The sequence below is a fragment of the Lysinibacillus sp. NPDC094403 genome (assembly GCF_050278745.1).
Taxonomy (GTDB): Bacteria; Bacillota; Bacilli; order Bacillales_A; family Planococcaceae; genus Lysinibacillus.
This window is the reverse complement of sequence record NZ_JBNNTL010000026.1, coordinates 1-42364: the sequence shown is the minus strand read 5'-3', so window position 1 is coordinate 42364 and position 42364 is coordinate 1. Positions and strand designations below refer to the sequence as shown.

Here is a 42364-nt window from a genome sequence, read left to right as displayed (position 1 = left end):
TCATGAACGAATTAAAATAAAACTCAACGGAAAAAGTCCCGTTGAGTTTCGAAAAGCTTCATAAAAAAGTTCATATTTTTGGGGTCAGATCACTAATCCCCAAGGAGTCGCCCAGTCTCCACTCCAATCAACCATTTCACTTAGCATGTATTTTTATCTGGTATTTCATTCTAATTTAGAATAATAAGACGTAACTTCAGCAATGATTTTTCTGTGCGAAAGCGAAGCGTCAGCAAAAACAGATATACAATCGCCCTAACTGTTATAAGTCTATTATGAAGAGCAACCATTTGTTCACTTTTGAAATGCATAGATTTTATAAAAGTTCTACACTATTGCTGATTGTAGTGGAAGGCTACTCGACTCCCGTGGGAAAGCGAGACCCTGCACGAAGCGAAGCGGAGGAAGCGGCTCGACGCTCGCCCACAGGAAAGCGAGTAGCCTGGAACGGAAATCATCATTCACAAAGATTACCTTAGCCATTTTGTTTTTCATTGTACATCTGATTTAATCATTTCAAATAATAACGGCACATTCGTTCCGCGCTGTAACGAATTACAGTCCTCCATTAAAAATGACCAACTCATTTTCATTTTTTCTTTATATGGAAGTTCAGCGTTAACTGGAAGAAATTCTTTTAAAAACTCTTCTATGGAGGTCGATAAACTTTCCATAAATTCATCAGCCTTTTGCACCTTTTCCGTTGCTACTTCATTGCGCTCATTCCATAGTACATGTTCTAAGTTTGTAGAAAAATAGAATAGCTGATACGGTATTCTTAATCGATGAATGCTAAAATGATCATTTGCCACAAGGATTTTGGCATTATTCGCCTTCATTTCATTTCGTTGTTCGATTTGCTCCTTACGCTTCTCAGATTTCACCAATATTGCATCTTCTGTATAGTATAAATTTTGCTCAATATCTTCCTTCACCTTGACAAATTCGGGGGCAATAAAACAACCATCTGCATCAGTAATATGAACGACAGCGGTTAAATCCTTCGCTAAAAACTTATACTTCTCCAAATAGCTCTGAATCACTCGCGCGACACTATTTTTAATATTAGGTATTCTTTTATTAGCATCCCACTTCGTTAAAATATCCTCTCGTTGTACATCAAAGCGAATTGTAGAATTGGAGAAATGTTCATCTAGATAATCCTCTAAAACAATTTGCTCCGTCTGCCCCTCTACAATGATTAAAAGAACCTTTTTAGTCACACTGGACACCTGCTTTTCTAAAGGCACGCTTTATTTTTAATGTCTTCGTTTCTTTATAAACCTCTTCATCCTGTCCGCCCAACTGAATTGCACGTAAATAAACATCTCGAGCATTATTTACCTCTTTAATACCCTTTAGCTGCATATAACGCCGATCCTCATTCGTTGTCGTAAACCATAAGTTTTTAATAGCTAGCACCTCTAACACACGTAAATTATGAGACGTGAAAATAAGCTGGCCTTTTCCGTCCTCATCAATCACTGTTAACAACTCGCCTAACAAATATTCAAAAACACCAGAATCTAATTCATCAATTACTACACAAGCATTTGGGTTATTATAAACTGCAATAAGCACACTTAGTACAGATATAATTTTCAAAATTCCTTCAGACTCTGTCCGTAATGGTAATACGCGATCCCCTCGCTGCGATAAAAATTCAAAACGAATTCCTTTTTCCCCATTATCCATAGTTTGTTTTGTAATTACATTAATCTTTATACTTAGGCCTGGAATAATCGCTGATAATACACGATTACTTTGCTCTATCACTTCACATAACACATAAAACGTATCCTCTGGCAATAACGCTGGCCCCTTCAAATTGTATGGTATAGAACCACGAGTTTTTTCTAGATGGATACTAAAGGGCATGATGCGCTCTTCAAATAATGGTGCGATATTTTGATTATTAACGACATGTAAATCTCGATTAAAATCTATTGCCAAATTATGAAGCAATTGCATTTCTAGCTCTGACAGCGTGTCCTGTAATAACGGCTTTAAATCTTTGTGAAAGACAAAGGACGCATACTGTTTTTTAGATAATTGATGAATGACTAGTAATTGAATACGCTTTTTTTCATTCATATCAGAAAGGTTTGTTTTACGTATTTGTATGTCTTCCTCTGTAACATTAATTAGAATCTTTGAACGTTTCCCTTTCTCATTTTCTCTGTAAGCTATTCGTTCAACCGTTGTATATAGTCTGTTTTCATCTTCTTGCAACTCTACATAATAATTGAGGAAGAATGTGCCAAATTGATTTTCTATAAGAAACTCGAACTCAATACTTGCCGTATCCTCCCCTGCCATAATTAATCGCTTTTCCTGAGATGGCAATTTAATTTCAGCTATCCAGCCGGAAATAAGTGCCTTTAACAAGCCGAATGCATCAACAATAGTTGTTTTCCCTGAACCGTTTTGTCCGTATATACCTACAACATTAGCCTTAAAAAATGTCTCAAAATTCACAGTTAAAACAATTTCACCATGTCGTACATTTCGTAAATTTTGTATCTTTATTCTTTTGATTTTTATAATGGTCATTTATCTAAACACCCTTCAACAGCATTTCCTTCTATTATAATTAAATTTGATATATTTTATAACACTTTCTATTTTAGCGAATTATACCTTTATCGATCATTCGCTTAGTTTAATGCCTATGACAATAATAATAGTAGGCATATGTTAGAAAAGAAAAAAGAAGAAAGGTGTGTTTCATTGGTCAATCCTAGATTAAATCCCGAAGATATTGATGTTAACATTCCGTTTCACCCTACTATGCCTTCTGGTAGCCCGTATCCAACACGTCCAACACAGCCATATCCATCGCGCCCTTCACAGCCATACCCGCCACAACCATATCCACCACGTCCTCCGCAGCCATACCCGCCACAACCATATCCACCGCGTCCTCCGCAACCATATCCGCCACAACCATATCCACCTCGTCCTCCACAGCCATATCCGCCACAACCATATCCACCTCGTCCTCCGCAACCATATCCGCCACAACCATATCCACCTCGTCCTCCGCAACCATATCCGCCACAACCATATCCACCGCGTCCTCCGCAGCCATATCCGCCACAACCATATCCGCCACGTCCTCCGCAACCATATCCGCCACAACCATATCCACCGCGTCCTCCGCAGCCATATCCGCCACGTCCTCAGCCATTCCCAGGAGGGCAATATCCTAGCTTACCCGGTTTACCAGGTTTAAACCTACCTGGCATGTAGATTTGTCACCTGATATATGGAAGTCCAAGATAAATCACTATAGCAAAAAAGCTATCCAGGAGTTCAAATACGAACTAATGGATAGCCTTTTTATTATTTATTAGAAACTATTATTGACTTATAAAAAACTGAGGACATGGCTTCTCGCTTACCCACGGGGGTAAACATCAAAACAAATGTTTTACAATCAACTTACATAACAACGTTCCTGATTATTTTATATTAAAAAAAGGTTACTTTTTTATAAAAATATCTATACTATAAAAAATTTTATAGACTAAAAAACTAAATACTCATTTAATTTCCGTAGATTTAATGTCGAAATAGTAAGTTTTCTGGGTTGTTAACCTTATTTTTTGGCAGTATAGTTGTTTAATGTAAGGATATGAATGGATTATTTTGCATTCATTCTATTTGTAACAAAATGGTACATAACTTTCAAGAATATTTACATCTACGTTACCAATTGTAGCGATTTTTTCTCGTTACATTCGGACAATCACGCCACAATTGTCCTAATTTGAAATATGTTTTGTATATTATTTTAGGAGGAAGAGCATGAGAAAAAGTAAGAAACAGCATACGTCCATCAGTAAAAAGTTAACAGCTATAATGTTAAGTATTTTATTACTATTCGGATTAGTCACTTTAGGTCTTTCCTATTATATAGTCAAGAACAGTAATTTAAAAGATATGGACCAATCTCTTTATGACAAAGGATTGATTCTATCCAAAACCATAGATCTAAAGACACTGAAATCTGTATTGAAGGAGCCTAATGCTAGTAACCCCGATGTCCTTCGTTTGACAAAAGAAATGGATGCTATAAACGATCAATCCGATATTATTACGAACCTTTATCTCATTACGTTAGATGGAGAAAAAATAAATGCACCGGTTCTTTCATCTAGTGTTCTGGATGTGGGAGCTGAATATAACCAAGACATGATAGCAATGGGCCTATCTTCAGATTTCCTTGCAAGGATTAAAGAGGTATTTGAAACAAAGGAAGCTACAGCTACTGAAATATATAGCGATGAGTATGGTAGCTATAAAACAGGAATTACACCTATTTTTGATGAAGATGGATCTATTATGGCTGCCTATGCAATGGACTATGATGTATCAATGGTGACCGCTAAGGCGATGTCAGAAGTAATGTGGATACTTTTAGTGACAGTTACTTTCTTAATTGGTTCATCTATTGCAGTTTACTCTCTTTTAAAAAGAAAATTAAAACCAATCCAACTACTATCTCGACAATCTAGAAAGGTAGCAGAAGGTAATTTAGAGCTTGAGCCTTTACCTGTATCATCAACAGATGAAGTCGGCATGCTAACAGAAAACTTTAATTCAATGATCGAGAATTTGAGAACGGTTATTAAAAGTGCAACAAATGTTTCTACCCATGTTTCAAAGTCCGCAAATGTTTTATCAACCAATATGCAGGAGGCAACAGATTCTTACAATAGTGTAGCTTCATCTATGCAAGAGATTGCAGGAGGCGCTGATTTACAAGTACAAAAAGCACAAGAAAGCTCCATTACAATTGAGGAAATGAGCATAGGTATTCAACGAATTGCCATGACATCCAATCAAATTTCGGAATCTTCTATCCTTGCCTCAGAAGAAGCTGAAAAAGGCAATGCATCTACTAATAAATCTGTAGCACAAATGAATGCCATTAGTAAGGCTGTAAATCAATCAGCATCATCTGTAAAAATGCTTGGTGAACATTCAGGTAAAATTGAAGAAATCGTCGGTATTATTACAGGGATCGCTTCCCAAACAAATTTACTTGCGTTGAATGCAGCAATAGAAGCTGCTCGTGCTGGAGAAGCTGGAAGTGGTTTCGCTGTTGTTGCAGACGAAGTTCGCAAGCTTGCTGAGCAATCAGAAGCTTCAGCTAGTGAAATTTCTACGCTTATTTCCCATATCCAGCGCGATACGTATGAATCCGTAAATATTATGACACGAGCTGTGGAAGAAGTGGACAATGGTTTATTGATGATTAATGATTCAGAGAAATCATTTAGTCAAATTTTCACTTCTATTCATCATGTTACTGGGCAAATTCAAGAACTATCTGCAACAATTGAAGAAATGGCTGCGGGTATGGAGGAAGTAACTTCTGCTGTTAAGGATATGGAAGACTTCTCGGTAAATTCAAGAGATAATACGAGAGCAGTAGCCGAAACATCTGCATCTCAACTTAACACTGTGCATAAAGTTTCTGAAGAAGCCCAAGCACTGACTGACTTATCAAATGAATTATTAAATGTTGTCAACACTTTTGTAGTGAAGTAAAGAAAACTCCATTCGAAAGTTCCGAGTGAAGTATTACTGCCAATTATATGCGAGACAAAAATGAAAGGCGCTGTCTTATAAGTAAATTCTGTTTATTGAGAGACTTATAAGACAGCTTCCCTTTTTAAAATAGGAGTTGTAATAATTGAATATAAAACAAGAAATACCACTTTCTCAAATGAAACAACCCGAACAACAAATCCCTCCATCTGATCGTACACAATTGTTAAACGAAGAGGATTTGTTATTATATTCAACTTTAAATCAAACAAAAGCGTACTATGACAAGAGTAAAACAATACCTGACGCATTTTATCAAGCAGCTAATCAGTTTACTGACCGAATAGCATTATCATTTGATGGTGGTATGATGACATATCGTCAGCTTAATGAACAATCCAATCAAATTGCACATATGTTAGTTGCCAGTGGTTTGCGAAAAGGTGATAAAGTAGCGATTGTCATGGAACGAAGTAAAGAAACAGTAATTGGTTTGCTAGGCGTATTAAAGGCTGGAGGCATATATGTCCCCGTTGATCCTAGCTATCCGAAAGAACGTTGTCATTACCTTTTAAACGATACAGGTGCCCCATTCATATTAACAAAAGATGAATATACTCAATTGATTAATGAATTAATACATAATGATTCCCTATCTCGCACCGTTTTTACAATGAATCGGATGGAGATAGCCTTTCCAAAAGAAAATGTTCATATTGCCCTTAGTCCAACTGATTTAGCCTATATTATTTATACATCGGGATCGACAGGCCAACCAAAGGGCGTCATGCTCAAGCATGAAGCTGTTATTAACTTGATTACGGATAATCAAAGAATCTACCGGACTACGAAGGCTGACGTATTTTCTCAGTTTATCTCTTACAGTTTTGACCCATCTGTTACAGAAACATTTACCGCTTTCTTTTCAGGTGCAATATTACATATGTTAACAAGCGTCGAACGTATATCCATTGAGGCATTCGCTGATATGGTTGCACGCGAACAAGTAACAACAGCTACTGTGCCAAATGCATTTTTTACACAGCTTGCTACACACCTTCCTTTAGAATACCGTGAAAAATTATCGTCACTTAATTATTTGTCAGTTGGCGGAGAAGCTCTAATGCCCGCTGTCGTACAAAGATGGCAAGAAAAATTCGGTACAGCGACTGAGATTATTAACGTTTATGGACCGACTGAATGTACTGTGCTGTCCTCCTATTACAGAGTAAAGGATGTAATAACAGACAATCAGGCAAGTATTCCTATCGGTAAGCCAATTGCTAATTATGAGATGTATATTGTTAATAAAGATGGTCAGCTTTGTCCTATTAATGAAATCGGAGAATTATGTATAGCTGGTACTGGTTTAGCAGCAGGCTACTTAAATCAGCCAGAGAAAACCGCTGAGGCATTTATCCCCCATTTATTTAAATCAGATGAATGGATGTATCGAACAGGCGATTTAGTTCGTTTATTGCCAAGTGGTGTTATTGAATTTGTCGGACGTAAAGATTCTCAAATTAAAGTAAGAGGTTTTCGTATTGAGCTTGGGGAGATTGAAACGGTATTAAGCAATCATCCTAGCATTCAAGAAGCCATCATACTTGCGAAGAAAATGACAGATGGTAATAATAGTTTATCCGCCTACTACACTGTATCTAAGGGTAATCAGGTAGAACAAGCTTCGATTAGAGATTTTTTAGCAAGTAATTTACCAGATTATATGGTTCCTGAACGTTTCTTTGAATTACAGGACATGCCATTGTCTCCAACAGGCAAAATTGATCGTAAACAATTAGCTTCAATGGAGGTAACTACATCTCTTAACAGTCCATATGATGCGCCTGAAAACGATATACAACAATTATTAGCAAATGCTTGGGAAAATGTGCTGGGCATAGAGCGCGTAGGAATTCATGATAACTTCTTTCATATTGGTGGACATTCATTGAAGGTGCTTGAAATTCTTGTACAAGTGAAAAAGCATATTCCATTTTTAAAAATTCAAGATTTCTTCCAACATCAAACCATTGCAGAGCTTGACGATTATATTAGTAACTATCAACCTGAGGATCATGATCATCAAGATCAGACAGCAAATTCAATATTGAAGGAACTGATGGAGCCCATTGCTCTCCCCGTCTCTCAAACAGTAAAATCATTACCGATGAATACCGTTCTGTTAACTGGGGCGACTGGCTATTTAGGAAGTCATGTGCTATATGAGCTATTAATGAAAACAAGTGCGCATATCTACTGCCTCATTCGACCAAATGCACAAATATCACTTGAAGAAAAGCTAATGGAAAGTATGCTATTCTATTTTGAAAATGATATAGATGTCCTTATGGAAAATCGAGTAACAGTTATTCAAGGAGACTTGGGGAAACGTGGCCTTAATTTATCTATGAAGGATGAGCAGACAATTATTGCAGAAATTGATGCGATTATTCACTGTGGAGCAGATGTAAGGCATTTTGGCTCAACAGATCATTTTAATGATGTAAATGTTGAAGGTACGAAATATTTGCTTGAACTAGCAAAGAGCAAACAAGGTATCCATTTCCACTATGTATCAACATTAGGTATTCCAGAGGAACTTGCTGCACATCAATGGGGCCCCAATGAAGCACAAGGTAACTTTAATTATGATATTAAGCTCGATAATGTTTATACACAAAGTAAGCTAGAGGCTGAAAATCTTGTTCGAAATGCAATAAACGATCAAATTCCAATTTCAATCTATCGTGTTGGAAATTTAACTTGTCATTCCGTCACAGGGAAATTCCAACGTAATATAGACGATAATGCTTTTTACCGAATGATTAAGTCTATGCTTTACTTAGGTAAAACACCAACAGCTAATTGGCATGTAGATTTTACACCGATTAATTATGCTAGCCAAGCATTAGTTGCTCTAGCTTGCCAACCAACATCAAACGGACAAATATTCCACCTGTGTAATCCTGTTCCTCTAACCTATCTAGATTTTATCAAAATGCTGAAGGACCTCGACTATGAGTTAGACATTGTAACTGCACAGGAGTATACGGACTGGCTATTACATGGTGAGCATTCTGAGGAAACGAAAGAATATTTATCTTTAGCCATCGCACAGCTCGAAGGTGATGGAGCAAGTGATTCACCGTTTGTCTTTAATAGCAAAAAAACGCAGGAATTTTTAGCGAATACTGATATCACATGCGAAGCTCCTAACCCAGCTTTTATTCGTAATATGATGAATTATGGTATTAAAATAGGCTATTTTCCTGAGCCAATGCCTGTCGAAGTTCGATAATTCCAGGATTACAACGATGGGTAATTAGATCAGTAGTACAACCTAGGATAGGTTGTACTACTTTTTTATTAAAAAGAAAAGTAAATTAATTATGTCACGGCATAAATGCGTCCGGAATCGGCTTTGTGCTTAAGCCTGCAAATGTTTTTTGAGTGAAAGCGTAGCGGCAGCGGCAACAACACGATGCAAGTCCATGTTTATAAAAATTTTGAGAATACTACATATTTCTTCATTTAATGAACAAAGTATGTAGTGAGGTGAATCTATGTGTAACGTAAAAAAAATATCTTTATGTATGATTACCCTAATATTATTTAATTTGAACATTGTATCTTCTTACGATGCTGAAGAACCAAATAGATTTTATGAGCTTAAAGCAAAAATAAAAGGCCTAGAGAATCGTTTGAATAGTCTTGAGCCGATAAAACCTCAAACAATTGCTGACCCTCCTTTTCCAGAATTATCTCTCCCATCAAAATTTGATACACTTTCACATGTGATAGAGAATGGCACTAAAATTCCTTATGATGTTATCATCAACAATCCTGGCTATCGGAGACCCGCTTATGAAGAATATTGGCATAGTTCAATCGGTCGGTGGAGCTATGTCCCAACTAGAATTCATTATGCACTACATCGACTATTTACGAATTACGATGTTGCTCTTTCTGATTGGTATGACTTTGAACAAAATATGGGGTTCAAGATTCCAACGTTTCAACATAAAACTGATTTAGATTTATATATTGTCACGTTCCAAGCTGATATTATAGCAGTTTATACGTTAGGAAATCAGGTGGTCGTTGTTGGAAGCCCAAGAAGAATTGGTGCTCAAGTGATTACTATAAAAACAAGCGCTATACATCCCTCAAATAACGAAGAATCTTTACTTGTACAATTATCCACTCAAGCAGGTGAAGAAATCGATTATTCTCTTATCTCTTATATTCCTCCTGATTTTAGGTTGAAGCAAAAAGAATAAGTCTAAAGCTCTTTTTCAGGGTTTTATTAGCTTTATCAGCGATTGTTGGGATTTATCAGCGATTGTCGAGGTTTATCAGCGATTTTGCTATTTTTATCAGCGATTGTTGGGATTTATCAGCGATTTTGCTATTTTTATCAGCGATTGTCCATATTCTATCAGCGATTCACTGAAAAATATTCGCTAAAGCATAAAAATCACTTCTCAAATTTGAGAAGTGATTTTTATTTGGCTGGAGCCGTAGATTACATCATGCCGCCCATGCCGCCCATGCCGCCCATACCAGACATATCTGGCATTGCTGAAGCTGGTTCTGGGATGTCTGCTACAACTGCTTCTGTTGTTAAGAATAGAGCTGCTACAGATGCTGCGTTTTGTAGAGCTGAGCGAGTTACTTTCGCTGGGTCTACTACGCCCGCTTCAATCATGTTTACCCATTCGCCAGTTGCAGCATTGAAGCCTACACCGATTTTTTCGCGTTTTAGACGATCTACGATAATTGAGCCTTCAAGACCCGCGTTGTTTGCGATTTGACGAACTGGTTCTTCTAAAGCACGTAGAACAATTTTAATACCAGTTGCTACGTCGCCGTCTTCTACATTTGCAACTTTTTCAACTGCTGCATATACGTTAAGAAGTGCTGTACCACCACCTGATACGATTCCTTCTTCAACTGCTGCACGAGTTGAGTTAAGAGCATCTTCAATGCGAAGTTTGCGCTCTTTTAGTTCTGTTTCTGTTGCAGCACCAACTTTGATTACTGCTACACCACCTGCTAATTTTGCAAGGCGTTCTTGTAATTTTTCTTTATCGAATTCTGAAGTTGTTTCAGCAAGTTGAGCACGGATTTGACCAATACGGCCTTCGATTGCATCTGCACTGCCAACACCTTCTACGATTGTTGTATTGTCTTTTGTAACAACAACTTTTGCAGCGCGACCAAGTGATGTAATATCAGCTGATTTAAGGTCTAAGCCTAATTCTTCTGTAATTACTTGACCACCTGTTAAAATTGCGATATCTTCAAGCATTGCTTTACGACGATCACCAAATCCTGGAGCTTTAACCGCTACCGCATTGAATGTACCGCGAAGTTTGTTTACTACAAGTGTTGCAAGAGCTTCACCTTCAACATCTTCAGCGATGATTAACAGTGGACGACCTTGTTGTACCACTTGTTCTAATAATGGTAATACTTCTTGAATGTTTGTAATTTTTTTATCAGTAATAAGAATGAATGGGTTGTCTAATACAGCTTCCATTTTATCTGTATCTGTTACCATGTAGTGTGATGCATAGCCACGGTCGAATTGCATACCTTCAACTACATCAAGCTCAGTTGTGAAGCCTTTAGATTCTTCAATAGTAATAACACCATCGTTACCTACACGTTCCATTGCCTCTGCAATTAATTGACCTACTTCATCATCAGCAGCAGAGATAGCCGCAACCTGTGCGATTTCCTCTTTGTTGCTTACTGGGCGAGAAATAGCGTGTAATTCTGTAAGGGCTGCTGCAACTGCTTTGTCGATCCCTTTACGAATACCTACAGGATTTGCACCAGCTGTTACGTTTTTCAAGCCTTCACGAATAATTGCTTGAGCTAATACTGTTGCAGTTGTTGTACCGTCACCAGCGATTTCATTTGTTTTAGAAGCAACTTCTGCTACTAATTTTGCACCCATGTTTTCATATGGGTTTTCTAGTTCGATTTCTTTTGCAATTGTTACACCATCATTTGTAATAAGTGGTGAACCGAATTTTTTTTCTAAAACTACGTTACGACCTTTAGGCCCTAGAGTAATTTTTACTGCGTTTGCTAATTTATCTACACCTTGTAGCATTAATGAACGAGCGTCTTCTGAGAATTTAATATCTTTTGCCATTTGAATTTACCCTCCTGGAATGGAATATTCGTTAAGCTTCATCAATATATTTATAAAAATTTCGCCATACTGTCATCGTCATCGACCCATTTGTTTATCTGTGACGATCACTCAAGGCATTTACTTTAATCAAGCTAAAATATTAATTTATTCAATAATTGCAAGAATATCGCTTTCGCGTAAAATTAGGTATTCATTACCTTCATATTTAACTTCTGTACCAGAGTATTTTGAGAAAATAATGCGGTCGTCAACTTTAACGTCAAGCTCTACACGTTGCCCGTTCTCTAATATACGACCTGTCCCAACTGCTACAACTTTACCTTCTTGCGGTTTTTCTTTTGCAGAGTCTGGCAGTACAATACCGAATGCAGATTTTTCTTCTACCTCGATTAGTTCGATTACAATACGATCTCCTAGTGGTCTTAACAAGTGAAACAACCTCCTATTAATAAAATGTATGTTCAAGCGTTTTTAGCACTCTACACAGACGAGTGCTAACACAATTATTATGATAATCAATCGTACTTTTTTTTGCAAGTCAGAACTACGAAAAATTTTGTTTTCTTTCCATATTCCTCTACAATAGAAAGATAGCATAATGAATGGAAAGGATTTTGACTGTGAACAATTCTCAAAAAATATTTAAACATAAAAAAACAGCCCTTTATGTTTTATTGATCTATATTCTCATGCAAATATCAGGTAGATGGCTGGCACAACCGTTTCACAAGCTTGTTATGAGTACAACCGGTTTACCTAGTGAGCAAGCTGCTCCACTTACGCAAGGCTGGTATATTGCACTTAGCTTTGCCATTGCATTAATTCTAAGCTTAATCATAACATCTCGCGATAAAGCGTTTTGGGATATTTATCAAGGAAAGAAAGAAACTATACCACTGTCAATTATGTGGGGAATTATTGGTTTCTTCCTAGTTTTTATTGGCCAAATGATTGGCGCAGCTATCGAAATGGCTATATTCGGTATCCAAGGTGGGTCGCAAAACACAGCTGATATTGTAGCTATTGCAAAAGGTGCTCCTATTGCGATATTAGCAATTGTCGTATTTGGACCAATATTAGAAGAGTTCGTCTTCCGCCGTGTTATTTTTGGATCGCTTGTCCAAACAACTAATTTCTGGGTAGCCGGTATAGTAAGCGCAATATTCTTCGCACTTATTCATTTCGACTTCTCACATATCTTGCTTTATACAATCTGCGGATTGATTTTTGCCTTCTTATATCACAAAACAAAACGTATTTGGACGTCCATTATCGCCCATGTCATGCTGAATGGTTTTGTGACACTTGTACAATTGTATGCAGAACCATTGCAAAAGTTTCTTGAACAACTAGAAAAAATGCAATAAAAATCAGTGGAAGTTTTTCTTCCCACTGATTTTCAGGTAGATATAACGACGAAAAAGCTCGATGCTTCTAATTAGCATCGAGCTTCTATTTTTATTGATTCAATTCTTCGATTTGACGGCGCTGCTGTTCAAGTGCCTCTTCGACCTGGCGTTTTTGCTCAGCTTCTTGTTCTTCCTTCATTCGCATTTCCTCTGATTTTAAGTATTTCTTATAGCCAACACGGGAAATCATAATGCTAATTTCATAAAGCATAAATAACGGTACTGAAACCATTAAGTGTGAAGCTAATTCAGGTGGTGCGATTAGAGCAGCACATACAAATAAACCAAAGTATGAGTACTTACGAATACGAATTAGTAACTCAGGCGATAGAATCCCAATACGTGAAAAGAACAAGACGACGATCGGTAATTGAAAAAGAAAACCAAAAGGTATTGTAAGCTTAAATAAAAACGAAAAATATTCATGTATGCCAATCGTTTGCTGAATTTCTAATTCATTTGATAAATTCATCATAAACTTTATGACGTAAGGGAATAGTAAAAAATATGAAAAAGATAGCCCTGCTAAAAACAATATAAACGAATACGGGATATAGCTTAAGGTTGCTTTTCGTTCCACGTCCCTTAGTCCGGGGCTAATAAATGCCCACAATTGATACATCAATACCGGAGAAGATAGAATAAATGCTATTAAAAAAACGACTTGGATATAAATTGCAAGTGGTGTTACTACATCAAACGCATGAAGCTCTATATTATAATTCGCTCCAGTAGTTTGAAGGTATTTAACAAGCGGTTTCGCAACAAAAAAGCCGCCAGCCATAGCGAGAACAAAGAAAACGGCAACAATAAAAAGCCGTTTTCTTAATTCTTCTATATGCTGAATGACAGTTAGATCTTTTGGATTCATTCCTCAAACATCCTAACTTTACTTATCTAGTTCTTTCTTTTTCTTGTCATCATCATCTTCGTCGGCTAATCCTTTAGTAGCATTTTTGAATTCACGTAATGTTGAACCAAATGCTTTACCAAGCTCCGGTAACTTCTTAGGACCGAAAATTAGTAATGCGACAATTCCGATAATAATGAGGCTCATAGGACCAATACCACCCATTAAAGCCACCTCCTCTTTATATCCATCATTTTAACGCATATTTCGCCATTATGCTAACTAATAATATGTGAAAGTTTTTCGCCACTCTCTCATTTTACTACATACCTCTATTGACAAAAAATGTGAGCTATACTTAAAGTATGTACATTTATCACTCTTCCTGATTACGAATTAAATAAATAAGCGCCTGTAATTCTACCGATAAATCGATTGTTAAAAGTTGCATTTTATCTGGTACAGTAATACGCTCTGGCGTAAAGTTCAAAATTCCTTTTGCGTTCATTACCGCTAATCTATCAGCCATTTTCTGTGCGGAACGTGGTGAAACTGTTAAAATTGCAAGCTCTGCTCCATATTCTGCATACTTTTCTTCCAATAAATCAGGATGAAAAACAGGAATATTGCTAATCATCTTACCTTCCTTCGGGGCCTTTGAATCAAATGCCACAACGATATGAGTATTATGATTTTTTTGAAAATTATATTTTAATAAAGCACTACCTAAATTACCTACACCAATTAACGCTACTTTTGTCGCTTCATGTTGATCGAGCGTTTGACTAAAAAATTTTAAGAGATGCTGCACATCATAGCCGTATCCCTTTTTCCCTAGAGCACCAAAATAAGAAAAATCACGGCGAATAGTTGCAGAATCAATTTTCATCGCTTCACTCAGTTCCTTCGATGAAATGCGCTCCATGCCTTCTTGTGCAAAGTTTTGAATAAATCGATAGTAAAGAGGAAGTCTTTTTGTAGTGGCTTGTGGAATTTTTAATTCTTGTTTCAAACTTTTTCCTCCTTATATGTATCAAATAGCATGATACATACTTAATTAACTATTTACTAAGTTTATAATATTCACTGGAGTATTCCCCTTTAGTTAATGGCGCTTTTACGCACTAACTAAAGGGAAATCGTTTCAATCTTACATGACAGCTTAGCATAAGTAAAGCCTCGACATTGCAAGCGAATCGCTCATCTATTACACTAAGGAAGAATTGAGGTGTCAAGAATGATTGTTTTACAGGTCAATCAACTATATAAATCCTTCCTTGCAGATGAAATTTTAAGTGGCGTAAAATTAGAGGTTCAACATCGTGACCGCGTTGCATTAGTAGGTCGTAACGGTGCTGGTAAGTCCACTTTACTTAAAATAATTGCTGGTCAAATGTCATATGACTCTGGCGATATAATTATTCCTAAAGGTGTACAAATTGGATATTTAGAGCAACATGCTGGATTAAATTCAACATTGTCTATTTGGGATGAAATGATGACAATTTTTGAACCGCTTATTGCACAAGAACAAGCACTACGGTCACTAGAACAACAAATGGCTGATCCCACTGTTTATGAGAATTCTACTTTATATGCAAAAATAATGTCTGAATACGATCATTTACAGCATACTTTTAAGGATGCGGGTGGCTATCAATATGAATCTGATACACGTTCTGTCCTTCATGGCATGCAGTTTTATCCTGAGGATTACCAAAAGCCAATTAGCTCACTATCAGGGGGACAACGAACTCGTTTAGCACTCGCTAAACTTCTTTTAAGTAAACCTGACCTATTAATACTCGATGAACCTACTAACCATTTGGATATTGAAACCCTCTCTTGGTTGGAATCATATTTAAAAGGCTATGAAGGGGCTATTCTAATTGTTTCCCATGACCGCTACTTCTTAGACCAGGTTGTTTCCATTGTCTACGAAGTCTCTCGTCATCGTGTCACAAAATATACAGGCAATTATAGTAACTATTTAGATGAAAAAGCGAAAAATTATGAGCGTGATTTAAAGCTATTTGAACGACAACAAGATGAGAAAGCCAAGCTTGAGGAATTTATTCAAAAAAATATTGCTCGTGCTTCTACTACTAAAATGGCACAAAGTCGTCGTAAAATGCTTGAACGTACAGAATGGATGGATTCCCCTGATGGCGATGAAAAGTCAGCAAGCTTCGGTTTTACAATTGAACGTCAAAGTGGTAATGATGTATTATCTATTGATGACTTAGCGATAGGTTATGGTGATAAGAAAATATCAAGCGGCATCACATTACGTACTTTCCGCGAAGATCGAATTGCATTAGTTGGACCAAATGGTGTTGGTAAATCAACTTTATTAAAAACGATTGTCAAAGATTTGCTACCACTCTCTGGAGAGATTCGCTATGGTACAAATGTTCAAATTGGTTATTATGATCAAGAGCAGGCAAAGTTATCGAGCAATAAAAGTGTTCTAAAAGAGTTATGGGATGAATGGCCATTAATGAATGAAAAAGATATTCGCTCGGTGCTTGGCCGTTTCTTATTCAGTGGAGAAGAAGTAGATAAAACTGTGTCGTCTTTATCTGGTGGAGAAAAAGCTAGACTTGCATTAGCTAAGTTAATGATGCAAAAGGCAAATTTCTTAATTCTCGATGAGCCTACCAATCACTTAGACTTAGATAGTAAAGAGATACTTGAAAACGCACTTATCGATTATCCTGGAACGCTCTTATTTGTATCGCATGACCGATATTTCATCAATCGAATCGCTACTAAAGTAATCGATCTATCTGGAGATGGTTCCTTTGAGTACTTAGGTGACTATGATTATTATCTTGAGAAGAAACAAGAGCTATTAGAAATTGCACAAATGAAGGCTGCCGCTCAACCGCAAGTACAAGCTGATGTACTTGAGAAGATATCTACCTCTAAAATTGATAAAGAGGCTAAAAAACGGGAGCGCCAAATTAGACGCATGCTTGAAGAACTAGAGGGGAAAATGCAACAAGCGAATCTTGAAATAGCTCGATTAGAAGAAGCCCTTTGCGATCCCGAGATTTTCACAGACCACGAAAAAATTACACAGCTTCAAGATGAACTATCAACAGCTAAGGAACAATACGAGTTATTTGAAATGGAATGGCTTGAGCTAAGTGAAGAACTTGAAAATATTATTTTATAACATCCCTCTGGAGTGGAATATAACTTGTAAAGCCATGTGCCTTGTCGCATGGCTTTTTACTTTACTCGCCTTGATTTTTCATATATATTGGTCAAGTGCTATTTTTCGACAAAAAATGCCCACAGCTTTATACACACAATAAATCTAGTAATATCAACATATCAACAGACTTTTCCACATTGTCCACAATTCAAAATTATTTTATCCACATCACTTTGTGCAAAACAGGCTACTATATATTGAATAATCACAAGTTATGCACAAGTTATCAACATTTTGTGCATAAGTACGAATGTTCGATGTTTTAATTGCTCTTTACCTGTGGATAATTTTCCGAAAAATTTGTCAACTTATTAAATCTAATTTTCTTATAAACAATTTTTTCTCAACAATTTTTTCACAAAAGCAAAAAGAGGTATTTTAGAATCAACTCTAAAACACCTCTTTTCTATAATCAATTATGCCTCAGCATAATTGCGTCCGAAATCGGCTTTGTGCTTGCACAAAGAACTCCTTTCCGATTTTGTGACATCCGCCGGAGGCTTTAACTTCTGAAAGAAGTTAAACCCAGGATTTTAACTCCATACCTGGGCGACCGTTCATTGATAAATTACCGCGAATACCTGCTTCAAACATTGGTGTTGCTGCTGCCCCTATCATAGCGGCATTATCTGTACACAACTTTAATGGTGGCACATAAAACGGGATACCTTCTTCTGCAAATACAGAATCAAGTGATGTACGTAAGCCTTTATTTGCCGCTACACCTCCCGCTGCAATAACCTGTTTCACTTTATATTCGCGAGCTGCCCGTAATGTTTTCGCAGTTAACACTTCAACTACACTATCCTGAAATCCTTTGGCAACGGCAGTCGGATAAATTTCTTCACCACGTTGATCCATATTATGTTTGTAATTAATAACCGCTGATTTCAAGCCGCTAAAGCTAAAATCATAAGAATCTTCCTCTAACCACACTCTTGGGAAGGATACAGCCTCATCTCCCTCATGGGCTAACTTATCAATTCGCGGGCCACCTGGATACGGTAAGTCTAAAACACGCGCAACTTTATCATAAGCTTCTCCAGCCGCATCATCTCTCGTCTCACCGATGACTTCAAAAGAGCCATGTTCTTTCATATAAACTAGCTCTGTATGGCCACCCGATACAACAAGTGCTAATAATGGGAATTCCATTGGCTGCACGAGTGCATTGGCATATATGTGTCCTGCTATATGATGTACACCGATAATCGGTAAATTATTGGCAAATGCAAAGGCCTTCGCGGCATTAATCCCAATTAACAATGCACCTACAAGACCAGGACCCTCAGTAACTGCCACAGCATCTAAATCTGCTGGTTTCATATTTGCCTGTGCTAATGCTTCTTCTATGACAACTGTAATTTGCTCAACATGATGACGAGATGCGATTTCAGGTACAACTCCACCAAATCGTTTATGACTTTCTATTTGAGAAGCAACCACATTTGAAACAATTTCAGAGCCATTTCGAATAATCGCTGCTGCAGTTTCATCACAGCTCGATTCTATTGCTAATATAATTCGATTTTCCATTATAAATTCACCCACATGACAAGGGCATCCTCCCCGTTATCTGTATAATAGCCTTTACGTATACCACCGTCTTGGAAATCAAGCTTTCGATAAAGATTTTGAGCAACTGTATTTGTTACTCGTACCTCTAAACTCATGACTTCCATTCTATGCTCTCTAGCAATACACATTGCCTCACGCATTAATCCTTCACCAATTCCGCGACCGCGAGCAGCATCTATAACGGCTACGTTCGTAATTTGCGCTGCGTCTATAACCATCCACATTCCACAAAAGCCGATAATGGTATTATATTCATCTATAGCTAGCACATAATGTGCATACTGATTTTCATGCACTTCATAATAAAAAGAATCTAACGTCCAAGGTACAGGGAATATAGCAAGCTCAATTTCATATACTGCTGGGACATCATCAGATACCATTTTACGATATGTTACATTACTACTCATGTGCCTTCTCCTTTTGTTCCTTCAGCCAATTCGCCTCCGCCTCTGCAATACGTTTGTATTGCGGGACAAAATGATGCACTGCATCCACACTTGGTAGCTCTACTTTCGTTGCTAACCGAACTGTTTCACTTGCTCGTGGTAAATCATTACTAGAAGGTGTGCGTTGCGCATAATCACCTAGCACCTCTACGATTTTATGCCAAAAAACATCTACATCTACTCCAACAAATAAAACCGGTGCCTCTAAAGCCTGCAAACGCTCTAACAAGCCATCAATATGATCGTGATAATCATCAATAATCGCTTCAAGCCCATAACCTTTGTAAACAGCCGTATAGACATTTCCTCTTCGCGCATCAAAAATAGGACAAATAAACCCATCATATAGTGATGCATTTGCAGCCAATGACTTTAAGCTAGATATTCCAACTAAAGGCTTTTTAAGTGTCCATGCTAATGTTTTAGCGAGCGTCACACCTATTCGTACACCGGTATAAGAACCAGGTCCTTCTGATACAGCAATCGCATCCAACTCACTTGGTTGTAAGCCAGCCTTTGCTAGCACTTCTTCAATGGCTGGCATAGCACCTGCTGAATGCGTTAATTTTATATTTTGTACAATCTCTGCGATCACTTTCCCATCCCTTATTACAGCAATAGAAAGTGGTGCATTCGCTGTTTCAATCCCTAACCAAATCATTTCATTAGCTCCTCACATAATGCCTCATATCGCTTGCCAAGAGGTGTTAATACAAATCGTCGTTGATTTTCTCCGATTCGGTAAATCTCTATTCCAAGACGCTCCTGTGGTAAATCCTGTTCAATCAAATGAGCCCACTCTACAACTGACACCGCATCACCATAAAATAGTTCGTCCCATCCAAGATCCTCATCGCTTTCTGCTAAACGATAAACATCTAAATGATTAAATGGTAAACGCCCCTCATATTGCTTTACAATCGTAAATGTCGGGCTATTGACCGTTCTCGTCACACCAAGTCCCTTCGCTAATGCTTTCGTAAATGTCGTCTTACCTGCGCCCAAATCACCCTCTAATGTAATTGTATCTTGGGCTTCTAGTAAACTTGCTAGCTTCAACGCAAAATGTTCAGTATCATCAAGTGAATTCATTATTTTTTCATACATCATCTCTTTTTCCTCTCCTAGCTCCATTACTTCTAGTTTACCGAAACAAGCGTAAATGTTCAAAACATCCAATGGAATTCAAAAAAAACAATTACACCTTGGCGTAATTGTTTCAGCTTGTCGACAAAATATTAATTACTGTGTATTTAATAAACAAAGGTATTTTCACTCCAAATAGTACTCGTTATGGGGTGAGTCGTAAGTTGAATCTACTAATCAATTGTGCCTTGGCTAAATCACCGTTAGCGTTATTAAACTATGTGCTGAATAAAGATAAAACCATTTATAAAAATGAGCTTATTTTTTATGCCCCTTTATCTCAGTAACCTCTTTATCAACCAATTTATCATCTTTAAATCGTACTATATATGTTTTTGTCATAAGTATTTCATCATTCCAGCGGTATTGATCTTTTTTTACTATGTCTCCTGCTCCTCCTGCAATTTTTACCACTTCCATATATGACATACCTTCTTTTAATTTTTCAAATTCAGCTTCATTCATATTTTTCTGCCAATGGTACGCATTGGACTCCTCTATGTCTAAAATAGGATCTCCACAACCTGCTAGTATTACAATAGCACCTATAAGTAAGCTTATATTCATACGTTTTATGTAAAAATAATTTCGCATGCTAACACCTCCAAATTCTTCATACGAGGAGAATCGATAAAATAGTCACTCTTATTAACGAGCTAAAAATCTATGGATACCCCAACAAATATTATAGAACCAATTTTATTGATATCCACCAATTTCCTTATATTAACAATAAAAAAAGTTCTTATGATTTAAAAGCATCATAAGAACTATATTATCGTTTATAATGGCGGTCCCGACCGGGATCGAACCGGCGATCTCCTGCGTGACAGGCAGGCATGTTAACCGCTACACCACGGGACCTCTCTAAGACATCTATAAATATATCATAAGAAAATGTCACATGCAATACTTTTTTCATATTTTTTTAGCTTTTCACCAAAATATATACTTGATTTCACATTCCACTACCATAGGACGCTTTTTAGCGGGTGTGACCTAGCCTTCTCGTCGTTCATACTTTGCTCTTATGAGGGTAGCAGAGAGCCTTATTCTGTGACGAAAGCATGGTGACGATCCAATTCTTTAATGATTCTCCATCTTTTGGCATCGATATTGCAAATAAATTAAATAGATTCAACAAACTATTTCATAAGGAGGTCGTTTCAATGACTCGGTACATCTTAACTCGAATCGGCTACATGATAATTACGTTATTTATTATCATTTTGCTTTCATTTTTGCTTATGAAGGCATTACCCGGTTCTCCATTTAATGATGAACGCTTACCTGAAACACAAAAAGAACTACTTTACAAAAAATACGGTCTAGATAAACCGGTACCTATCCAATTCGGTATTTACTTAACAAATCTTGTACAAGGGGATTTAGGTATTTCATTTGTTCTTGATAATCGTCCGGTTACAAAAATCATTCAAGAACGTATCGGCGCCTCTGCCATTCTAGGATTTCAAGCCGTTACTGTCGGTACTTTAATAGGCTTACTGTTAGGTATCGTAGCGGCACTAAGACACAATACCATTATAGATTACGGGGCTACCGTTTTAGCTGTGCTCGGTATCTCCATCCCATCCTTTGTATTTGCAGGCTTTTTACAATATTGGGTTGGTGTCAAACTAGGCTGGCTACCAATCGCCTTTTGGAATGGTTTTGAATACTCAATCTTACCAACAATCGCTTTAGCGGTCGGTGTTGTTGCAACAATTGCCCGTTTTACACGAATTGAAATGTTAGAAGTGCTCAATCAAGAATATATCTTAACAGCAAGATCAAAAGGACTGTCGAATCCCTATATCATTACAAAGCATGGAATTCGAAATGCGCTGATCCCAATCATTACTATTATCGGACCATTAACAGTTAATACGATTACTGGCTCACTTGTTATTGAAAAAATTTTCAGTATCCCTGGGTTAGGAGAGCAATTTGTTAACTCCATTATTACGAATGATTACCAGCTTATTATGGGAACCACAATCTTTTATGCTGTTCTTTTTGTAAGCGTTATCTTAGTTATTGATATTTTATACGGATTCATTGACCCTCGAATTCGTGTTACAGGAGGCGAGTAATTTATGACAACAAAAGTAACTGAGAATGCAACGGTAAAAAAATATCCTCCTGATTTATTTGAGCCTGCCTCTCAAAGTGAATTTATCGATGATTTTACGTATCGTCCTGAACAATCATTTTGGCAAGATGCATGGCTTGGTTTACGCAAAAATAAAGCAGCCATTGTTGGCTTATGTATTATTATTCTCGTTATTTTACTAGCTATTTTTGGTCCATTTATGAATAGTCATGGCTACGATGAACAAAATATTGCGCGTACAAATTTACCACCAAAAGTTCCTGTTCTTGAGAATATTTCATTCTTAGGTTTGAACGGTGTTGATAGTCGTGGCGTTGACCAATACGAAGCAAAAGGTATAAGTGAATATTTTTGGTTTGGTACAGATGAATTAGGTCGGGATTTATGGACACGTATTTGGCAAGGTACACGTATCTCTCTTTATATTGCTTTTTTAGCAGCAACGATTGATTTAATTATAGGGGTTGCTTACGGTGCTATTTCAGCATTTTACGGTGGTCGCACTGATAATATCATGCAACGTATTATTGAAGTGTTAGTTGGTATCCCTGGGCTAATTATTAATATACTTCTCATTCTTATTTTAAAACCAGGAATCATTTCTATTACTATTGCAATGGTTATCGTCGGGTGGATTAGTATGGCTCGTATCGTACGAGCACAAATACTAAAGTTAAAAACATATGAGTTTGTTCTTGCTTCTAGAACGCTCGGTGCTAGTAACCAACGCTTGATTTGGAAACATTTAATTCCTAATACACTAGGTCCGATTATTGTAGCTACTACTTTTACCATTCCAGGAGCTATCTTTACTGAAGCATTACTAAGTTTTATCGGCCTAGGACTACAGCCACCAACTGCTTCCTTGGGAACGATTGTTAATGATTCTTATAAATTACTACGTATTTATCCACATGGCATGATTTTTTCATCCATTGTCATTAGCTTAATTATGATTAGCTTTAATTTACTCGGTGATGGACTGCGTGATGCATTCGATCCAAAAACACGTAAATAAGGAGGGGTGCGAATTGAAAAAAATATTAGAAGTTAAAAATTTAAGTATTTCATTTAATACACAAAATGGTGAGGTTCAGGCTGTACGCAATGTATCATTCGACTTATTTGAAGGTGAAACACTAGCAATCGTTGGCGAGTCGGGCTCTGGAAAATCAGTTACTGCTAAAAGCCTATTACGATTAAACCCTACTGAAACAACAATGCTGAAAAACGGTCAAATTTTATATAATGAAAAAAATATTTTAACGTGCAGAGAGCAGGAAATACGTGCAATTCGTGGGGCTGAAATCTCAATGATTTTCCAGGATCCCATGACTGCATTAAACCCCACGATGACAATCGGTAGTCAAATTGCAGAGAGCATAAAAAAACATACAACATTACGTGGTAATCAAATTACAGAACGCGTGATTGAACTATTACAGCTTGTTGGCATTAAAGAAGCGGATAAACGATATAAACAATATCCTCACCAATTCTCTGGAGGAATGCGTCAGCGTATCGTTATCGCGATGGCACTTGCTTGCGAGCCTCGTATTATTATTGCCGATGAACCTACCACAGCTCTAGACGTTTCGATTCAAGCACAAATTCTAGAAATATTAAAAAACATTCAAAAAAAGATGAATCTTTCTATTATATTTATTACACACGATTTGGGTGTTGTAGCAAAAATGGCAGATCGTGTTGCCGTGATGTATGCCGGAAAAATTATTGAAATTGGCTTAGTTGATGAAATTTTTTACCATTGTCAGCATCCTTATACACAAGGTCTACTCGCTGCAATGCCAAATCCAGATATTGAAACCGACACACTGTACGCTATTCCTGGAACACCACCAAACTTACTGCATCCGCCGGCTGGAGATGCCTTTGCTGCTCGTAATAACCAAGCACTCAAAATCGATTTTTTAGAGGTGCCACCTATGTTTAAGGTCAGCGACACACACTATGCTGCAACTTGGTTATTGCATGAGCAAGCGCCTAAAATGATACCAATTCATCAACAGTTAGCCCAAGCTGAACGCAAAGAACGTGAAAAAGCTCCTGTATTTGATACAACCAACCCGTATTTATCATTAAAAGGAGTAAAACAGCATTTTAAATTAGATAAAAACACTATCAACAAAGCTGTAGATGGCATTACTTTTGATATTTATAAAGGTGAAATCTTCGGTTTAGTTGGAGAATCTGGCTGTGGTAAGTCCACGACAGGGCGCTCGATTATTGGACTCAATATTATAACAGATGGCGATATTCACATCGACGGTAGGAATATTAATGAGGCAAAGACGAAGCAAGAAAAATTAGCCTTTAATCACAAGGTGCAAATGATTTTTCAAGACCCTTATTCTTCCCTAAATCCACGTATGAAAATTGCTGATATTATTGCAGAAGGTCTTGCTATTCATGGTGTACGGAAAAGCGAATGGAAGGCAAAAGTTTATGAGCTATTAAATATAGTAGGTTTAACAAAAGAATATGCTAATCGTTATCCTCACGAGCTTAGTGGCGGGCAACGTCAGCGTATTGGTATTGCACGTGCACTTGCTGTAGAGCCCGAACTAATCATTGCTGATGAACCAATTTCCGCATTAGACGTATCAATCCAAGCACAAATCGTTAATTTATTGAAAAAGCTACAAAAGGAACGTGGACTGACATATCTATTTATTGCCCACGACTTGTCGATGGTGAAATATATTAGTAACCGTATCGGCGTCATGCATCGAGGGAAAATTGTCGAGCTTGCAGAAAGTCAAGAGCTCTATGATCACCCTATCCACCCTTATACAAAGGCATTATTATCTGCAATACCACTGCCTGACCCAAAACTGGAACGTGAACGAAAACGTATTATTTTTAATGAAGCCGAATATAACGCTACTAATAGAGAAAGTGAAAGCTTTACTGAAGTACGCCCTGGCCATTTTGTCATGCTGACAGAAGAGGAGCTTACCCAATACTATCAAGCAAACAGTGAGCGCTTACCGCTATGAAATTAAAAACAACTATATTGTTTACTGGTTGCATTTTCATATGTTCTCTTCTCTATACATTACTCTTAAAACAATCAATGACAATGCTGACTATAATTAATCATACTTTTCTTGCTTCACTTGCTTTTACAATCGTTGGGGCAATCTTGTTTGTTGTGCAAGGTGGGCTTTTTAATGGTATCGCTTATAGCTTTAAACGCTTTTTTGCTCGTGTCACTAAAAACGGCACCTACACCTATGAGTTAGATGGTAACTTAGAATTCGTACAAGCGCCATCTTATACCTTTACCTATCCACTGCTACTAGCAGGTTTGATTGGCTGTATAATGACAACTATTTTATCTCTTGTTTTCTATTTATAGATTCTTTTTATAGTGTTGAACCCGACGCGCCCAGTCGGAACGGAAATCAACCCTCGTTTTGCCGAAAAGCCATACTATGACACCATAATTTCATTGACACAATAGTTTTTCAACAACATAAAAAAGATGCTACCTATCTAAGTAGGCAGCATCTTTTTTTACTTTACAATTTCAACCCATTTATAGCTAATGTCAGCTGAAAACGGATGTTCATATAAATTTTTTACATACGGCTTCGTCAAACGACTTATACCTTTTTGGAATGTTGGAGCAAATGCAAAATCATCCATCATAATCTTTTCAGCTTGTTGCATTAATAGCCAACGTTCAGAAACATCAGAAGTTGTTTTAGCTTTTTTAATTAATGCATCAACCTTTTCATTTTTATAGTGAGATTGGTTGTAGTAGGCTGTTGATTCGAATAACTCAATATATGTCATAGGATCTTGATAGTCAGGGCCCCAACCGCCATAGTCTAAATCATAGTCAACAGCCCCTTCTAATGCTAGCTTTTGCTTATTAGGCTGCATGTTGATTGTTAGCTCTAAGCCTTTAAGATTTGTTTCTAATTGGTTTTTAATAAATTCTGCAGCTTTTTTAGACTCTGCACGGTCGTATGTTAAAAACTCTAGTTTTACTTTATCTACCCCCAGCTCCTTTAAACCAGTAGCCCATGCTTCCTTCGCTAATTCAACATTAGTTTTATTCATATCACCATTACCTTCACGGAAATCAACACCTTTTTCATCTGTTGATAATCCAAGTGGTACTAAATAATAAGCTGGAATAGAGCCATCCTGTAAAATCACATCTGCAAAGCCTTGTTTATCCCAAGCCATATCGATTGCTTTACGAATGTTCTTATTTGATAGAATTTTATTTTCATGATTCATTCGAATGAAATACGTATTCGGTTTTAAAAATGTTGAATACTCTGGGCTATCTTTGTATTGAGCAACATACTCACTTGAAAGCTCAGCAGTGTCGATCTCTCCTGCTTCATATAGATTGACAGCTGTTGCTGTATCTTTCACGATTTTTTGTGTAATTTTTGTAAGCTTCACACTGTCTTTATCCCAATATTTTTCATTTTTGACGAACGTCCATCCTTGACCATGCTGCCATGATTCCATTACGAATGGACCATTATAAATCATATTTGCTGCTTCTAACGCATATTGATCGCCTTGTGCTTCTGTAAATTCTTTGTTTAGTGGAAAGAACGGTGCATACGTTGTTAAGCTTAAGAAATATGGAATTGGAGCATTTAGTTGGACTTCCAGTGTGTAGTCGTTTAGCGCTTTAATACCAATTTCATCCACCTTGCCATATAGTGGATCGCCCTCTTTTTGAACACTAGCTGCATTTTTTATATCTAGCATTAAATAAGAATAAATTGCTTGCGTTTTAGGATTGATAGCTCTTTTCCAAGCATATTCAAAGTCATGTGCTGTAACAGGTGTACCATTGCTCCACACAGCATCTTGGCGCAACTTAAATGTATATACAGTACCATCCGCTGAAGCTTCATATGACTCTGCCATTCCTGGCACTGGTGTATTTTCTGGTCCGATACGGTATAACCCCTCAAATACGGAGTTCATTGCTGTAACTGCAAGTGCATCTACACTCCCCAATGAACTCATTGTTGCTAAATCCCCTCCCGCTACTAAATGTAGTTCCTGTCCAACAGCTTTGTCGCCATCAGTAGTAGACTCTTTGTCCGTACTATTGCCACCAGTTGGACTACCAGAAGAATTATCCTCCTTGCCGTAGCAGCCAACTAATACAACTAGCATCAGCCCCAATAACACGACTAACCATTTTGTCTTTTTAGTCATTGTCATATCCCCTTTGATTTTATTGCACGATAAATACCGTACAACAAAAATATATGCAATATTCATGCCTACACCATGTCTCTCTTAAATATGGCACAAATCTTGCAGTATATTTAAAAAGGGGGAGTTATAGCATGTCACTACTAGAACAATTACGTGTAGCATTACGAGCGCAACAATCGGATGTACTCATCATAACGAGTAATCAAAACCGTCGTTATTTAACAGGATTTACAGGCAGTGCAGGTACAGTAGTAATTACACCAACTAAAGCACTTTTACTCGTAGATTTCCGTTACACACAGCAGGCAACAAACCAAAGTAAAGAATTTGATGTTCGTGAAATCGATCGCAGCCGTTTATATGAAACAATCCAAGAAATTTTAGACGCAGAATCTATTCAAACGGTTGCTTTTGAGCAACAACATGTTACTTATGAGGTATATCAATTAATGTCTAGTAAATTAACAGCAACATTAAAGCCGCTATCTAATATTGTGGAAAATTTACGCATGATAAAAACACCAGAAGAAATTGAATTGATTAAGAAAGCAGCGTGGATTTCAGACGAGGCATTTAAATATATTTTGACATTTATTAAACCAGGAGTGTCAGAAATTGATATCGCAAATGAGTTAGAGTTTCATATGCGTAAAAACGGAGCTACTGGAGCTGCATTCGATATAATTATTGCTTCTGGCCATCGTTCTGCACTTCCGCATGGTGTTGCATCTGACAAAATCATTGAAAAAGGCGATATGCTGACACTTGATTTTGGAGCATATTATCAAGGCTATCGTTCAGATATGACGAGAACAATTGCAGTTGGTGAACCACCTGAAGAACTAAAGGAAATTTACCAAATCGTTTATGACTCATTACAAAAAGCTCTATCTAATATGAAGGCTGGTATTACTGGAAAAGAAGCAGACAGCTATTCACGAGATTTCATAAAAGCTAAAGGCTATGGAAAAAATTACGGACATGGCTCGGGGCATGGTCTTGGCTTAGATATTCATGAAAACATTTTTATGTCTACAGTATGTGAAGACATCTTAGAAGAAAATATGGTGCTTACTGTTGAGCCAGGTATTTACATTCCTGAGTTTGGCGGAGTACGTATAGAAGATGATGTCATCGTTACAAAAAACGGTGTTGAAGTTATCACACACTCACCAAAAGAGCTTATAATTTTATAAAGTAATCTTTTAATTTTGATTCAATACTAAAATCTGTTCTTGGTTAAAAATGATTGGTATGAAAGTACACCGAGCGAAGTATGAGCGATGAGGAGGCTCAGGCCACGTCCATGGAAAGCCTTTTCCCGTAGCGATGTGCGATCAATTTCATGGAATACCTCTCATTTTTCACATTATTTATACACGCATGAAAATAATGTTCATATTTTGGACACATCTTAAATATCATTTACTAATAGTTTCTTTTTACTTTAGTTTCTAATGTCAAAAATTTTTGTCACTAACATCATTTTCTATGGATTTAAGTATATTAATTATGCCTCGGCATAATTGCGTCCGGAGGAAGAAGTTAAATAGAGAATCGAGGTTTTAATATGCATCTTTCTATTAAACAAACTCAAGATTTGAATTTAGTTATGACTTTACAACTTCGTCAAGCCATCGAGTTACTACAATATTCTACACAAGAATTAGAACAATATATTCGTGAACAAGAGCTTATTAATCCATTAATAGAATTAAGTGAACCAACATTTCAAGAACGTGCACATTTTTCAAAAGGTGTTAGCCGTCACACAAATATCTTGGAACATGTAACTAAATATGAAAAAAATATTCGTGATGATTTATTTGAGGAAATTAAGCTAACCTTCCATGAAGATAAGGACATTAAACTGCTTAAACATATTATTTATCATTTGGATGACAACGGCTACTATGAACAACCAATTACGCCGACTTTTAAGGACCATGAAATCGAAAAGGGTATTCACTTATTACAAGTAATCGGACCACTTGGTATAGGTGCACGCAATTTGAAAGAATGCCTGCTATTACAAACAATGTATCGTGAAAATAGTCCAGCTCATGCAGAAACAGTAATTTTCTCTTATCTTGACGAACTTGCAAATCAGAAATGGAAGAAAATCGCTAATGAATTAAATATATCACTTTATGAATTGCAAGAAATTTATCAATTCATCCAAACTTTGCAACCTAAACTTAGCTCACTGTTTCATCAGGAAGCTGTACATCATAATACACCTGATATTATTGTTGATAACGTTGATGGCTCTATCACTTTTTCATTAAATGATTATTATTTGCCAAAAATCAATATACATGCGGATTATGCACCATATATTACTGCCAACTCCTCTGAAAAGAGTTATTTTAAAAAATATTTATCAGATTATCAATGGCTAGTTAACAGTATTGAGCAGCGTCGAATTACAATTATCAAAATTATGAAGGCACTTATTAAGAAGCAAAAAGCCTTTTTTATACATGGCTTTGATGCTATAGAGCCTCTTACATTGCGTGAAATTGCTGAACAAATTGAAGTACATGAATCGACAGTTAGCCGGGTCACAACGAATAAGTATGTACAAACGGCTTATGGGACATTTGAACTTCGAGATTTATTCACTTCTAAATTACAAACAGCAAATGGCAACAGCGTTTCACAAGTAAAGGTAAAATCGCTTTTGGTAGACTATATCAAAACTGAAAATAAAAAGAAGCCTTTCTCAGATCAAAAAATTGCCGAGCATTTCAACACCACACTTGGTATTGAAATATCACGTCGTACAATTGCAAAATACCGTGAAGAAATGAACATTCCGTCATCTACAAGACGCAAAATGATTCAATTTTAAAAGGGGCTACTCTCAATTTAGTAGCTCCTTTTCCTATAAATTAAGGCTCACCAACATAACGTTGGGTTGATTTCCGTTCCGACTAAGGGATATCCTAGGGGCGGCCCAGCCTCACTACAATCAACTTATATACAAGGCATCCGTTTTAACAAATGTCATCCCCAACTTTTGATGATGAGCCTATATTAAAGGAATCGGCTTAGTTTTGCTTCATATTTACGAAGACACTTTTAACTTCCGTATAGTTGGACAAGCCATATTCGCCGCCCATTTCACGACCGACACCTGATTGCTTGTAACCTCCAAATGGCATCGTTTCCCATTCTAAACCAAAATCATTAATCCATACTGTTCCTGCTTGTAGCTTACTAGCCATATAATGTGCTTTTTTCACATTTTCAGTCCAAATGCTAGCCGCAAGTCCATACTTACTATCATTTGCGCGGGCAATCACTTCTTCTACTGTGTCAAATGAGAAGATGGACATAACAGGTCCGAAAATTTCTTCACGAGCAATTGTCATATCATCCTTTACATCAGCAAATACAGTTGGTTGCACGAAATAACCTTTGTTAAATTCACGTTCTCCACCTGCCACTAGACGTGCACCTTCTTCTTTTCCTTTTTCAATGAAACCAAGTACTGTATTCAGTTGTTTTTGTGAAACAAGTGGACCCATATCTGTTTCTGGATCTAGCCCAGGTCCTAACTTTAATGCCTTTGCTTTTTCTGCAAGTCGCTCAACAAACTGATCGTATAAGCTGCTATGCACAAATACCCTTGTACATGCACTACAATTTTGTCCGTGATTGTACATCGTCCCAGCGAATGTACCTTCTATTGCTTCTTCTACATCTGCATCTTGTAATACAATCGCTGGAGATTTACCACCAAGCTCCAATGTGACACTTTTCACATCATCCGCCGCTTTTTTCATAACATGAATTCCTGTTTTTGTTGATCCTGTGAATGCCACCTTGGCTACACCTTTATGTGTAACAACAGCTTCACCCGCTTCACCTGTGCCTGGTACGATGTTCACAACACCATCTGGGAAACCAGCTTGTTTCATTAATTGACCTACGTACAATAACGATAATGGCGTTTCCGCTGCCGGTTTAATAACAACCGTACAGCCTACTGCCAATGCCGACCCTAATTTCCATGCAGCCATCGCAAGCGGGAAATTCCACGGAATGATTTGCCCCACAACCCCAACTGGCTCATGGACAATGTAGTTTAAGTAATCCTTTGATACTTGCACCGTTTGTCCTGTAATTTTTGTTGCCCAGCCTGCATAGTAACGGAAATGTTGTACAGTACCGTCCACATCATCAGCTAAAGCTGTTTTGTATGGCTTACCATTATCTAATGATTCGAGCTGTGCTAGTTCTTCCCGATGCTCCTCTAGTAAATCTGCAAATTTATAAATAATACGTGAGCGTTCTGCTGCATCCATGATAGACCATTCATTATCAAATGCTTTTTGTGCAGCTTGCACGGCTATGTTGATATCTTCAGCCTGTGCCTCGCTTACTGTTGCAATGATCTCTTCGTTAGCTGGATTTAGTACCTCAAATGTTTTACCCGATTGAGATTGCACATACTCACCATTAATATATAAACCAACTGTCGATTGTAAAAATTCTGTTACCATCGGTTTCAATGCTAATACTGCCTCCATATTTGACACTCCTTTTCTCATAAAATTTATTTATGTTCAGCAATCAGTACATCTAAATCAGCCATGATTGTTTTTAATTGCGTATCTTCTTCCTCTGTTAATGGGAGACGCGGCAAACGGCAAGGTCCTCCTGCCAATCCTTTTAATTCCATTGCACGTTTTGCAATTTGTACGTATTTACCTGACCCTTCTAAAAATGCGCATAATGGTAATAAACGATCGTAAATAGCCCACGCTTCACCTAGATTCCCATCTTGCACATTGTTATACAATTCCGTTACAAGTTCAGGTACGATGTTTCCTGATACTGAGATCCAACCTACAGCACCTACAAGGAATGATTCAATTGCTAAATCTTCTGAACCACAGAATACTTTAATGTCGTCTTGTCCTTGACGTACAATATCACGCGCTTTGCCGATGCTACCGCTGGATTCTTTAATATGTGTAATGTTTGGTACATCTCGGCCTACTTTTAGTATTGTTTCTATGCCAATATCCACACCAGAAGTGAATGGATTATTGTAAATCATGATTGGGAAGCTTACTGATTCTGCAACTGATTTAAAATGTAAATAGATTTCTTCATCTTTCGGATGTGCATAATAGGAGTTAATGAGCAAAGCTGCATCTGCTCCTGCTTGTTCAGCCTGTTGTGTATACGCGATTGCCTCTGCTGTTGTTTCAGCAGCCGTACCAACAATTAATGTAATACGACCTTTAATTTGATCAACTGCTACTTCTACAGCTTTGATGCGCTCTTCTTTAGATAAACTTACGAATTCGCCTGTACTACCGTTAATGGCAATACCTGTTACGCCTGCTTCTATAAAACTCTCTATATTTTGACGGAAACCTTCCCAATCGATGTCTGTTTGGTTCAACATAGGTGTTACTAATACTGGAAATACACCTTCTAATTTTTTCATACTTTTTTCCTCCTTAGTAAGATAAATTGTTTTTACACAATGACAAATCCTTGTTGTAGCGGATCTTCTCTGTCTACTACAAATTGATGGATTCCTGTGATATATCCTGTTAATGCAAGTTCGTAGCCAACCTCATGTTTGCCTGCTATTTCAATACAGCTGTAAAAAATACTGTTGTTTTTTTGCACAGCTCCATCGCCTAAGACTGCTATTAATGCAAGGGTGCTATCTACACTTGGCGAGCGAAGAATATAGCCATCACGTTCAAATGTTACTGAACGTACTTCGCTACCTATTTTTTCATACACAATGACACCATCAGCAGCACTATATTTTGTACTCGCATTTACTCCCCAAGTACTAATATCTGCTAGTTCATCTAGTACAAGTGCCTTTAATTGCTGGGGCTTTTCTAAAACAATATAACGTCGCTCACCATCTACCACTACGAATTCATCTTCTACAAGTGCTGGCTTCACTATCATATGAACTGACAGTACTGCATCCTTTTTCTCCGAAAGTTGTACATTTACTTCATAAATACCTTTTACTGTTTCAATTGTGTAAATGTCATTCTCTGACACTTCAATTGTTCCGAGCTCTATTAATGCTGTCGTTGTTGCTACGAGCGCCTCATATTTAAAATCTGTAGAAGCAGCGTGCTGAAAAAATAATAATCGGAATGATGCAACGGCTGATGGTAAGATAATACATCCGTTCATACCGCGATGCCCACGTGGTTCATTTAATAGAATTTGTTTTGTATTTTCAAATTGTGTATTTAATGCATTGGCCGCTTCCACAATATTTTCCTGAGAAATTACGATAGGCGATTGCACCACTATACGAAAGGCTTCTCCAACTACCTGTGTATCAATCGTTTGAAAAGATTTATGATAGTTCATATTAATCCTCCTTTAGTGATCCATTGGTGGAATCATCAAATAACCTTCTTTTAACGGGTCCTGTTCATTGTAAAAGAATCGATGCATACCCATTACCCATGCAGATCCTGTTACTTCTGGGATAACAGCCGTTAAATCACCAACAACTACTTCTTCTAGTACTCGTGCTTTAAACAATGTACCTACAATACTTTCGTAAACGAATGGTTCGTTCATAGCCAGCTCATTTTTCGTGTAAAGTGTCGCAATTTTAGCTGAAGTACCTGTGCCACATGGCGAACGATCAATTCCACCTGGCGGTACAACGACTGTATTTTTTAAATCCGCAAATTCATTTACTGGATTCGTATAAAACTCGATATGAGTTAACCCATGTATAAACGAAAACTCAGGATGTACAATCTTTTCCTTGGCATTCACAGCATTACGGAGACGAATACCTGTATTAATAATATTCGTCGCGTTTTCTACTGATAAATCTAAATCTATTTTTCTAGCATCTATAATGCCGTAAAAATTACCTCCATACGCAATTTCACATTCAACAACACCGAATTCAGGGTCTTCAATTTCAACTGTCTTTAATAGAAAAGAAGGTACGTTTTTAAACGTTACTTCCTTGGCCACGCCATCTTCTACTTTAATTTGTACAGCAATTAAACCTGCTGGAGTATCCAATTTAATATGGGTATACGGAGTTTGAATCTCAATTAAATTCGATTCAACAAGGGCTGTACAAACGCCAATTGTGTCATGCCCACACATCGGTAGATAACCACCAGTTTCAATATAAATCACGCCTAAATCAGCTTCTGGATGACAAGGATCCGTAATAATAACACCTGACATGACGCTATGTCCTCGAGGCTCATTCATAAGAAACTTTCGAATCCAGTCGAAGTGCTTTTGCATATAAAGCATTTTGTCAGACATCGTTTTACCTTCAAGCTTCGGCATGCCACTAATGAGCGAACGTGTCGGATTTCCACCTGTATGGGTATCAATTGTTGTAAATAACTTTTGAAATTTCATTTGTGGAACACTCCTTTCTTAAATCTATTTATACTTACTGGCTCAGTAGGAATACATGTATCTTTGTGTTGAAGCAATTCTTGCACAAGCTTTCCTGTGACTGCTGCTAAGCTAATCCCATCTCCTTCATGACCTGCCGCTATGTAGAAGCCTGGTACCTCCTCTACTTCACAAATAATGGGTAAATGATCCTCTGTCCATGGTCTTAGCCCCGCATATGTACGGATAATCGACATATCTGCAATTTTTGGATAGAAACGCACAGCACGTCTAGCAATCATTTTCACGACATCATGATTTACTTTCGTATCAAAGCCAACAAATTGGCGACTACTTCCTATTAAAAAGTTTTGTGCTTCAGTTGGTTCAAATACTAAAGCAACTCCGTATTTTTCAATATCCGCATCCACTATACGCTCTCCGCCAAATTTAGAAATTAAATAACCGAATTCCATTACCTTTCTTAGACCTACTGGTTGCTGACGTGATGCAACAATAATATGACCTTTACGTGGTTTGATAGGTACTTCAACACCAAGCATTTGTCCAACAAACGGCGCCCAAATACCGCAAGCATTAATCACTTTATTGGCTGTCATTATACTTTCATTAGTCTCGATTAAAAACGTGCCATCTGGCTGTTTCTTTATGTTTTTTACTTCAATATGTTTTCGTATTTTTGCACCCATTTTTTCTGCTGAATGGAACATAGAAAATGTCAGCATATACGGATTTACTGTTGAATCTGTTTTACACTCCAAGCCTCCATATAAATCATCTGCGAAGAACTTTGATTCATTTTGCAAGTCTGCTCTATCTAACATTTTAAAATCCAATCCTGCTTCTTGCTGACGAGTTACCCATTGTTGAGCGGCTACCATTTCTAATTCACTTTCACAAACAAGAATACTTCCAGGGTTGCGATATTCAAATTTAATTTCTAACTCTTGATCTAGCTCATGTACTAATTGTTGGCTTACTAATGACATCTGGCTATCAAAGCCTGGATCCTTATCTATGGCTAAAATATTTCCATCGCAGCGAGAAGAAGTTCCACTCGCCAATTCATTTTTTTCTAGTACCGTTACTTCAAGACCAGCCTTTGCACAATAATAAGCAATTGCCCCGCCAATAATACCTCCGCCAACGATCACGATATCATGATGAGATTTCCCCAATATTCTCCCCCCTTTTTTGCAAGTACTTAACATTTTGCAAAAAGCGTGCCAACCTCTCAATTCGAAATTTGTTTGATAAACTATCCACTATGTGTCAAAATTATTTATATTATTCAAAAAAATTGGACAAATGAGTGATGAGGGGGAACTTATTTTGCATTCATACCATTTAATTATGAATAAAGTGTTAAAACGAAATTTCATTTTCATACCAGTAGAGGATGTTGTAACTAAACTTAACGATGACACGACACAGTATTTTGTTATTGAAAATGAAAAGCCTTACGCAGTTAAGAGAGGCAAAAGAAAAAGTGATCTCGAATATATAGCCTGTCAAATTGTGCGCATGGATTGTCCAATCAAAACAGCTCTTGATTATTTGGAGGATTATGATTTTTTACTTATTCGTGACGAAACTAAGCAATATATAGGATATTTATCGAAAGAATCCTTGATATACGATCTCGCTTATGAATTAGAGTGTATAAATGCTTACTTAAACACCATTTTAGAAACGATTAATGAGTCATGTACTGTCATTGATCGTCATCAAAACGTTATTTATTGGACCAAAGGAGCGGAAAGTATTTTTTCAGTATCTGGGGAAAATATTATTGGAAAGCCAATCACGGATTTCTTTAAGGAAGATCAACTTGAAATTTTACATACATTGCAGCATAGAAAATCTGTTTATCAACAACAGCATTTTCCGCGTGAAGACCTTGTTGTAATGATTAACTCCAGTCCTGTTATGTTAAACGATAAAACGATAGGTGCAGTCGTAGCCGAAACAGACATTACCCATGTAAAAAAATTAAACGAAGAACTTCATATTACTTCTGAAAAATTATTGAATTTAGAGAAACAGATGAATACAAATGGCTTAGCCTACGACCCATTTACACTTATTCGTGGTAATAGCCCTACACTAAAAAAGGTGCTTGAACAAGTAAATAAGGTCGCAAAAACCGAGGCAAATATTTTAATCTATGGAGAAAGTGGCGTCGGCAAAGAGCTTTTCGCACGCGCAGTTCACGCGATTCGCGAAAAACCAGATGCACCATTTGTAGCCATCAATTGCGGGGCCATCCCTAGCGGATTATTCGAAAGTGAGATTTTTGGTTATGAAAAAGGAGCTTTTTCTGGAGCGCATCAAAAAGGAAAAAAAGGAAAAGTTGAGCTTGCACGAGGAGGCACACTGTTTCTGGATGAAATTGGAGAAATGCCTTTAGATATGCAGGTAAAGATATTACGATTATTGCAGGAAAAAACATTTTATGCAGTGGGCGGCACGAAGGAAATGGATGTCGATTTTAACTTAGTAGCTGCTACTAATAGGGATCTAAAGCAATTAGTGAAGGAAGGAAAATTCAGAGAAGATTTATATTATCGTTTAAATGTCGTAAATTTCACAGTACCTCCACTTCGAGAACGAGCTTCTGATATTTTGGAGATTAGTAACTACTTTTTATATGAGAAATCCATTAAATACAATCGACCTATTCAAGGAATTCCACCTGAAATTGCGAATATTCTTTTGCAATATCAATGGCCAGGAAATGTTCGTGAACTAGGTAATGTTATTGAACGCCTCGTTGTTTTTTCTGATGAAGGGGCAATTCATATAGAAGATTTACCTGCAGATATTTTAGCAGCCGTTCCAAAAAGTGAAAAACTTGAAGTACGAAAGGATTTTCCACAAGGGACGGAACTAAGCAATCAACTCGAGCATTATGAACGTGAAATTATTTTAGAGCAGCTTGCCTTAGTAAATGGTAATAAAAAAATATGTGCCAAAAATTTAGGCATTACTCGGGCAACATTATACAATCGATTAAAAAAATTAAACATCGATGTCTAATTTTTTAAAATTAATGTAAATAATTTTATACACTCTTTCTTTCGAAATGCGTCAAGCCATTAATGTACGTCCAAAAACGCTTCATGGCACAGTTCTTGCAGTAACTAATATGTAAATAAAATTCCTTAATTAGGGGTGTAGTTATGCAAAATAAATCTATGATTGTATGTCGTTGTGAAGAAGTTAGCTACAATGAACTTGTAGAAGTAGCATCTGAAAATAATTGCTCTGCTCGTGAACTTAAGCTACGAACGCGGGCAGGTATGGGCTATTGTGGTGGTCGTACTTGTCGTACAATGGTCGATCACATCGCACACAAACATAACCCACGCCTAGACAGCGAAATTTCATTAAAATATCAGGCACCAATTCGTCCTGTGCGGTTTGCCGAACTAGGGGAGGTTAAATAATGACTGAACGTATTATGAATCACCCTGTTTTAGGAGTTTTACCTTCAAAAGACAAAGTGTCTTTCATTTTTGATGACCAAGAATATGAGGGATACAAAGGTGAATCCTTAGCAGCTGCTCTACTTGCAAATGGTATTCGCACCTTACGTGCCCATGAAGAAACAGGTCAACCACGTGGCATCTATTGTAATATTGGTCACTGCTTTGAGTGTCGCGTCAATGTCAACGGCTTAGAAGGAGAACGCGCATGTATAACCCCTGTCTCTGATGGCATAATTGTGAAGAGTGGTAAGACACTTCCTACGTCGGTCCGTGACTGGAGGAAAAATAATGGAAAATAAAGTAATTATTATTGGTGCTGGTCCTGCTGGGCTTTCTGCCGCTATTACATTAGCAGAAAAAAATATAGCTGTTCTTGTCATTGATGAATACTTATATGCAGGAGGACGCTTACTTGGACAATTATATGAAGAAAGTCCAGGGAAATGGTGGAATGGCATTGCAGAATCCAAGCGTTTATTTGAACGTGCAAAAGCTCTCAATATCGAACTTTTACTACAAACGAGCGTTTCAGACTTAGAAAAAATTGAGCAAGAGTGGACCGTCCATACAAATAAAGGTGTATTTCGTACAAGGCAGCTTCTGTTAGCTACAGGTGCCGCTGAATCTCCATTCCCAATTCCAGGTTGGACACTTCCTGGCGTAATGTCTGTAGGGGCTGCACAAGTAATGACAAATGTACATCGTGTAAAGCCTGGCAAACGTGGGGTCATTATTGGCGTTAACGTGCTTTCCTCAGCCATCGCGATGGAATTACAAATCGCAGGCGTTCAAGTAGCAGCTATCACATTACCCGCTACCAACTTATTAACAGAGGCTAGTGGAAACCCTCTAGAGGTCATGAATTCATTACTACATGTATCTCATATGGCCCCCTCCCCCCTTGTTAAAATCGGAAGTAAATTTATGAAAAATGAATTTATGAAGAAGTTAGGCATTACCTTCTATCCAAAAAATGGAGTAAAAATGTGGGATATTCCAATTATGTTACGAAAAGCAGTCGTTGAAATAGTTGGCAAAGATCAAGTAGAAGGTGTAGTCATTGCAACAGTAAATACTGATGGCTCCATCGTTCCTGGCAGCGAAAAACGTATTAAAGCAGATTTCGTTTGTATAGCTGGCGGTTTATATCCTTTAGCAGAACTTGCTTCTTTAGCAGGTTGTCCATTCCATTATATTGAACAATTAGGTGGATTTATCCCGTTACATAATGAGCAAATGGAAACTAACTTAGAGGGACTACATGTTGCGGGCAATATTACTGGTATTGAAGGAGCAAAAGTTGCATTAGCACAAGGCAAAGTTGCTGCGCTTACAATCGCCCATAAATTAGACACTGGCACTACAAAGCAAGAAATTCAACGCGCTATTGAAGATGTCGAGACAACAAGAGCAAACGCACATATTCAATTCCATCCAGAAGTTCTAGCAGGTCGCCAACAATTGAAAAAAATTTGGACAGAGTCATTTCTAAAAGTTACCAAATAAAACTGTCAGTATTTTAGACAAAGCAAAAAAAGTGTATAACATTTGAATACTACAAACTGAAGTTAAAAATCCTTTTCTCACACTACAGAGAAAAGGATTTTTATTTATAGGGCTATTATACGCCATAGGAGAGCGCTCCCAGAGTGAAATGTTCAATCAAGTACAGATTTTGCCGAAGAGCATTTTTTATGGCATAAAAAATGCATTAAGAATGATAAGGGATGGAAATTTTGAAGGGGGGTATTTTTCAACTATTATCTTCAATTCATAAATTTAAGCTTGCGTAATCCCTAACGACAGCTATGCAGTAAGACGATATGTGGATTCTTCTTAGTAGGAAATGGAATCATACAATCTTGGGGAAAATGCTCAGAACGCAAGACATTTATGAAAATAAAAAAAGAATTAGTTGTTCAAGGGGGAAATGTTATGGAAGCAATCGTTAATACGTTAGTCGATTACATTTGGGGAAATGCACTCGTTTATTTAGCATTAGGTGTAGGTTTGTATTTTACTGTTCTGACTAGAGCTGTACAATTTCGTTATATTCCAGAGATGATACGATTGTTGCGTGAACGAAAAGAATCAAATGAAGGGATATCATCTTTCCAAGCTTTTTGTATGGCATTATCTGGACGTGTTGGGGTCGGTAATATCGCAGGGGTGGCTACTGCTATTGCGGCGGGTGGACCAGGTGCAGTTTTTTGGATGTGTGTCATGGCGTTCCTTGGAGGTGCAAGCGCTTTCATTGAATCAACACTAGCACAGGTTTATAAAGAAAAAGCAGATAATCAATATCGTGGTGGATCACCGTTTTATATTGAAAAAGGTTTAAAACTTAAAGGTTTCGCTATTTTTGTTGCACTTGTTATTTGTATTTCTTATGGTATTTTAGTACCCGGTATTCAAGCAAATACAATTGCCACTTCATTTAGTACAGCATTTAATATTCCTCCATATATAACGGGTATAGTGATTGTTGCCCTTTTAGGACTAATAATTTTTGGTGGTGTTAAACGTATTGCTCGTGTTGCCGATAAAATTGTGCCTATCATGGCGCTTGCCTACGTTGTTTTAACACTTATTATTTTAGGTGCTCATGCAAGTGAAATTCCTAATATGATTAAATTAATCTTTACAAGCGCATTTGGTACGAACGAAATATTCGGAGGCATAATTGGTACTGCCATCGCTTGGGGCGTAAGACGTTCAGTATTTTCAAATGTTGCTGGAGCTGGTGAAGCAACATTCAGTTCAGCGGCTGCTGAAGTATCCCATCCAGCTAAACAAGGATTAGTACAAGGTTTCTCGATTTACATTGATACTATTATCGTGTGTACAGCAACTGCTCTAATGATTTTAATTACAGGTATGTATAATGTAACACCTCCTGGAGCAACAACGCCTCTAGTTGAAAACATTCCTGGCGTTGTGGCAGGTACTGCTTATACACAAGCGGCAGTCTCTACTGTGTTTAATGATTTTGGTAGTGGTTTCGTGGCTATAGCCATTTTCCTTTTTGCATTTACAACTTTAATGGCCTACTACTATATCGCAGAAACTACCATCGTATATTTAGATAAAAAACTGCAATACCCAGTATTAAAATTAGTTTTAAAATTAGTCTTCTTAATTGTAGTTTATATTGGAAGTGTTCAATCTGTTAGTTTGATGTGGGGTCTTGGAGATATCGGATTCGGCAGTATGAGTTATTTGAACTTTATCGCCATTGTCCTATTAACAAAACCAGCTATAAAAGTTTTGCGTGATTACGACCGTCAAAAGAAGGCTGGGCTCGATCCGATTTTTGATCCGCGAGAAGTAGGCATTGAAAACGCTGATTTCTGGATAGAGTACAGTAACAAACATAAACATAACAAATAGAAAAAAGAGCAACTACAAAAACTATATAATGGTTTGTAGTTGCTCTTTCTTTGTTTAATTGCCAACAGTTTTAATTTCTTGTCGATGGTTAATTACATAATTTGAATAATTGAGTTTAAGTGTCCGTTTACATCCGACCTGAGGGATTGAAGCGACCACGAAGATATAGCACTTTAATCTATGCCTTTGATTATCCACAATTAAAATCTATAGTTTATTTAACAATAAAAAAACAGCCAGCACTTAGCTGACTGTTTCCATTGCCTAGCGACGTCCTACTCTCACAGGGGGAAGCCCCCAACTACCATCGGCGCTAAAGAGCTTAACTTCCGTGTTCGGTATGGGAACGGGTGT

General features: G+C 37.3%; 35 protein-coding genes, 1 tRNA gene and 1 rRNA gene. 16 read left to right on the top strand and 21 right to left on the bottom strand.

Annotation, left to right across the window (positions count from 1 at the left end; genetic code table 11):
* Nucleotides 1-491: 491 nt before the first annotated feature.
* From ACQKMV_RS22375 to ACQKMV_RS22365, 3 genes are all read right to left on the bottom strand, one after another.
* Nucleotides 492-1223 (bottom strand): hypothetical protein, encoded by a 732-nt coding sequence (locus tag ACQKMV_RS22375; protein WP_427506576.1) that lies wholly within the window; start codon nucleotides 1221-1223, stop codon nucleotides 492-494.
* Nucleotides 1216-2553 (bottom strand): AAA family ATPase, encoded by a 1338-nt coding sequence (locus tag ACQKMV_RS22370; protein WP_427506575.1) that lies wholly within the window; start codon nucleotides 2551-2553, stop codon nucleotides 1216-1218. The genes ACQKMV_RS22375 and ACQKMV_RS22370 overlap by 8 nt, the downstream gene beginning before the upstream one ends.
* A 235-nt stretch (nucleotides 2554-2788) precedes the next feature.
* Nucleotides 2789-3190 (bottom strand): hypothetical protein, encoded by a 402-nt coding sequence (locus ACQKMV_RS22365; protein ID WP_427506573.1) that lies wholly within the window; start codon nucleotides 3188-3190, stop codon nucleotides 2789-2791.
* A 620-nt stretch (nucleotides 3191-3810) separates the two neighbouring features.
* On the opposite strand from ACQKMV_RS22365, the gene ACQKMV_RS22360 reads away from it, so the two are divergent.
* The 3 genes from ACQKMV_RS22360 (at nucleotide 3811) to ACQKMV_RS22350 (ending at nucleotide 9842) form a co-directional block, all read left to right on the top strand.
* On the top strand, nucleotides 3811-5559 hold the full coding sequence (locus tag ACQKMV_RS22360) for a methyl-accepting chemotaxis protein (RefSeq protein WP_427506572.1): 1749 nt from the start codon (nucleotides 3811-3813) through the stop codon (nucleotides 5557-5559).
* A gap of 145 nt (nucleotides 5560-5704) precedes the next feature.
* On the top strand, nucleotides 5705-8860 hold the full coding sequence (locus tag ACQKMV_RS22355) for an amino acid adenylation domain-containing protein (protein ID WP_427506570.1): 3156 nt from the start codon (nucleotides 5705-5707) through the stop codon (nucleotides 8858-8860).
* Between the two features lie 265 nt (nucleotides 8861-9125).
* Complete coding sequence (locus ACQKMV_RS22350; protein ID WP_427506569.1) at nucleotides 9126-9842, top strand: hypothetical protein; 717 nt, start codon at nucleotides 9126-9128, stop codon at nucleotides 9840-9842.
* A gap of 245 nt (nucleotides 9843-10087) precedes the next feature.
* Here the strand turns inward: ACQKMV_RS22350 and groL are convergent, their stop codons facing one another.
* Complete coding sequence (groL, locus tag ACQKMV_RS22345) at nucleotides 10088-11728, bottom strand: chaperonin GroEL (RefSeq protein ID WP_427506567.1); 1641 nt, start codon at nucleotides 11726-11728, stop codon at nucleotides 10088-10090.
* 147 nt (nucleotides 11729-11875) lie between these two features.
* Nucleotides 11876-12160, bottom strand: a complete 285-nt coding sequence (gene groES / locus ACQKMV_RS22340) for a co-chaperone GroES (RefSeq protein WP_049667833.1) — start codon at nucleotides 12158-12160, stop codon at nucleotides 11876-11878.
* A 173-nt stretch (nucleotides 12161-12333) separates the two neighbouring features.
* On the opposite strand from groES, the gene ACQKMV_RS22335 reads away from it, so the two are divergent.
* Nucleotides 12334-13098 carry a CPBP family intramembrane glutamic endopeptidase gene (locus ACQKMV_RS22335; RefSeq protein WP_427506565.1) on the top strand — a complete coding sequence of 255 codons (765 nt, stop codon included), beginning with the start codon at nucleotides 12334-12336 and terminating at the stop codon, nucleotides 13096-13098.
* 91 nt (nucleotides 13099-13189) lie between these two features.
* Here the strand turns inward: ACQKMV_RS22335 and tatC are convergent, their stop codons facing one another.
* The 3 genes from tatC to ACQKMV_RS22320 form a co-directional block, all read right to left on the bottom strand.
* Nucleotides 13190-14011, bottom strand: coding sequence for a twin-arginine translocase subunit TatC (gene tatC / locus ACQKMV_RS22330; protein ID WP_427506563.1), 822 nt, complete (start codon nucleotides 14009-14011; stop codon nucleotides 13190-13192).
* An 18-nt stretch (nucleotides 14012-14029) separates the two neighbouring features.
* Nucleotides 14030-14215, bottom strand: a complete 186-nt coding sequence (locus tag ACQKMV_RS22325) for a twin-arginine translocase TatA/TatE family subunit (RefSeq protein ID WP_010857065.1) — start codon at nucleotides 14213-14215, stop codon at nucleotides 14030-14032.
* 151 nt (nucleotides 14216-14366) lie between these two features.
* The gene (locus ACQKMV_RS22320) at nucleotides 14367-15002 is read right to left on the bottom strand and encodes a redox-sensing transcriptional repressor Rex (protein ID WP_132364235.1); all 636 of its coding nucleotides are present in this window, start codon (nucleotides 15000-15002) and stop codon (nucleotides 14367-14369) included.
* Between the two features lie 225 nt (nucleotides 15003-15227).
* Between ACQKMV_RS22320 and ACQKMV_RS22315 the strand changes: the two genes are divergently transcribed.
* On the top strand, nucleotides 15228-17171 hold the full coding sequence (locus ACQKMV_RS22315; RefSeq protein ID WP_427506561.1) for an ATP-binding cassette domain-containing protein: 1944 nt from the start codon (nucleotides 15228-15230) through the stop codon (nucleotides 17169-17171).
* A 561-nt stretch (nucleotides 17172-17732) separates the two neighbouring features.
* Here the strand turns inward: ACQKMV_RS22315 and tsaD are convergent.
* From tsaD to ACQKMV_RS22285, 6 genes are all read right to left on the bottom strand, one after another.
* Entirely contained in the window at nucleotides 17733-18749 is a 1017-nt protein-coding gene (gene tsaD, locus ACQKMV_RS22310) for a tRNA (adenosine(37)-N6)-threonylcarbamoyltransferase complex transferase subunit TsaD (protein WP_427506559.1), read from the bottom strand.
* Nucleotides 18749-19201 carry a ribosomal protein S18-alanine N-acetyltransferase gene (gene rimI / locus ACQKMV_RS22305; protein WP_427506558.1) on the bottom strand — a complete coding sequence of 151 codons (453 nt, stop codon included), beginning with the start codon at nucleotides 19199-19201 and terminating at the stop codon, nucleotides 18749-18751. Before rimI ends, tsaD begins: the two co-directional genes overlap by 1 nt.
* On the bottom strand, nucleotides 19194-19901 hold the full coding sequence (gene tsaB / locus ACQKMV_RS22300) for a tRNA (adenosine(37)-N6)-threonylcarbamoyltransferase complex dimerization subunit type 1 TsaB (RefSeq protein ID WP_427506556.1): 708 nt from the start codon (nucleotides 19899-19901) through the stop codon (nucleotides 19194-19196). Before tsaB ends, rimI begins: the two co-directional genes overlap by 8 nt.
* A complete protein-coding gene (tsaE, locus tag ACQKMV_RS22295; protein ID WP_427506579.1) occupies nucleotides 19898-20347 on the bottom strand; it encodes a tRNA (adenosine(37)-N6)-threonylcarbamoyltransferase complex ATPase subunit type 1 TsaE in 450 nt (149 codons plus the stop codon). The genes tsaB and tsaE overlap by 4 nt, the downstream gene beginning before the upstream one ends.
* A gap of 297 nt (nucleotides 20348-20644) precedes the next feature.
* Nucleotides 20645-20980, bottom strand: a complete 336-nt coding sequence (locus tag ACQKMV_RS22290) for a hypothetical protein (protein ID WP_427474215.1) — start codon at nucleotides 20978-20980, stop codon at nucleotides 20645-20647.
* 194 nt (nucleotides 20981-21174) lie between these two features.
* Nucleotides 21175-21250: transfer RNA gene (locus ACQKMV_RS22285), tRNA-Asp, on the bottom strand.
* A 305-nt stretch (nucleotides 21251-21555) separates the two neighbouring features.
* Between ACQKMV_RS22285 and opp3b the strand changes: the two genes are divergently transcribed.
* From opp3b to ACQKMV_RS22265, 4 genes are read left to right on the top strand one after another with little or no spacing between them, the layout of a single operon-like run.
* On the top strand, nucleotides 21556-22479 hold the full coding sequence (opp3b, locus tag ACQKMV_RS22280) for an oligopeptide ABC transporter permease (RefSeq protein WP_427506554.1): 924 nt from the start codon (nucleotides 21556-21558) through the stop codon (nucleotides 22477-22479).
* A 3-nt stretch (nucleotides 22480-22482) separates the two neighbouring features.
* On the top strand, nucleotides 22483-23517 hold the full coding sequence (opp3C, locus tag ACQKMV_RS22275) for an oligopeptide ABC transporter permease (RefSeq protein ID WP_427506553.1): 1035 nt from the start codon (nucleotides 22483-22485) through the stop codon (nucleotides 23515-23517).
* Nucleotides 23518-23530: 13 nt separating this feature from the next.
* Complete coding sequence (locus tag ACQKMV_RS22270; RefSeq protein WP_427506551.1) at nucleotides 23531-25519, top strand: ABC transporter ATP-binding protein; 1989 nt, start codon at nucleotides 23531-23533, stop codon at nucleotides 25517-25519.
* On the top strand, nucleotides 25516-25881 hold the full coding sequence (locus ACQKMV_RS22265; RefSeq protein WP_427506549.1) for a DUF3899 domain-containing protein: 366 nt from the start codon (nucleotides 25516-25518) through the stop codon (nucleotides 25879-25881). Before ACQKMV_RS22270 ends, ACQKMV_RS22265 begins: the two co-directional genes overlap by 4 nt.
* 158 nt (nucleotides 25882-26039) lie before the next feature.
* Here the strand turns inward: ACQKMV_RS22265 and ACQKMV_RS22260 are convergent, their stop codons facing one another.
* A complete protein-coding gene (locus ACQKMV_RS22260) occupies nucleotides 26040-27722 on the bottom strand; it encodes a peptide ABC transporter substrate-binding protein (RefSeq protein WP_427506547.1) in 1683 nt (560 codons plus the stop codon).
* Between the two features lie 134 nt (nucleotides 27723-27856).
* On the opposite strand from ACQKMV_RS22260, the gene ACQKMV_RS22255 reads away from it, so the two are divergent.
* Both ACQKMV_RS22255 and rpoN read left to right on the top strand, forming a co-directional pair.
* Nucleotides 27857-28921, top strand: a complete 1065-nt coding sequence (locus ACQKMV_RS22255) for a M24 family metallopeptidase (protein ID WP_427506545.1) — start codon at nucleotides 27857-27859, stop codon at nucleotides 28919-28921.
* Nucleotides 28922-29295: 374 nt separating this feature from the next.
* Nucleotides 29296-30579: an RNA polymerase factor sigma-54 gene (gene rpoN, locus ACQKMV_RS22250; protein ID WP_427506543.1), complete on the top strand. Its 1284-nt coding sequence runs from the start codon at nucleotides 29296-29298 to the stop codon at nucleotides 30577-30579.
* Nucleotides 30580-30778: 199 nt separating this feature from the next.
* Here rpoN and ACQKMV_RS22245 read toward each other — a convergent pair whose 3' ends face one another.
* The 5 genes from ACQKMV_RS22245 to ACQKMV_RS22225 are packed head-to-tail and all read right to left on the bottom strand — an operon-like array spanning nucleotide 30779 to nucleotide 36340.
* A complete protein-coding gene (locus ACQKMV_RS22245; RefSeq protein ID WP_427506541.1) occupies nucleotides 30779-32263 on the bottom strand; it encodes an aldehyde dehydrogenase family protein in 1485 nt (494 codons plus the stop codon).
* A gap of 26 nt (nucleotides 32264-32289) precedes the next feature.
* Nucleotides 32290-33192: a 4-hydroxy-tetrahydrodipicolinate synthase gene (dapA, locus tag ACQKMV_RS22240; RefSeq protein ID WP_427506540.1), complete on the bottom strand. Its 903-nt coding sequence runs from the start codon at nucleotides 33190-33192 to the stop codon at nucleotides 32290-32292.
* Between the two features lie 32 nt (nucleotides 33193-33224).
* Nucleotides 33225-34097, bottom strand: a complete 873-nt coding sequence (locus ACQKMV_RS22235) for a proline racemase family protein (protein WP_427506538.1) — start codon at nucleotides 34095-34097, stop codon at nucleotides 33225-33227.
* A gap of 12 nt (nucleotides 34098-34109) precedes the next feature.
* Nucleotides 34110-35129, bottom strand: a complete 1020-nt coding sequence (locus ACQKMV_RS22230) for a proline racemase family protein (RefSeq protein ID WP_368638091.1) — start codon at nucleotides 35127-35129, stop codon at nucleotides 34110-34112.
* The gene (locus ACQKMV_RS22225) at nucleotides 35126-36340 is read right to left on the bottom strand and encodes an NAD(P)/FAD-dependent oxidoreductase (RefSeq protein WP_427506536.1); all 1215 of its coding nucleotides are present in this window, start codon (nucleotides 36338-36340) and stop codon (nucleotides 35126-35128) included. Before ACQKMV_RS22225 ends, ACQKMV_RS22230 begins: the two co-directional genes overlap by 4 nt.
* 142 nt (nucleotides 36341-36482) lie before the next feature.
* On the opposite strand from ACQKMV_RS22225, the gene ACQKMV_RS22220 reads away from it, so the two are divergent.
* From ACQKMV_RS22220 to ACQKMV_RS22200, 5 genes are all read left to right on the top strand, one after another.
* Complete coding sequence (locus tag ACQKMV_RS22220; RefSeq protein ID WP_427506577.1) at nucleotides 36483-38168, top strand: sigma-54 interaction domain-containing protein; 1686 nt, start codon at nucleotides 36483-36485, stop codon at nucleotides 38166-38168.
* 143 nt (nucleotides 38169-38311) lie between these two features.
* On the top strand, nucleotides 38312-38578 hold the full coding sequence (locus ACQKMV_RS22215; protein ID WP_427506534.1) for a (2Fe-2S)-binding protein: 267 nt from the start codon (nucleotides 38312-38314) through the stop codon (nucleotides 38576-38578).
* Complete coding sequence (locus ACQKMV_RS22210) at nucleotides 38578-38919, top strand: (2Fe-2S)-binding protein (RefSeq protein ID WP_427506533.1); 342 nt, start codon at nucleotides 38578-38580, stop codon at nucleotides 38917-38919. Before ACQKMV_RS22215 ends, ACQKMV_RS22210 begins: the two co-directional genes overlap by 1 nt.
* On the top strand, nucleotides 38909-40126 hold the full coding sequence (locus ACQKMV_RS22205; RefSeq protein WP_427506531.1) for an NAD(P)/FAD-dependent oxidoreductase: 1218 nt from the start codon (nucleotides 38909-38911) through the stop codon (nucleotides 40124-40126). Before ACQKMV_RS22210 ends, ACQKMV_RS22205 begins: the two co-directional genes overlap by 11 nt.
* Before the next feature lie 429 nt (nucleotides 40127-40555).
* The gene (locus tag ACQKMV_RS22200) at nucleotides 40556-42010 is read left to right on the top strand and encodes an alanine/glycine:cation symporter family protein (protein WP_427506529.1); all 1455 of its coding nucleotides are present in this window, start codon (nucleotides 40556-40558) and stop codon (nucleotides 42008-42010) included.
* A gap of 262 nt (nucleotides 42011-42272) precedes the next feature.
* Here ACQKMV_RS22200 and rrf read toward each other — a convergent pair.
* A 5S ribosomal RNA gene (gene rrf, locus ACQKMV_RS22195) occupies nucleotides 42273-42364 on the bottom strand; the annotation flags it as partial.

What these genes read in the sequence shown, in the direction of transcription:
- ACQKMV_RS22370 (WP_427506575.1), bottom strand. Translation starts at nt 2,553, where the DNA reads ATGACCATTATAAAAATCAAAAGAATAAAGATACAAAATTTACGAAAT.
- ACQKMV_RS22365 (WP_427506573.1), bottom strand. Translation starts at nt 3,190, where the DNA reads ATGGCTGAGGACGTGGCGGATATGGCTGCGGAGGACGCGGTGGATATG.
- ACQKMV_RS22360 (WP_427506572.1), top strand. Translation starts at nt 3,811, where the DNA reads ATGAGAAAAAGTAAGAAACAGCATACGTCCATCAGTAAAAAGTTAACA.
- ACQKMV_RS22350 (WP_427506569.1), top strand. Translation starts at nt 9,126, where the DNA reads ATGTGTAACGTAAAAAAAATATCTTTATGTATGATTACCCTAATATTA.
- groL (WP_427506567.1), bottom strand. Translation starts at nt 11,728, where the DNA reads ATGGCAAAAGATATTAAATTCTCAGAAGACGCTCGTTCATTAATGCTA.
- ACQKMV_RS22335 (WP_427506565.1), top strand. Translation starts at nt 12,334, where the DNA reads ATGGAAAGGATTTTGACTGTGAACAATTCTCAAAAAATATTTAAACAT.
- tatC (WP_427506563.1), bottom strand. Translation starts at nt 14,011, where the DNA reads ATGAATCCAAAAGATCTAACTGTCATTCAGCATATAGAAGAATTAAGA.
- ACQKMV_RS22325 (WP_010857065.1), bottom strand. Translation starts at nt 14,215, where the DNA reads ATGGGTGGTATTGGTCCTATGAGCCTCATTATTATCGGAATTGTCGCA.
- ACQKMV_RS22315 (WP_427506561.1), top strand. Translation starts at nt 15,228, where the DNA reads ATGATTGTTTTACAGGTCAATCAACTATATAAATCCTTCCTTGCAGAT.
- tsaD (WP_427506559.1), bottom strand. Translation starts at nt 18,749, where the DNA reads ATGGAAAATCGAATTATATTAGCAATAGAATCGAGCTGTGATGAAACT.
- rimI (WP_427506558.1), bottom strand. Translation starts at nt 19,201, where the DNA reads ATGAGTAGTAATGTAACATATCGTAAAATGGTATCTGATGATGTCCCA.
- tsaB (WP_427506556.1), bottom strand. Translation starts at nt 19,901, where the DNA reads ATGATTTGGTTAGGGATTGAAACAGCGAATGCACCACTTTCTATTGCT.
- tsaE (WP_427506579.1), bottom strand. Translation starts at nt 20,347, where the DNA reads ATGTATGAAAAAATAATGAATTCACTTGATGATACTGAACATTTTGCG.
- ACQKMV_RS22290 (WP_427474215.1), bottom strand. Translation starts at nt 20,980, where the DNA reads ATGCGAAATTATTTTTACATAAAACGTATGAATATAAGCTTACTTATA.
- opp3b (WP_427506554.1), top strand. Translation starts at nt 21,556, where the DNA reads ATGACTCGGTACATCTTAACTCGAATCGGCTACATGATAATTACGTTA.
- opp3C (WP_427506553.1), top strand. Translation starts at nt 22,483, where the DNA reads ATGACAACAAAAGTAACTGAGAATGCAACGGTAAAAAAATATCCTCCT.
- ACQKMV_RS22265 (WP_427506549.1), top strand. Translation starts at nt 25,516, where the DNA reads ATGAAATTAAAAACAACTATATTGTTTACTGGTTGCATTTTCATATGT.
- ACQKMV_RS22260 (WP_427506547.1), bottom strand. Translation starts at nt 27,722, where the DNA reads ATGACTAAAAAGACAAAATGGTTAGTCGTGTTATTGGGGCTGATGCTA.
- ACQKMV_RS22255 (WP_427506545.1), top strand. Translation starts at nt 27,857, where the DNA reads ATGTCACTACTAGAACAATTACGTGTAGCATTACGAGCGCAACAATCG.
- rpoN (WP_427506543.1), top strand. Translation starts at nt 29,296, where the DNA reads ATGCATCTTTCTATTAAACAAACTCAAGATTTGAATTTAGTTATGACT.
- ACQKMV_RS22245 (WP_427506541.1), bottom strand. Translation starts at nt 32,263, where the DNA reads ATGGAGGCAGTATTAGCATTGAAACCGATGGTAACAGAATTTTTACAA.
- dapA (WP_427506540.1), bottom strand. Translation starts at nt 33,192, where the DNA reads ATGAAAAAATTAGAAGGTGTATTTCCAGTATTAGTAACACCTATGTTG.
- ACQKMV_RS22235 (WP_427506538.1), bottom strand. Translation starts at nt 34,097, where the DNA reads ATGAACTATCATAAATCTTTTCAAACGATTGATACACAGGTAGTTGGA.
- ACQKMV_RS22230 (WP_368638091.1), bottom strand. Translation starts at nt 35,129, where the DNA reads ATGAAATTTCAAAAGTTATTTACAACAATTGATACCCATACAGGTGGA.
- ACQKMV_RS22225 (WP_427506536.1), bottom strand. Translation starts at nt 36,340, where the DNA reads ATGTTAAGTACTTGCAAAAAAGGGGGGAGAATATTGGGGAAATCTCAT.
- ACQKMV_RS22220 (WP_427506577.1), top strand. Translation starts at nt 36,483, where the DNA reads ATGAATAAAGTGTTAAAACGAAATTTCATTTTCATACCAGTAGAGGAT.
- ACQKMV_RS22215 (WP_427506534.1), top strand. Translation starts at nt 38,312, where the DNA reads ATGCAAAATAAATCTATGATTGTATGTCGTTGTGAAGAAGTTAGCTAC.
- ACQKMV_RS22210 (WP_427506533.1), top strand. Translation starts at nt 38,578, where the DNA reads ATGACTGAACGTATTATGAATCACCCTGTTTTAGGAGTTTTACCTTCA.
- ACQKMV_RS22205 (WP_427506531.1), top strand. Translation starts at nt 38,909, where the DNA reads ATGGAAAATAAAGTAATTATTATTGGTGCTGGTCCTGCTGGGCTTTCT.
- ACQKMV_RS22200 (WP_427506529.1), top strand. Translation starts at nt 40,556, where the DNA reads ATGGAAGCAATCGTTAATACGTTAGTCGATTACATTTGGGGAAATGCA.